We start from the raw sequence: 44,198 nt of genomic DNA on the forward strand, positions 1-44,198 counted from the left end.
GAACCATTCGACGGCAGGCAGAAACAGGCTTGGCGTGATTACCCGCGCTGGCGACGAGATGCTTCGAAGCGTGCTGGTGGCGGGCGCCACTGCCCTCATCCAGCACATGCGGCGCGGCAGCAAACGGCGCTGGCCATGGCTGGAGGCGCTGCTGGCGCGCAAGGCCTTCAAGCTAGCAGCGGTGGCGCTGGCCAACAAGTTGGCGCGCATCGCCTGGAAACTGATGGTGAGCGGCGAGCATTATCGCCCTATCGCCAGTGCTCTCCCGGCGGCAGCGCCGGCGCAACTCTGACAAACCCAAAGAATTCGGCGTCGGGTTAACGGCGACGCCGAAGGCCGGAACTTGCAAGCAAAGGAAGAGATGGTTTGATCGGTCGAACCGGGACAGGCGGGACACTCCGAGGTGCTCACCGGCAGACAATGCCGCGTACGTGTTTGGAACTCGCCGTCGCGCAAGCCCATCTTGGCCAGCGGTCACTATGCCCGCACAAAAAGGCCGGACATATGAGCGCAAGCGATCCGACAAACAATCAATTCCAGCCCTTGCAGGCAGGGGGCCGTCCACATATGAGCACCGGAAGCGCAGGGAACCGCCGTTTGCAGACCGGCATCACCTGAATATCAACACACCCTTAGAAGTCGCTGGTCAGGCCCTTTACCTCCCAGTCGCCGTAGCGCCCTGGCTCCTTGCCGCCTCGGCCGCCGATCTCCTTCGGCAGCGCGGCCTCCTTTTCCAGATACTTCACACGCCTTGCTTCGGCTTCCGCGAGCGCGCGTCTGGCTTCCGGTGTCAACGCCTTTGGCTCGACGCCGTCGGCCTCTATTTTACTGGTCTCGTCGTTCATGCGATATTTCCAGCGGATTGAAACAGGAACCGGTGTTTCCCATCATATAGCCATGAGCCCACGACGATCGACCCCTTTTCGCTATCCCCCGGACAGGAGCAGACGATGAACACCATCCGCACCGCCATGCTTCTTGCCGCGATGACCGCGCTGTTCATGGGCGTCGGCTTTTTGATCGGCGGAACCGGAGGCATGATGATCGCCTTTCTGTTCGCCGCCGGCACCAATCTGTTCAGCTACTGGAACGCCGACAAGATGGTGCTGTCGATGAACCGTGCCGTCGAGGTCGACGAAAGGAACGCACCCGAATATTACGCCATCGTCCAGGCAATGGCCAAACAGGCCGGTCTGCCGATGCCGAAGACCTATCTGATCGACAACCCGCAGCCGAACGCCTTTGCCACCGGCCGCAATCCGCAGAACGCGGCGGTGGCTGCCTCCACCGGCCTGTTGCAGGCGCTGACGCCTGAAGAGGTCGCAGCGGTCATGGCGCACGAGCTCGCCCATGTGCAGCACCGCGACACGCTCACCATGACGATCGTCGCCACCTTTGCCGGCGCCATCTCGATGCTCGGCAATTTCGCCTTCTTTTTCAGTGGCAATCGCGACAACAATCCCTTCGGCTTTGTCGGCGTGCTGGCGGCGATGATCGTAGCGCCCTTTGCAGCGATGGTCGTGCAGATGGCGGTCAGCCGCACCCGCGAATACGAGGCCGACCGGCGCGGCGCCAAAATCTGTGGACACCCGCTCTGGCTGGCATCGGCGCTTGACAAGATCGCCCGCGGCGCCGAACGCATCCGCAACCCCGATGCCGAGCGCAATCCCGCGACCGCGCATCTCTTCATCATCAATCCTCTTCACGGCGAGCGCATGGACAGCCTGTTCTCCACCCACCCCGCCACTGAGAACCGCATCGCAGCCTTGCAGGCGATGGCGCGCGACATGGCCGACAGCGAAACACCGCGCCAGGCCCCAACGCCACGCCAGGCGGACGAACAGCGGCCATCCGGCCCGTGGGGCCAGGCAGCGCAGCTCGAGCAGCCGACCGAGCCCGCCAAGCCCAAATCCAACCCATGGGGTCGCAATCCGACCGGGCCCAAGGGCCGGTGGTCGTGAGCGTGGCGGACAGAGGACCTCGACGCACGGTTTCAGGCGATCAGGAACACAGGGACGGCGGCGACTTCGTTGCCGGCCTCGCCGCCCGCAAGGCGGCGGCGCGTCTGCTTGCCGCCGTCATCGACGCCAGGACCCCGCTTGACGGCCTGACCGATCACGAAAACGGCCATCCGCAATACAAGGCGCTCGATTTGCGCGATCGCGGCCTCGTCCGCGCCATTCTGGTCACAGCGCTGCGCTATCGCATGACCATATCAGGGCTGCTGGCGCGGCGCGTGGAAAAGCCGCTGCCGCCCAACGCCACCGCTTTGTCGCACATATTGCATGTGGCGGCGGCCCAGATCCTCTTCCTCGATATTCCCGACAGCGCCGCCGTCGACATTGCGGTGACCCACGCCAAGTCCGATCCGCGCACGCAGCGTTTTTCCGGCCTCGTCAATGGCGTTCTGCGCACGTTGGCACGGGCCAAGGAAACGGAATTGCCTGCCGCCCTTGCCGCCACCGACGAGGCGCCCAAATGGTTTTCCGACCGGCTGAAGACCACCTACGGCAACGAGAAGGCCGGACAGATCCTCGAAGCGCATCGCGTTGAGGCGCCGGTCGACTTCTCGGTCAAGGCCGATCCGGGACTCTGGGCGGAAAAGCTCGGCGGCATCGTCCTGCAGACAGGCACGGTGCGGGTCGAGAATCTTATCGGTCCTGTCACTGAATTGCCTGGCTTTGCCGAGGGCGCCTGGTGGGTCCAGGACGCCGCGGCCAGCCTGCCCGCCCGGCTGTTCGGCGATGTCACGGGATTGCGGGTTGCCGATCTCTGCGCCGCGCCCGGCGGCAAGACCGCACAGCTGATCGTTGCCGGCGCGAAGGTCACCGCCGTCGACACGTCAAAAAACCGGCTCGTGCGGCTGACGCAGAATCTCGACCGTCTCGGCCTGTCGGCCGAAATCGTCCAGGCCGACCTGCTCAAATATGAGCCGGAAGAACTGTTCGACGCTGTTCTCCTCGACGCGCCCTGCTCGTCGACCGGAACGGTGCGGCGCCATCCCGATGTGCCATGGACCAAGACGGCGGCCGATGTGGAGAAACTGGCCGACCTGCAACGCAGGCTGCTCGCCCGCACTGTGACGCTGGTGAAGCCCGGCGGCAGGATCGTCTTTTCCAACTGTTCGCTCGATCCGCTCGAAGGCGAGAATCTCTATCGCGCCTTTCTGGCCGGCACGCCTGAAATCAGCAACGATCCGTTGCGGCAAGGCGAGATCGCCGGCATCGATCCGTTCCTGACGCCGCAAGGCACGCTGCGCACCACGCCCGCCGACCTGGACCTCGGCGCGCCGGAACGCTCGGGCCTCGACGGCTTCTTCGCCGCTCGCATGCGGCGAGCCGGCTAGGGATTGAACTGCCGGATTTACTGACTTTTTAGGCAGGTTCGGAGGCAGAACCAGGTGAGCCGGCCCGGGCTCGTGGAATTCGCCTTCGCACGAATCGTGCAATCATGTAGACTCGACGCCGGGGTAAGAGGACGACCAGGAGGGGTTTTGGCACTTGCTGCCAGCAGCACGACGCGTCTGTGGACGCTTGTCGCGAAGGAGTTCTGGCGCAAAACGCGCCGGCGCCTGCGCGCCGGGCCTGTCTATCGCTGGCGCTATTCCGGCCGCACGCCGGAACGAGTGCTGATCGCACCGCCGGACCTGCGCCTCGCCGACCCGCAGATCGCACTCGAGATCTATTACGGCCGCTATCCCCTGTCGGGGCATCTGGTCGAGACCGGCGGCAAGTCGCCTTTCCAGATCCACGTACCCAATCACGGCTGGCAGAAGACGCTGCACGGCTTTCGCTGGCTGCGCCACATGCGCGCCGCCGGCACCGAGCTTGCCGCCGCCAATGCCCGCGCCCTGGTCTCCGACTGGATCACCATGCATGGCAGCCATATTTCCGGCATCGCCTGGGAGCCCGGCACGACGGCCAAGCGCATCATCGCCTGGTTGCAGCACTCCTCGGTCGTATTGCAGGGCGCCGAGTTCCCTTTCTACCGCGCCTTCCTGAAGTCGGTTGCCATCCAGATCCGCTACCTCAGGTCGATGGCGCGCGAAATGCCCGACGGCAAGGACAGGCTGCGGGCCCGCATCGCGCTCGCCTTCGCTGCCTTGTCCCTGCCGGCGCCGGCATCGGCGCTGCGTGGCGCGACCCGCAATCTTGCCGAGGAACTCGACCGCCAGATCCTCGCCGATGGCGGGCACATTTCGCGCAATCCGATGGTCGTCCTGGAAATCCTCGCCGACCTTCTGCCGCTGCGCCAGACCTATGCCAACCAGGCGGAAACGCCGCCGCAGGCGCTGATCGGCGCCATCGACCGCATGCTGCCGGCGCTGCGCTTCTTCCGCCATCAGGATGGCAGCCTCGCCCGCTTCAACGGCATGGGCGCCACCATCCACGACCGCATCGCCACCATCCTGCGCCACGACGACACCGCTGGCGCGCCGCTGCTGCATGCGCCGCATTCCGGCTATGAGCGCCTGTCGATGGGCGGCACCACGGTCATCGCCGACACCGGCCCGCCGCCGCCGGTCGACGTGTCCAATGCCGCACATGCCAGCTGTCTCGCCTTCGAACTGTCGTCAGGGCGCCAGCATTACATCGTCAATGCCGGCATCGACACCTATGGCGCGGCTGAATTCCGGCCGCTGGCGCGCGCCACTGCCGCGCACTCGACCGCCACCATCAACGACACTTCGTCGGCGCGCTTCAGCCATTCGTTGCGCGTCAACGACCTGCTCGGTTCGCCGCTGATCGGCGGCCCGCAGCATGTGCAGTGCAAGCGCATCGACCAGAAGGGCATTCAGGGCTTCATCGCCCGCCATGACGGCTATGTCCCGCGCTTCGGCTTCCTGCATGAGCGCGAGCTGAAACTGTCGTCGAACGGCAATGTGCTGGCCGGCCGGGACCGCTTCCAGCGGCCCGGCAATGCGGCGATCCGCAACAATGGCCGCGACTTCGTCACCGTCCGCTTCCACGTTCATCCCGACGTCAACCTTTTGCAGGACGAGCATGACCGCCTGGTGCTGGCCGCCGATCAGGCCGACACCTGGGTGTTCACATCAGCCGAAGTGGTGCCGGAAGTCGAGGAATCGATCTATTTCGCCGGCCTTGGCGGCCCGCGCCGCAGCCGCCAGATCGTGCTTGCCTTCAAGGCCTCGGAAGTCGCCGAAGTTCACTGGCAGCTGACCCGCACCAGCATCGCCGGTTATCCGGAAAACAACTGATCATATCGAGCATGATGCCGAAAAGCTGCCTACTTTTCGGATAACACCATGCCGCAAACAAACAGCCTGGCGGCGCTTCCGGTTTGATTTCCTGATGTCATGTGCTACGGGCGCGGGCATCCATCACACCAGTCGTGAAAGGCCGCCAGCCCATGGCCGTCGCCGCCAAGAACATTCCCGCACCAGACCTTGTTCCCGTGCGTCGCGCCTTGCTCTCCGTTTTCGACAAAACCGGCCTGATCGATTTCGCCAAAGCGCTGGCAGCCGCAGGCGTAGAGCTGGTCTCGACCGGCGGGACGGCAAAGGCGATCACTGAAGCAGGCCTGGCGGTGCGCGACGTCTCCGAGCTCACCGGCTTTCCCGAGATCATGGATGGCCGCGTCAAGACCTTGCATCCCATCGTGCATGGCGCGCTGCTTGGCGTGCGCGACGATCCTGAGCATTCCGCGGCAATGCGCAAATACGGCATCGAACCGATCGATCTCGTCGTCTCCAATCTCTATCCGTTCGAGGAGGTCCGCCGCTCCGGCGCCGACTATGCGTCGATCGTCGAGAACATCGACATTGGCGGGCCGGCGATGATCCGCGCCTCGGCCAAGAACCACGCCTATGTCGCCATCGTCACCGATCCCGGCGACTATGCCTCGGTGCTGAACGCGCTGGAGATGAACATCGGCTCGCTGTCGCTGGATTTCCGCAAGAAGCTGGCGGCCAAGGCCTTCGCCCGCACCGCCACCTATGACGCGGCGATCTCCGGCTGGTTCGCCGAAGCGCTCGAGATCGAACACCCGATGTGGCGCGCCTTTGGCGGCAGGCTGGTCGAGGTGATGCGTTATGGCGAGAACCCGCATCAGAGCGCTGGCTTCTATATCAATGGCGACAAGCGGCCGGGCGTCGCCACGGCGCGCCAGCTGCAGGGCAAGCAGCTGTCCTACAACAACATCAACGACACCGACGCCGCCTTCGAACTGGTCGGCGAGTTCGACCCCGACCGTTCCGCCGCCGTCGCCATTATCAAGCACGCCAACCCGTGCGGCGTTGCCGAAGGCACCTCGCTGAAGGCGGCCTACGCCAAGGCGCTGGCCTGCGATCCGGTCTCGGCCTTCGGCGGCATCATCGCCGTCAACCGCATCCTCGACGCCGAAGCCGCCGAGGAGATCGTCAAGACCTTCACCGAGGTGATCATCGCGCCCGGCGCCACCGACGAGGCAGCGGCCATCGTCGCGGCGAAGAAGAATTTGCGCCTGCTGGTCACAGGTGGGCTGCCGGACCCGCGCACGCCGGGCACGACGGTCAAATCCGTCGCCGGCGGCCTGCTCATCCAGGGCCGGGACAACGCCGTCGTCGACGACCTCGAACTGAAAGTAATGACCAGGAGGGCGCCGACGCCGGCCGAAATGGCCGACCTGAAATTCGCCTTCCGCATCGCCAAGCACGTCAAGTCCAACGCCATCGTCTATGTCAGGGACGGCGCCACCGTCGGTATCGGCGCCGGCCAGATGAGCCGGGTCGATTCCTCACGCATCGCCGCCCGCAAGGCACTCGACGCCGCCGAGGCAGCGGGCCTCGCCGAACCGCTGACCAAGGGCTCGGTCGTCGCCTCCGACGCCTTCTTCCCCTTCGCCGACGGATTGCTGTCGGCGATCGCCGCCGGCGCCACTGCCGTCATCCAGCCGGGTGGCTCGATGAACGACAAGGACGTCATCGCCGCTGCCGACGAGCACGGCATCGCCATGGTGTTTACGGGGATCAGGCATTTTAGGCATTGAGGCCCGAAAAGCCAATTGCTTGGCTTTTCGAGCTTCGAACGCCCTGAGCCTGCGAAGGGCCGGGCGTGGTTAGTCGATCCACCCTGCCGGGTCCCCGCTGCTTCGCAGCGTCCCGGCGTTCGCCGGCCTTTCATCGTGCCACTGGCACGATGAGTTCGCTTCGCGAACCGGCTGCTCACCCCACAAGGGGGAGGGTAACGTCACTCCGCCGGCCGGTCCGCCGGATAGGGCGTCTTGATCAGGATCGCCATGCCGATCCCGAGGAACAGCACGATCACCGCCATGCCGAGCCGCGCCGAGCCGCTGGCCAGGGTGACGGACGCGACCATGAACGGCGCCAGAAAACTGGTCGCCCGCCCGGCCAGCGCGTAAATGCCGAAATAACGGCCGGATTCTGCCGCCGTAACGCTGCGCGCCATGTAGGATCGCGACGACGCCTGCACCGGCCCGAAAGCCACGCCGATTAACAGGCCAAAGAAGATGTAGGCCTTTTCCGCCGCCGTGCCGAACAGGCCGCCGCTGTCCGGTCCAGGCATCATCCAGAGGCCGAATAAAGTATAGCCCGGTCCGGTCGAGACGATGCCGATCGTGGCAATGCTGAGCAGGACAAGCGAGATCATGACGATGGTTTTGGAGCCAAGCGCCGTGTCGAGGCGCGCTGCAACCAGGCAGCCGAAGATGGCGACGACGTTGAGAATGATGCCGAAAATACCGATTTCGGTGATCGACCAGTGGAACATCGCTGCTGCGAAAGTGCCACCCAACGCCAGCAGCGCGTTGACACCGTCCTGATAGATCATGCGGGCGACGAGGAAGCGGAAGATGCCGCTGCGCTTGCGCACCTCCCCCAGTGTCACTTTCAGCTCCGCCAACCCCTCTCGCACCGCAGGGCCGATCGGCAGGCCCTTGATGGCATCGGGGGTGAAAAAGAACATCGGCAGGATGAACAGGAAGTACCAGCCGGCTGACAAAGGCCCGGTTGCGCGCGCATCCTCGCCGAGCTTTGGGTCGAGTCCGAAGAGCGGGTCGATGCCGATGATCGTCTTGCCGGTCTCCGGCGAACCGGCCAGGCAGGCGACGACGAAGATCAGCGCGATCATGCCGCCGAGATAGCCAAGGCCCCAGGCCATGTTGGAGATCCGGCCGATCTCGCTCTTCGGCACCAGGCGCGGCATCATCGAATCGTTGAACACGGTCGAAAACTCGGCCGCAACCGACGCCAGCGAGAAAAACAGCACGACCAGGAAAAGGTTCGAACCGGGGGCCGCGAACCAAAGCAGGCAAAGGCAAGTGACCTTGACCGCGGCAAAGAATGCGATCCAAGGCTTGCGCGGTCCGGTCTGGTCGGCGATCGAGCCGAGTATGGGCGACAGCACCGCAATGACAAGGCCGGCCGCGGCGATGCCATAGCCCCAGGCCGCCTGGCCGGTCTCCGGATCGCTCGCCATCCGCGACACGAAGTAAGGCCCGAAGATGAAGGTGGTGACGACGGTGAAGAACGGCTGCGCCGCCCAGTCGAACAGCATCCATCCCCAGATGCCGCGCCCGGACGCACGCTGCACTGTCTCTACCGTCATCATGATCCCCCGGGCACCGGTTCCGTATCGGGCGCCATGTCTGCATGTTTCATGCGCTCATGCAATGAACGAAGCTTGGTGCCGTCCCTTGCCCCTGCCGGGCGTTCACTGTTCGAAAGTCCAGCAATTGGCTTTCGTCCGCTACGCGGACCAAGCCGTTGTTTTTTCTCGTGAGGGGAAAGTCGGACGGAAGGTCTGACGCCGTCCTCCCCCCAGCTTCGCAGCGATTGCCACCGGCGCCGGATTTCTTGATTATTAAGTTGACTATTTTTGTCCGCTTTGACTTATTGCGCTCGCGCAGGGTCGGAAAGGTGACCGTCGAACTGCTTGATATTTGGTCTGACAGGGGATAAGAGATGACGATTGGTCGACAGGCATTGTTGCGCACTCAGACAAAGCGAATGATTGCGAGCAGTGCCTTGATAGTGGCATCTTTTGGAGCGGTGGGGGCCGGCCGGACCCAGGACGTTTCGCCGGACGATGCAACCCAACTGGAAACAATCGTCGTCACCGGCAAGTCGGACCGCGTTGTCGGGCCCGATCAAACGATCGTCGCCAACGATACGGCGATTGCCACCAAGACCGATACGCCGATCGTCGACGTTCCCGCCTCGGTTTCAGTTGTAACCCAGAAGGAACTGGAGGCGCGCCATGTCGAAAGCCTCCAGCAGGCCGTGGCCTACACATCCAGCGTCCTCACCGACGAATTCGGCAACGATGACCGATATGACTATATCCGTATCCGCGGTTTCGACCAGACATCGCTCGGCACCTATCGCGATGGTCTCACGGCGCGGATCCCCGCTTGGTTCACGGCCAGCCGTCTCGAACCTTACGGACTTCAGCGCGTGGAGGTCCTGAAGGGATCGACATCGACGCTTTTTGGTCTCAACGGTCCTGGCGGACTGGTCAATGCCATCACCAAGCGGCCGATGGACCAGAAGCAGGGGGAGATTTACACGTCCTATGGCGACGGCAACAAGGAGGTTGGCGTTGATTTTGGCGGGCCGATCGACCCCGATGGCGTGTGGACCTACCGGCTCACCGGGCTGGCCAAGGATGGCGATCAAGGATGGGATTATTCCAACGACGATCGGCTTTACATCGCGCCCGCGTTGACCATCAAGCCCGAGGAAGGAACGTCGCTCACCATCCTGACCGACTATTACAAGCGAGATGGCACAGGCGCACGCGGCGTCCCGACTGGCGCCAATATCGACATCGGCACATTCCTGGGCGAGCCGGATTTCAACCGCTTCAACACCGAGCAGGTGGATATCGGCTACCAGTTCGAGCATGAGCTCAACGAGAACCTCACCTTCCGCTCCAATGCCCGCTACACGCATTTGAGCCTCGACTACGCCCAGGTCTACGGCGCGTCGCTTGACCCCACGGCGGACCGCACGGCATTTTCGGTCGACGGCCTGTCCAACCGCTATGCCTTCGACAATCAGTTGCAATACGATACGCGCTGGGACGCGATCGACAGCAAGACGCTTGTCGGCGTCGACTACACCAACGACAACACCCGCGAAAACATCCTCTTCGGCACCGCCGGCCCCATCGACATCAACAATCCGACCTATTGCGGTCTGTCCTGCATCAACCTCGGCCCCTACGTGAACTGGCGGGTCAAGCAACAGGCGGTCGGTGTCTATGCCCAGGAGCAATTGACGTTTGACGACCGCTGGATCGCCACCCTCGGCGGGCGATGGGACCGCGTCCATACGACAGCGGACTATCTCGACTGGGGAACGCAGGACGACGACACCGCATCCGCCTTCACCAAGCGCGCCGGCCTGACCTACAAATTCACCCCGAACCTCGCGGTCTACGCCAACTATTCGGAAAGCTTCCAGCCGCTCGTGGCGCCGAGCGCCAACGGCTATGCGGTCTCGGGTTCGCTGAGGCCTCAAGAGGGCAAGCAATATGAGGCAGGCATCAAGTACAAGCCCGACGGCTTCGACGGCCTGTTCACGGCAGCGGTCTTCGACCTTACCCAAACCAATGTTCCGACCTATGTCACCCCTGTTGTCCAGCAGCAGATCGGCAAGGTTGGCGTCCGCGGCATCGAACTCGAGGGCAAGGCCGCCATTGCAGAAAACCTGAACCTGACGTTTGCCTATTCCTACTGGGATGCCGAGATCCTGGAAGACGGCATTGGCGGGAATGCCGGCAATCGGCCGCAGCGCGTTCCTCGCCACCTGGCGTCAGCCTGGGTTGACTATATGCTTCCCGAGGAAGGACGGCGTGGCGACCTGACCATCGGCGGTGGCGTGCGCTATATCGGACAAACCTACGGGGATGACGCGAACACCATTTCGATTGGCGGCTACGCACTGGTGGATGCGGCGATTAGCTACAAGATGACCAAGGACGTGACATTGGCCTTGAACGCAACGAACCTGTTCGACCGGAAGTATTTGACGACCAGCTATTACGGGACCGAATTTTACGGCGACCGGCTGAAAATCGTCGGCACGCTCAAACATTCCTGGTGAGCTTGTTGACGCTAGTTTCGAAGCGGATGGCATTCGAAAAGAGCCACACGCATCCCATGATGCGTGTGGTGATCGTCGACGGTTCACATCCCCGTCAGATCGGTCATCAGCCCCGACGCCACCGACAGACGCGACACGGTGATGTCGCCGCCCTCGGTCAACGCCTGCAGCCGCTCGCGGATGCGCGCCACCCGCTCGCCGCCGGCTTCCAGCCAGGCCGCCACCGGATCGGCCGTGTTGGCATGGCCGGTGAGTGCCGCCACCGCGATGCCGCGCCGTGCCGCACCGATCGTGTCGGTGGCGCGCGACAGAGCGAGTTGGTCGTAATAGTCCGAAGGCGTGATCGAGCGTCCGGCGTCCTCGACACGCGGGATGCGGAAGGCATCGCTGACGGCGAAGAACGCCTTGGCCGCGGCGACGATGTCGGCGCCCGCGGTGCGCGCCGTCAGCGCGATGTCGGGGATGAGTTCCGCCACCTCGCTCAGCGCCAGTTGTTCGGCCAGCCTTTCCGGCGCGCCGGCTTTGAACAGCCCGTGCCGCTTCTCCTCGATCCGCTCGCGTGAAAAGGCCGGCAGCAGCGAAACGAGCTTGGGCTCCAGCGCCTTGCGGGCTTCCTGCAACTCGGCGATGCGCTGGCTGAGGGGTGCGGTGCCGGCATCGTTCTTGAGATACCAGCCGCTGGTCACATAGATCAGCCGGCTGACCATCTGATAGAGATCGAGTTGCACCTGGCCGTCGATCTGGTTGTCGAGCGCGTCGATCTCGCGATAGAGCGCCGGCAAGGCAAAACCGTCGCGCACCATCGCGAAGGTCCGCACCACGTCGGCGGCGGTGCGCCCCGTGGCTTCCTGCAGCCGATTGACGAAGGACGGGCCGCCGCGATTGACCAGATCGTTGGCGACGACCCGCGTGATGATCTCGCGGCGCAGCCTGTGGCCATGGATCTCGGTGGCGTATTTCTTCGCCATCCGGTCGGGGAAATAGCCCATCAGGTCGCGATCGAAATGCGCGTCATCAGGCACGTCGCTGGCGACGATATCGGAAAACAGCACGATCTTAGCATAGGCGAGCAGCACGCCGAGTTCGGCTCTGGTCAGCGGTTCGCCACGCGCTTCGCGCTCGGCAAGCGCTGCCGGCGACGGCAGCGTCTCGACGGCGCGGTCGAGCAGGCCGCGCGCCTCCAGCGCCGTCATGAAACGGCTCTGATGCGCAATGTCGGCCAGGCCGCGCTTGCGGGCGATCGAAAGCGCCAGCGTCTGCTGGTAGTTGTTGGACAGCACCAGCGAGCCGACCTCGTCGGTCATCTCGGCCAGCAGCTTGTTGCGTGCCGGGCGCGTCAGCGACCCCTTGCGCATGGCGGACGCCAGCGCGATCTTGATGTTGACCTCGACGTCGGAGCAGTTCACGCCGCCCGAATTGTCGATGGCGTCGGAGTTGCAGCGGCCGCCATTCATGCCGAACTCGATGCGCGCCCGCTGCGTGACGCCGAGATTGGCGCCCTCGCCGATCACTTTCGCCCGGACGTCGAGCGCGGTGATGCGAATGGCATCGTTGGCGCGGTCGCCGACCTCGGCATTGGTCTCGGTCGATGCCCGCAAATACGTGCCGATACCGCCGAACCACAGAAGATCGACCGGCGCCTTGAGGATGGCGGTCATGATCTCGACCGGCGTGGCGGTGGTCTTGGCCAGGCCGATCGCCGCCGCCGCCGCCGCCGGCAAGGTGATCGATTTCTGGTTGCGCGAGACGATGATGCCGCCTTCCGACAGTTTCGTCTTGTCGTAGTCCTGCCAGCTCGAACGCGGCAGCGCGAACATGCGCTCGCGCTCGGCCATCGAGGCTGCCATGTCGGGATCGGGATCGATGAAGATATCGCGATGGTCGAAGGCGGCGATCAGCCGGGTTTTCGGCGACAAAAGCATGCCGTTGCCGAACACGTCGCCGGACATGTCGCCGACACCGACGACGGTGAAGGACGAGGTCTGGATGTCGCGGTTGATCTCGCGGAAATGCCGCTTGACCGCTTCCCAGGCGCCCTTGGCGGTGATGCCCATCTTCTTATGGTCGTAGCCGGCCGAGCCGCCGCTGGCGAAGGCGTCGTCGAGCCAGAAGCCGTGCTTCTCCGAGATCGCGTTGGCGGTGTCGGAGAAGGTCGCAGTGCCCTTGTCGGCGGCAACGACGAAATACGGATCGTCCTGGTCGCGTCTGATGACGCCGGCCGGCGGGATGACACCATCGAGACCGATATTGTCGGTGATCGACAGCAGGCTGGAGACGAAATTCTTGTAGGCCGAGGTGCCGGCCTCGAAGATCGCGTCGCGACCGGCGCTCATTGGCAGCTTCTTCGGATAGAAGCCGCCCTTGGCGCCGACCGGCACGATGACGGCATTCTTGACCTGCTGTGCCTTGACCAGGCCGAGCACCTCGGTGCGGTAGTCCTGGGCGCGGTCGGACCAGCGCAGGCCACCGCGCGCCACCGGGCCGAACCGCAGATGCAGGCCTTCGACCTCGGAACCGTAGACGAAGATCTCCCGCCACGGCCGCGGCGCCGGCAAGCCCTCGACCGCGTGCGAGTCCAGCTTGATCGCCAGCGACTGGCCCTTTTCTTTCGTATCGGCAACGAAATGATTGGTGCGCAGCGAAGCTTCGATCAGATTGAGGTAGCGCCGGAAGATAGTGTCGTCGTCGATGTTGGGAACGTCTTCCAGCGCGTCCTTGATCTTGGCCTTGAGGTGCTTTGCGGCTACAGCGCCTTCGGTCTCTGCTGTCGGGCCAAGTCGGGCGATGAACAGCGCATGCAGGCCACGCGCGATGTCGGGATAGCGGTTGAGCGCGGCGGCGATGAAATCCTGGCTTTGCGGAATGCCCACTTGCTGCAAATAGCGGCCATAGGCGCGCAGGATGGTGATCTCGCCAGACCACAGGCCGGCGGTCTGGGCGAGGCCGTTATAGCCGTCATTGTCGACGTCGCCGCGCCAGACGGAGAGGAATGCGTCCTCGAACAGCGCGCCGCCATCGGTCAGGTCGATCGGCTTGCCGTAGCTGTTCTCCAGTTCCATGTCGTGAATGAAGACCAGTCCGGGGCGATCAGTATTGATCGTGCCGGGCAGGTCGTCGCCAACCTCGAAGGTGCGTTCGCTGATGACGCGGAAGCCGATGTTTTCCAGCACCGGCACGCGGCGCGACAGCGCCACCGGGCTGCCATGGTGATAGATCTTCAGCGCCGCCTGATGCGGCTTCTGCTCGCCATGGCGATAATAGTCGATGGCGATCGGATTGCCGGCGCTGATCTTGGCGATGCGCCCGGCGTCAGTCAGCGCCACCGCCGCGCTGAACGAATCGCGGTAGCTTTCAGGCAGCCGCGCGGCGATCGCCTTCAAAGCCTGGTCGCCGCCATTGGCCTCGGCCGCATCGGACAGGGCGTCCTCCCAGGTGCGCACGATGTCGCGGATCGCCGCCTCTATCGTCGCTTGCTCGACCTTCGGCGTCTTGCCACCGGAGCGGCCGATGATGAAATGCACGCGCGCCAGCCCACCCTCGGGGAAGGCCGGGTAGTAGGCCGACAGCCGGCCTTCGAATATGGTCTTCAGATAGGAGCCGATCTTCTCGCGCACCACGCTGTCGTAACGGTCGCGCGGCACGAAGACGAGGATCGAGACGAAACGGTCGAACTGGTCGGCGCGCACCAGCGCCCGCACACGCGGCCGCTCGATCAGGCCCAGAATGGCGGCGGCGTGCTTCCTCAGGATCGGCACCGGCACCTGGAACAGCTCGTCGCGCGGATAGCTTTCCAGCACGTTGATCAGCGCCTTGCCGGAATGATCGTGCCGGTCGAAGCCGGACTTGGCGATGATGGTTTCGGCCTTGGACCTGAGATACGGGATCTTCATCACCGAACGCGTGTAGGCGGTCGAGGTGAACAGGCCGACGATGCGCAATTCGCCCGCGAGCGTGCCCTTGGCGGTGTAGGTCTTGACGCCGATATAATCGAGATAGATGCGGCGGTGCACGGAAGACTTGGCATTGGCCTTGGTGACGATCAGCGGCTCCGGCCCATGCAGGAAGGCGCGGATCTCCGGCGTCGTCGTCACCGCTTCGGTGCCGCGCCTCAGCACCAGCACGTCGGGATCGGACAGGATGCCGAGGCCAGGCTTTTCGGCGCGCTCCAGCGTGCCGCTTTCCTCGCCGCCGGTGTATTTGAACTCGCGCATGCCAAGGAAGGTGAAATTGTCGTCGCGCAGCCACTCCAGGAAGGCGATCGCCTCGGCAACGCTCTTCTTGTCGAGCGGCACGGCCGAATAGCGGAATTCCGAGATCGCCTGATCGAGGCGGGCCAGCATCGGCCTCCAGTCGTGGACGGCGGCATGAACCTGGCCGAGGATCTTGCGCAGTCGCTCGCTCAATCCGCTCGCCTGCTCGGATGTCAGCCGCGGGATGTGGACATGGATGACGCTCAGCCGGTCGTGGCTGCCATCGTCCTTGGCGAAATTGCCGTCGCCGAGGATTTCGTCCACGCCGCCCTTGCCGTGGCGAACGACGATGACCGGATGGGTGACCAGGGTCGGTTCGCCTGATGTCTCGGTGATCTCGCCGAGGATGGAATCGAACAGGAACGGCATGTTGTCGTTGACGACCGTGACAACCGTCATCGGGCGGCCGTCTCGCACAACGCCCGAATCGGCATCGACGGCGACGACGCACTCGCCTTTCCTGTGAATGGCGACTGCCTGGCCGGCGAGATCGGCGGCACGTTCCAGGTCGGCCACATCGTAGGGAGCAATGTCTTCAGCTGGCGCGCGGGCGAGCAGATAGTCCGCAAGCCTGGCTGGCCTTTCCTCCGCTTTAATCGCTGCCGTGGCTTTTTTCTTCGGCTTGCTCGCGGATTTCACGCTGGCCATGACGCACTTCCCTCCCGTCAATGCTTTTACGACTATGGTAGCAGATGACCGCTGTTTGGCGACAAAGGTTTGACGGCTTGCAAAGAAATATCGGAATTCGGCAACAAGCATCGCCTAACGAGGAGAAATGATCCATGACCGGCAAAATCAGCGCGCTTGACCTTGGCCAGGGAGAGCTGAGCGAGGCGACGAAAACCTATTTCGCCAAATGCGAGGAGAAGCTCGGCCTCGTCCCCAACGTGCTCAAGGCCTATGCCTTCGACGACAAGAAGCTGCGCGCCTTCACCGACATGTACAACGATTTGATGCTGGGTGAGTCCGGCCTGTCGAAGCTGGAGCGCGAGATGATCGCGGTCGCCGTCTCCTCGATCAACCATTGCTACTATTGCCTGACAGCGCACGGCGCTGCGGTGCGCCAGCTCTCAGGCGACCCGGCGCTCGGCGAAATGATGGTGATGAATTTCCGCGCCGCCGATCTTTCGCCCAGGCAGACGGCAATGCTTGAATTCGCCGTCAAGCTGACCGAAGAGCCGGCCAAAATCGTCGAGACCGACCGGGCCGCGCTGCGTCAGGCCGGCTTCACCGATCGCGACATCTGGGACATCGCCTCGACCGCTGCCTTCTTCAACATGTCGAACCGGGTGGCCGCGGCAATCGATATGCGGCCGAACGACGAATACCATGCCATGGCGCGGTGAGGCTCGGCGGCTTGAACCCAGCCATGCCTTATATTAGCAACTTCGCATTCTCGTTGCTTGTTTGCCGGTTTGGTCCGATGATCGGCAGGCGGCATGACCGCATGTCGGTTCGATGCCGCTGATCAGGGAGGAGAACATGGCGAAATTTCTCTACATCTATCACGGCTCGGGCAAGATGCCGACGACCGAGGTGGAGCGTAAGGCGATGACAGACGCCTGGACAGGCTGGTTCGGAAAGCTGGGCTCGGCCGTTGTCGATCAAGGCAATCCCGTCGGCATGTCGAAAACGGTGCTGCCCGGTGGCAAGATCGAGAACAATGGCGGCAGCAACCCGACCGGCGGCTACTCGATCATCGAAGCGAAAGACATCGACGACGCTGCCAGCAAGGCCAGGGACTGTCCGATTCTGATGGAGCCGAACTGCAACGTCGAGATCGCGCCGATCATCAACATGATGGGCTGACGCTTCGGCTCAGGATCGCGCCGCGATGGCCGCGGCTGCGCCGGCCATCGTCGTGGCGCTGATGCGGTTGGCGATTTTCATGGAGCGCTTGCTCTTCAGGAGCTTGCGCGCCTGCGATGCGGCGAGCACCCAGGCGAGGTCGATGGCGACCAGCACCACGGCCATGGTCGCCGTCAGTTCGACCCAGCCCACGATGCTGACCGAAGCGAGGTCGATGATGGTCGGCAGCAGCGCCAGGTAGAACATCATGATCTTGGGATTGCCGAGCGTCACCGCCATGCCGGTGAAGAACAGTTTTATCGCCGAATCCTCGCGTGGCATCTCGCCCTCCTTTGCATCGACAGGCGCGGTCCACATCTTCCAGGCGAGGTAAGCGAGATAGGCGACGCCGACCCATTTCACGACGACGAAGGCGAAATGGAAGGTCTGCGCCACGACAGCCAGGCCGAACACCGCCAGTGACAGCCAGATGCCCTCGCCGATCCACATGGCGAGCAGGAACGGGAACACGTCGCGAAACCCTTTCGAGATGACCCGCGCGACGAGCGCCGCGATCGACGGACCGGGCGAACCGGCGGCAACGAACAAAGCGGCGGCGAAGATGAGCAGCGAGGTGAGGTGCATGGGCCAGGATCTCGGTTGAAAACCATAGATATCAGACATTAGCGCAAGTGGCTCAGCTGCGGTAGCACCGACAAATGACGCTTGTCGGTCCGGCATCTCGCGGCTAGAAAGGCTGCCGCGAAACAATTTCGAGCGTCACTTTGCCTACGTAACCGCCGGTCTCGTCAACTCCCCCGACACACTGCACGACGCCGCATTCGCGGTGTCTGTTTTCATTTTCATGTGTTCTTCTGGGCGGCGGTTCGAGACCGGTTTGGCACTGCTGAACCGCGTCGCGCGGCTTTTGCCCGTGACACCCGATTTCCAAAAACCGCAGCCTCTCGCCACGCCGCGCCCGCATGGGCATCTCGACATCGCCGGCCTGATGAACTTCCCGATGGGAAGGGCTTATCGGCATGTCTGGACTTCTGCGTATCCACTGGGCGATCGCGCCCAAAACCGCACCTCGACCGCTCATCAACTGCAACCGCTGCGGCACTGTGAAGGCCTATTGCAGCACCGGGAAATTCCGCGTCAACGCCAATGGCAAACGCATCGATGTCTGGCTGATCTACCGCTGCATCGAGTGCGACAATTCCTGGAACTTCGGCATTTTCGAGCGCTGCAACCGCCGCGACATCGACCCGGCGCTGCTGGCGGCGCTCGAATGCAACGATCCTGCACTCGCTCACCGTCATGCCTTCGATGTAATCGCGTTGCGCAACCGGATCGGGCGCGTCGAGGAATTCGCCGATGTCAGCGTTCACAAGCGTAGGCTCGGCGACACGATGGAAGCCGCGGCCGTGTTGGAACTCCAGCTTGGGCTCGAAATGCCGATATCGCTGCGACTCGACCGGCTGCTCGCCGGCGAACTCGGCATCTCGCGGTCACGGCTTCAGGCGCTGGAAGAGAAGCTGCTGCTCATCGTTGACCCGGATGGAGCAAAGGCCCTGCGCAAGCCGGCCCGCGCGGGGATCACGATCCGCATCGATCTGGCCGGCGAGGCCGATCGGCAGGCCATCGTCGCGGCTGCCGGTGGATGAACGAAAAAGGGGCGGAGCACTGGTTTGCTCCGCCCCTTTTTGGAAATAAAGAAGCTTACGCCGCGCCGACCACCTTGGCCGACTTCTCGAAGCGCTTGCGCTCGTTCGGATCGAGATAGAGTTTGCGCAGACGGATGGTCTTCGGCGTCACCTCGACCAGTTCGTCGTCCTGGATCCAGGCCAAGGCCTTCTCCAGCGTCATGCGGATCGGCGGCGTCAGCTTGACCGCCTCGTCCTTGCCGGCGGCGCGGATGTTGGTCAGCTTCTTGCCCTTGAGCACGTTCACTTCGAGATCGTTGTCTCTGGAATGGATGCCGATGATCATGCCCTGATAGACCTTGACGCCGGGATCGATGACCATCGGGCCGCGGTCTTCCAGGTTCCACATGGCGTAGGCCACCGCCTCGCCCTGCTCGTTGGAGATCAGCACGCCATTGGTGCGGCCGGGCAATTCGCCCTTGTAAGGCTCATAGGCATGGAACAGCCGGTTCATCACGGCGGTGCCGCGCGTGTCGGTCAACAGTTCCGACTGGTAGCCGATCAGGCCGCGCGTCGGCGCGTGGAAGACGATGCGCTGGCGGTCGCCGCCCGATGGGCGCAGCTCGACCATCTCGGCCTTGCGCTCGGACATCTTCTGCACGACGACGCCGGCATGCTCCTCGTCGACGTCGATGACGACTTCTTCGATTGGCTCGAGCAGGTCGCCATTTTCGGCCTCCTGCATGACGACGCGCGGACGCGACACGGCAATCTCGAAACCCTCGCGGCGCATCGTCTCGATCAGCACGGCCAACTGCAATTCGCCACGGCCGGAGACGAAGAACGAATCCTTGTCAGGCGATTCCTCGATCTTCAGCGCGACATTGCCTTCGGCTTCGCGCAGCAGGCGGTCGCGGATGACGCGGCTGGTCACCTTGTCGCCTTCGGTGCCGGCCAGCGGACTGTCGTTGACCAGGAAGGACATGGTCACGGTCGGCGGATCGATCGGCTGCGCATGCAGCGGTTCGCTCACGCTCAGGTCGCAGAACGTGTCGGCGACGGTGCCCTTCGACAGGCCGGCAATGGCGACGATGTCGCCCGCCTGGGCTTCTTCGATCGGCTGGCGCTCGAGGCCGCGGAAGGCCAGGATCTTCGAAATACGGCCGGTTTCGATCTGGGTACCGTCATGGTGCAGCACCTTGACCGGCTGGTTGGCCTTCAGCGTGCCGCTCTCGATGCGGCCGGTGATGATCCGGCCGAGGAACGGATTGGCTTCCAGGATGGTGCCGATCATGCGGAACGGGCCGGGATGAACGGTCGGCTCCGGCACATGCTTGATGACGAGGTCGAATAGCGGCGCCAGCTGTTGGTCCTTCGGTCCTTCCGGATTTTCCGAAACCCAGCCATCGCGGCCTGAACCGTACAGAATCGGGAAGTCGAGCTGCTCGTCGGTGGCGTCGAGCGCGGCGAAAAGGTCGAACACCTCGTTGACCACCTCGACATGACGGGCGTCCGGACGGTCGATCTTGTTGATGACGACGATCGGCTTCAGGCCGACCTTGAGCGCCTTGCCGACGACGAACTTGGTCTGCGGCATCGGCCCTTCGGCGGCGTCGACCAGCACGATGGCCGAGTCCACCATAGACAGGATGCGTTCGACCTCGCCGCCAAAATCAGCGTGGCCGGGGGTGTCGACGATGTTGATGCGGGTGTCCTTCCAGTCGACCGAGGTCGCCTTGGCCAGGATGGTGATGCCGCGTTCCTTTTCGAGGTCGTTGGAATCCATGGCGCGCTCGGCGACGCGCTGGTTGTCTCGGAAGGAGCCGGACTGCTTCAAAAGCTGGTCGACCAGGGTGGTCTTTCCATGGTCGACGTGCGCGATGATCGCGATATTACGGATTTTCATGTTCTGGTCTCGGAAGCGTTGCAGGCAGCAGGCCAAAAGGCGCTGCCTCTTTCGGTTGCGCGGCTCATACAGGGTTTTTCGCAGTTGCGAAAGAGGAGGCGCGTCACCAAATACTCATCAAATCTTAAGCATCTGCGTGTGAGATGATTTCGTTAACCAAGGCGGGAACCTTTCAGGGCCCGGGCAGTTCGAACGTCATGACCGATAAACTCAACCGATTCTGGCCGCTCATCGCGTCCGTTGCCTTCGCTGTCCTGCTGGCGGCCAACGCCGCGCAGTCGGCCGCGACGATGAAGGAATCACGGCCTGCCTTGCCGTCGGAGGCACAGTCGGCCGAGCAGATTTTCGCCGACGCGCCCGACGGCGTCGACCCGGTGGTGACCGGCCCGGTCAGCGCCGCCTTCAAGCAGCGGCGGGACACCGCCAACTGCGACAGCGCCGTCTGGCCGAATATCCCCATGGTCTGCTACCCGGACTAGGACGACTTTACCCCCCTTCCCTTTTGGAAGGGCGAAAAGGCGCGCTTATGCCGACCGCACTGGGTCGAGCGTCACCTTGTAGAGTTCGTTGTCGTCGCGATCCATCAGCCGCACCGTCATCTGCTCGCTAGCGCCTGAAATATCGACCAGCCCGAAGAATTGCAGACCAGCCGAGGGCGGCAGGTTCTGTCCCTGTTCGGCGGTCGGCGCCTTGATGAACTTCAGCTCCGGACCGAACGTCATGTCGAAATCGTTCGGCCCGAACGTTCCGGCATGGATCGGACCCGAGACGAATTCCCAGAATGGATTGAAATCCTGGAACTGCGCCTTGTCCGGGTTGTAATAATGCGCGGCCGTGTAATGCACATCTGCGGTGAGCCATACGGTGTTGCTGATGCCGGCATTCTTGATGAAGCGCAGCAGGTCGGCGATCTCGAGCTCGCGCCCTTTTGGCAGGCCATTGTCGCCATTGCTGACCGCTTCGGCGCCGACTTTCTTGGTGCCATCGTCCCAGACGACGAGGCCGAGCGGCATGTCGGCGGCGATGATTTTCCAGGTCGCCTTGGAATTCGCCAGTTCGCGCTTCAGCCATTTCGTCTGCTGTTCGCCGAGCATGCGCGATTGCGGCGTCATCTCGTCCTGCATGTCGGGACCGTTGGGGCCGCGATAGGAACGCATGTCGAGGAAGAACACGTCAAGCAGCGGTCCATAAGCGATCTTGCGATAGACGCGGCCGGGCTCGGACGGTTCGTAGCGGATCGTCGTCATCTCGTGGAAAGCGCGCGCCGCACGGGCCGCCAGCACGTGGATGGATTTTTCCGTATAGCGGCTGTCGGCGCTGAGATCCTTCGAATCCGACCAGTTGTTCAGAACTTCATGGTCGTCCCACTGGTAGAAGGTCGGGCAGATGGCGCTGAGGCCGAGCACGTTCCTGTCCATCATGTTGTATTTCCACTGGTCCCGGTACTCCTCCAGCGTCTCGGCGACCTTGCGCTTGCCGTCGATCAGCACGACGTTCTTCCACTTGCCGCCGCCGGGCAGGTCGACCTCGTCCTTCATGGCGCCGTCGGCATAGATGGTGTCGCCAGAATGCAGGAAGAAGTCGGGCGTATGCTTGCCGATCGTGGCATAGGTCTTCATGCCGGTCTCGTCGATGCCCCAGCCCTGGCCGGCGGTGTCGCCCGACCAGGCAAAGCGGATGTCGCGCTTCGAGGCCGGCGCCGTCCTGAAGCGCCCGGTGATCGGCTCGGAAACGGCGTTGATGTCGGCGAGATCGGCTGCCGTCATCCGATAGAAGATGTCCTGGTCCGAAGCGAGGTCGGTGAGCAGGCGCTTGACCGTGTAATCGCTGGCCGGCGACGTATCGAGCGGCGCCAGGCGCGTTGCATTGGCGAAATTCTCCGTCGACGACACTTCGAACATGACGCGCGACGGGCGGTCGGTACGCGTCCACACCATGCCGCTGGTTGCGTCGACATCGCCCGACTGGACGCCATGGGTGAAGGCCGGCCGCTGGCTGGCGCGCGAATAGTAGGGCAGCGCCAGGCTCGAAACGCCGGCCAGGCCAACGGCGCCGGCGGAGGTGACGAAAGCGCGGCGGGTGATCGAGAGCTTGTTCATGGCTGTCTCCTGGGTGGCTTGAACGTTGCCACCAAGGTCCAGCGTCAATGTTTCAGGCGCATCTCGGGATGATGAAGGTTTGATAACAATCGACAACCAAGCGGCTGATCTCCCCCCTCGTGGGGGAGATCAGCGCCCGCCGCCGCGCCTACGCCGCCTGCGGCTCCGGCTCGAATGCCGGCTTGCTGGTGTTGATCAGCAGCGAGATACAGGCAGCGGCGATTGCCGTCATGCCGGCGATCAGGAAGGCCAGTTCGTAATTGCCCTGCAACTCGCGCATGGTGCCACCAAAGGCGGCGGCTGTGGCTGCACCGATCTGGTGGCCGGCGACGATCCAGCCGAACACGATCGGCCCGCTGCGGTCGCCGAACGCCTCATTGGCGAGCCTCAGCGTCGGCGGCACGGTGGCGATCCAGTCGAGACCGTAAAGCACGGCGAAGATGATCAGGCTGGTCGCCGAGAAACCGGAATAGGGCAGGTAGATCAGCGACAGGCCACGGATGCCGTAATAGACGCCGAGCAGCTTGCGCGGGTCGTAGCGATCGGTGAGCCAGCCCGACAATGTCGTGCCGATCAGGTCGAAAATGCCCATCATCGACAGCAGGCCGGCGGCCTGCACTTCGCCGATGCCCATGTCGCCGCAGAACGCGATCAGATGCGTGCCGACCAGCCCGTTGGTGGTGAAGCCGCAGACGAAGAAGGTGGCGAACAGATACCAGAACACCCTTGTGCCGGCAGCGCGGCGCAGCGTGTTGAGCGTGTGCGCGAGGAAATTGCCTTGCGACGCGGGCGATGTCGGCGGCACGTCGTCGGCCTCGGCGCCATAACGCACCATGCCGATCGATGCCGGCCGCTCCGGCACCAGCAGCCAGACCAGCGGTATCAGGGCAGCGGTCGCGATCGCGACCGCTATGACAACCGGCTGCCAGCCGCCCGACTGCGCCAGAGCGGCGATCAGCGGTAGGAACACCAGCATGCCCGAGGCGCTGGAGGCCGACATCAATCCCATGACAAGGCCGCGATTGGTCTTGAACCAGCGGTTGACGATAGTGGCGCCGAGCACGCTGGCGACAGCACCGGAACCAATGCCCGAGAACACGCCCCAGGTGATGAACAGATGCCACGGCTTGGTCATCAGCAGGCTGAGCGCGGTCGAGCCCGACATCACCACCAGCGAGGCGAGCAGCGTGCGGCGCAACCCGATGCGCTCCATCAAGGCTGCGGCAAATGGCCCCGTCAAACCGTAAAGCAGAATGCCGACACCGGCGGCCAGCGAGATGATGTCGCGGCGCCAGCCGAAACTGTTTTCCAGCGGCAGCATCATGACGGCGGGAGCGGACCGCAGGCCAGCCGCGACCAGCAGGCAGAGGAAGATGACGCCAACCACGACGAAAGCGTAGCGCTGGCCAAATGGGCGGGATTGAGCTATCATGTTACTGACCGGTACGTTGCAGGGTGGGAGCATGTATACGTACCGATCGGTAACATTGTCAATCGAGTGACACGATGCCAACCGACAAAAATATTGAACTGACCATCAGCGACGGTCATGCATCCGCTCCGCCGAAGGCCGCCAAGAAGATCCTCGATGTGGCCTATGACCTGTTCTACCGGCGCGGCATCAGGGCGATCGGCGTCGACGAGATCGTCAAGCGTGCCGGCGTCACCAAGCCCAGCCTCTACCGTAGCTTTCCGTCCAAGGACGAGCTGGCCGCCTCCTATCTCAGGCAGTACGATCTTGAATATTGGGAGCGTTTCGACGAGGCGGTCGCCGCTCATCCCGGCGACCCGCGCGCGCAGATTAAGGCTTTCCTGACCCGCATCGGCAAGCGCACGCAGGTGGCGGACTATCGCGGCTGCGGCATGACAAATGCGGCGGTCGAATATCCCGACCACAGCCATCCGGCCCGCGTGGTCAGCGAGGCCAACAAGCAGGAATTGCGCCGTCGCCTGCGCGCCATGGCGGTTGAGATGGGCGCGCAAGACCCTGACACGCTCGGCGACGGCCTGCTGCTGCTGATCGAGGGCGCCTATATCAGCGGCCAGCTGTTCGGGCTCGGCGGCCCGGCGCAAGCGGTTTCCCGCAACGCCGACCTGCTGATCGAAGCCAGCTTGAAGAAATAGCGTTTGGCGCTACGCTGCGGCGGCTTGCAACGGAGATTGACCGCCATGCGTGCCATTCTGATCCCGCTTGTTCTGGTCGGTCTCGGACAGGCGGCGCAAGCCGACGGCATTTCCAGCGCCTACACCGATCTGGATTCGAAAAAGGACTGCGTGACCTACGCACAGGCAGAAGAAGGCGACGGCGACTGGGCCGAACTCGCCTGTTCGGGCTATCGCGGCTATCCCGTGCTGATCGCCTATGACGACGCCCGTGAATCGCTGTTCTACGGCTTTCCGCCCGGCGGCGACATGACGAGGGTCTGGGAAAGCTTTTCCGGCTTCAATTCGTCCGGAGCCAAGATCGAATGGCGCATCGAGACCAAGGGCGACAAGGCAGTGCCCTATGCCGCCATCCATCGCCGCTCGATCAGCAATCCCGAGGACGAGAAAAAGCCGACCGAGGTGCTGCTCGTCGCCAAGGTCGGCCAGATGGATGCCCGCGACGGCTGCACCGTCGGCCTGGTGCTGGCCACCGGCAATCCCGCCGCCAACGACCAGGCGCGCAAGCTTGCCGACGACAAGGCACGCACCTTCGCCTGCGGCAAGGACAGACACGCCGTCATCGGCAAAGTGCCGGCTTTCGGCCGGGTGGATAATTAAGCACAGTGGAGGTTGGCCATCGCGCCCGTAGCTTCGTCATGCACGGTCGGAGCAAGGAGCGTAGCGACGCGGCGCAGACCCCTGGAGCTGCTCCGCAGCCCAAGGGATCCATGCCGCGACCTCAACACCGCCGCAGCGTTGCAGAATTCCGTTCCGCCGCGCACGTCGCTTGGCGTCACGGCATGGATACCAGGGTCTCCGCGACGCCGCTTTGCGGCTGCTCCGCCCTGGTATGACGAAGCCCAGCTACTTGCTCGCCTTGGCCCGCTCGATCGCGTCGACGATCATCTTCTTGGCATATTTGGAATCGTGCCAGCCTTCGATCTTGACCCATTTGCCGGGCTCGAGATCCTTGTAGTGCTCGAAGAAGTGCTGCACCTGCTGGCGCGTGATGTCGGGCAGCTGAGTGTATTCGGTGACGTTCTCGTAGCGCAGCGTCAGTTTGGGCGACGGCACGGCGATGATCTTCTCATCCTGACCGGCATTGTCTTCCATGATCAGCACGCCGATCGGCCGCACGTTGATGACGCAGCCCGGCACCAGCGCGCGCGTGTTGCAGACCAGCACGTCGATCGGATCGCCGTCGCCCGACAGCGTGTGCGGCACGAAGCCGTAATTGCCGGGGTAGCGCATCGAGGTGTGCAGGAAGCGGTCGACGAACAGCGTGCCGGCCTCCTTGTCCATCTCGTACTTGATCGGCTCGCCGCCGATCGGCACCTCGATGATGACGTTGACGTCCTCAGGCGGATTCTTTCCGCTGGCTATGGCTTCGATGCGCATGGCTTAAAATCCCTCTCTCGATGGACGATCGATAGCGGGCGGCGCGTCATGGTGCAATGCGGCGAATGGTGCTGGGTGCGAAGGGAACGCCCAATTGCCGAAAGGCCGGGCTGTCATTCCCAGACGAAAGCGACCTTCTTGAGCGCCTTCTGCTCGAAGATCTCGACGCCTTCCGCAACGTCGCGGCCACCGGCGCCGGCATAGAAGGCAAGCGCGTTCTGGTTGTCCTCCAGCGCCCAAACCACCATGCCTTTCAGCCCGTGATCGGCCAGCCGCGCCTTGGCCGCCGAAAACAGGCGGCTGCCGAGCCCGATGCCCTGATATTCCGGACGCAGGTACAATTCGTAGATTTCGCCTTGCTGCCTGAGTTCACGAGCGCGGTTCTTGCCGATCGTCGCATAGCCGGCGATCTTGCCGCCGATTTCGACGACGAGAACGGTGGCGGCGCGTCGAATCGCATTCGCCCACCAGTCGGCGCCTCGACGGTTGATCATCGATGTCAGGGTCCGGTGCGGAATGATGCCGGAATAGGCGCCGCGCCAGGCCTCCAGATGCACCTCGGCGATGGCACTGGCATCGCGCGGGTCGGCTTTCCGGATGTCGATCGTCAGCGTATTCATGATTTGTTAACCATAAACCCGCATCGCCCGATTGCAAGAGTCCGGGCGGCCCGCCGGCTGCTTTCTCACAGGCGATCATCGCCTCAGTGAGAGGCTTCTAGGCCTCTCCGGAAGAACTCAGATTTCGACGAGATGGTCGTCAAGTTCGTTGCTGTCGCCCACTGTGACCGGGAAATGCTCGGCCAGCACCGCACCAACCTGCTCGATCGCCTTGACGAAGCCGTCGGCAAGCCGGTCGTCGCCGGCATGCGCGGTAAGGTCGCGCACGACGCCATCCCAGACATGCTGGCCGACCTTGGCATCGATGCCCGAATCGGCGACCACTTCGGCATAGCGCTCGGCGATCGAGACGAAGACCAGCACGCCGGTGCGCGCCGTGGTGCGGTGGACGTTGCGGGCAAGGAACTGCTTGATCGCGTTGGCGTGTGCCGCCTGGTAGCGCAGCCGCCTCGGCACCAGGTGGATGCGTACGCCGGGCAGTGCCCACAACAAGGCCAGCACGCAGGCAAGCGCCAGAAGCTGGGCGAGTACGAAATGCGGCAGCCGGATCGATAGCCACCAGGCCTCCAGGCCGTAGCCGACCGCCAGGCTGACGATCAGCATGCACACGGTCGCCATGAAGGCGGCCGGGAAGAGATAGCCGTCGCTGGCATGCGCCACGACGCAGTAGATCTCGCCGTCGGTTTTCTCCTCGGCGGCGCGGATCGCGGTTGCGATGCGCTCATGATCCTGCGGGTTGATTGGTCGTATTGCCATGATCTCTCACCAGCTTCCTGAAGAACCGCCACCACCCGACGAGCCGCCGCCACCGGAAAACCCGCCACCGCCGCTTGACCCCGATGACCAGCCGCTGCCCGAACCCGAAGACCAGCCGCTGCCCGACGACGAACCGGTTGTCCAGCCACTGCCCGAGTACCCGCTCGGCCCGCGGCCATAACGAAACGTCATGCCCAGCCATTTGTACACGCCCGGCGACAGCTTCGTGCCGAACATCGGCGGCAGGAACGCCATCGCCATCCCGCCGAAAAACATCGTCGCCCACAGGATCAGGAACACGGCAACGATCGGATCGATGGACGTGCCGTCATCGGCGGGATTGCGCTTGCCTCGCGCTTCCAGCTCCTCCGGATTGCCTTGCAGCACCATGACCATGTCATCGACGGCTTTGCTGATGCCGCCGGAGAAGTCCCCGGCGCGGAAGGCCGGCACCATGTCATTTTCGATGATGAGCTTGGTATGCAGGTCGGTCAGCGTACCTTCCAGCCCATAACCGACCTCGATGCGCATCTTGCGGTCGTTCGGGGCAACCAGCAGGAGCACGCCATTGTTCTCGCCCGCCTGGCCAAGTTTCCAGAAGCGGAACAGCCGGTTGGCGTAGGGCTCGATCTCCTCGCCATCGAGGCTGGGGATCGTCGCTACGACGATCTGGTCGGAACCTTTTGTCTCGAAATCGGCGAGCTTCCGCGTCAGCGCCGTCTTGGTCGCGGCATCGATGATGCCGGCATTGTCGACAACACGGCCGGTCAGCGCCGGCAGGTCGGCCGCGTAGGCCATGACGCATGAGAACAGCACGACCGTAGCAATCAGGACAGCCGAGGCGAGGCGGTCGCGTTTCGACAGGCTGATGCTGGGTATCGTCATGCCGTCACCAGCTTCCCGACGAGCCGCCGCCGCCGGACGAACCGCCGCCGCCGGAAAAGCCGCCACCGCCGCTTGACCCTGAAGACCAGCCGCCGCCCGAACTTCCCGACGACCAGCCGCCTCCGGAGGACCGCCGGCTTGGCTCGAAGGTCATGCCGAGCCAGCGATAGCGGCCGGGACCGAGCTTCTGGCCGAAGATCGGCGGTAAAACGGAAACCGCGATGCTGCCGAAGAAGATGATCGCCCAGATGCTGATGAAGACGGCGAAGAACAAATCGTCGGAATCGGAGGGCGCCTGCTGGTTGCGCTCGCCGCGCGCCTCCAGCTCCTCCGGATTGCCTTCCAGCACCATGATCATGTCGTCGACGGCCTTGGTGATGCCGCCGGAGAAATCGCCGGCGCGAAACGCCGGCACCATGTCGTTTTCGATGATCAGCTTGGTGTGCAGGTCGGTCAGCGTGCCTTCCAGCCCATAACCGACCTCGATGCGCATCTTGCGGTCGTTCGGGGCCACCAGCAGCAGCACGCCATTGTTTTCCTTCGCCTGGCCGAGCTTCCAGAAGCGGAACAGCCGGTTGGCGTAAGGCTCGATCTCCTCGCCATCGAGGCTCGGGATCGTCGCCACGACGATCTGGTCGGAGCCTTTTGTCTCGAAATCGGCGAGCTTCCGCATCAGCGCCGCCTTGGTCGCGGCGTCGATGATGCCGGCATTGTCGACGACACGCCCGGTGAGAACGGGCAGGTCCGCCGCGAAAGCAGTGAAGCCAACGAGCAGGATCGCCATGGCCAACATGGCACCGCCTGTTAGGGTCACGAAACGGCTGTGCCGGAAGGGGCTGATGTATGCGGTCATGTCGTCACCTGCTGCCTTCCAGCACCAAGACCATGTCGTCAACGGCTTTGGAAATGCCGCCGGAGAAATCGCCGGCCCGGAAGGCCGGCATCATGTCGTCTTCGATGACCCGCTTGCTTTGCAGATTGGTGAGTGTGCCTTCCAGGCCATAGCCGACCTCGATGCGCATCTTGCGATCGTTCATCGCCACCAGCAACAGCACGCCGTTGTTCTCCTTGGCCTGGCCGAGTTTCCATGAACGGAACAGCCGGGTCGCATAGGGCTCGATCTGCTCGCCCTCAAGGCTGGGGATCGTGGCGACGACGATCTGGTTGGAGCTCGTCGTCTCGAAGTCGGCGAGCTTCTGCGTCAGCGCTGCCTCGGTAGCAGCATCGATGATGCCGGCATTGTCGACGACACGGCCGGTCAACGCCGGCAGGTCTGCGGCGAGGGCTGTGACGGGGAGGAAGAGAAAACTTAGAATGGCATACAGCACGCCAAGGCTAGCGATCCGTCGCGCCCCCCTCTGTCCTGCCGGACATCTCCCCCTCAAGGGGGGAGATCGACTGTCGCCAATGGTTTCGCCAATCTCAAGCGTTTGAGAAATGGCGCAGTCGGCGAAACTGCCAATCTCCCCCCTTGAGGGGGAGATGTCCGGCAGGACAGAGGGGGGTGTGGACACGCCTGCGGTCCGTATTGTCGCAAAGAGCAGCTTTGCCGATTTCGCGGATCACCCACCCTGCTTCGTGCCGAAATCGACCTTCGGCGGTTGCATCTTGTCTTCGTCGACGGTGAAATTGGCGAAGGGCTCGTTGCCGCGGAACCAGAAGGTCGCCCACAGCACCGAGGGGAACGTCCTCAGCGTCAGATTGTAGTCCCTGACCGCCTGGATGTAGTCGCGCCGCGACACCGCGATGCGGTTCTCGGTGCCTTCGAGCTGGGCTTGCAGCGCCAGGAAATTCTGGTTGGCCTTGAGGTCGGGATAGGCTTCCGAGACCGCGATCAGCCGCGACAGCGCGCTGGTCAGCCCCGCTTGGGCATCCTGAAACTTCTTGAGGGCTTCGGGATCCTTCAGCGTTTCCGGTGTCACCGTGATCTGCGTTGCCTTGGCGCGCGCCTCGACCACCGCGTCGAGCGTATCCTTTTCATGCGAGGCATAGCCCTTGACCGTCTCGACCAGGTTGGGGATGAGGTCGGCGCGGCGCTGATACTGGTTCAGCACCTCGCTCCATGCCGCCCTGGCGTTTTCTTCCGCCGTCGGGATGGTGTTGTAACCGCAGCCTGCAAGCAGTGGCAGCACGATCGCCATCATCAGGAAGGCGGGCAGCGTGCGGAACGTGGACGGCGAGGCAAGGCGCTGGGCAAGCATGATGGGGTCCCTCGGTAGAAGTTGCACGCGAAGCATTACCACAATCAGCGCGCAAGAAAACCGCCCGCGCCGGCAGCCCGCGCCTGGCAGGCCCGATGCCGCTGCAAGGCTCTGTGATTGGCCGTGCGAACGCGATAAGGTCCGGCAAAACGGGACATCATCATGGCGGAGCACCAGGACAGCGAGAAGGAATCGCGCCGTATCCTCGAGCGCATTGCGCGCGAGACGGATCCGGCCGGCAACTCGTTCGTATCGCGGGCCGCGAAAGGCATGCACGATCACGTCACCGCGGCCGATGCCGATCGTGCCGATCCGATCGAAGTCTGGGGCACCCGCTTTGGCCGCACGCTCGGCCTGCTGCTGGCGCTGGGCCTGATGGTCTGGCTCGTGCTTTACGTCATCCGGGGCAGTTAGGAATCAAACGACAATGAGCGCCGAACAAACCGACGCGCCGCGTGCGGTCATCGTCATTTCCAGCCATGTCGCGCGCGGCTCGGTCGGCAACCGTGCCGCCGTCTTTGCGCTGGAGACCCTGGGTTTCCCCGTCTGGGCGGTGCCGACCGTCATCCTGCCCTGGCATCCCGGCCATGGACGGGCAACACGGATCGTGCCGCCGCTCGACCAGTTCAAGGCGCTGATGGCCGATCTCGAGCGGGCACCATGGCTGGGTGAGGTCGGCGCCGTGTTGTCCGGTTATCTCGGCGAGGCCGGCCAGGCCGAGGCCGTCGCCTCGCTGGTCGCCGCCGTGAAGGCAAGGACGCCCGGCGCCGTCTATATCTGCGATCCGGTGATGGGTGATTCGGGCGGCCTCTATGTGCCCGAGCCAACCGCCATCGCCATGCGCGACCGGCTGATGCCGATCGCCGACATAGCCACCCCCAACCGCTACGAACTGGAATGGATGGCCGGCGCCGCGTTGCCAGACCTGAAATCGGTGATCGCGGCTGCGCTCCACGCCGGACCATCGACCATGCTGGTCACCTCGGCGCCGTCGATGATGACGGGCGGCACCGGCAATCTCCTGCTCGATAGCAGCCAGGCGCTGCTCGCCGAACATCGCCTGATCGACAAGCCGCCGAATGGCCTGGGCGATCTGACGGCGGCCGTCTACCTGGCACGCATCCTGTCCGGCCAGCCGCCGATCAAGGCGCTGCAGTCGACGACGGCGGCGGTCTACGAGATCCTGGCGCGCACCGCCAAGCGCGGCGGCGACGAACTGCAGCTCGAAACCGATGCGCAGAGCCTGTCGCATCCGATGGCGATGGTCCAGCTTCGCCACCTCACGCATCCGGGGCGGGGCCGCCGGGCGTGACATCGACCGAGGCCGTGCTTGTCGGCGTCGACGGCTGCAAGGCCGGCTGGATCGCCGTCCGGCGCATTTTTGGCATGGCACCGTCGGTCGGTGTCTTTGCAACTTTCACTGCCCTGCTAGCATCCCTTCCCGAAAACGCTGTCATCGCCGTCGACATGCCGATCGGCCTGCCCGAATTGTCGGGCAAAGGGGGGCGCGGCCCCGAAGCGCTGGTGCGACCGCTGCTCGGGGCACGCCAATCCAGCGTCTTCTCGATCCCCTCCCGTGCAGCGCTCTATGCGGACACCAACGACTTCACCACCGTCGAAGCCTGGTATGCCGCGCACATCAGGGCAAGCGAGGTGGCCCTGACCACATCCGATCCGCCGCGCGGCGTCTCGATCCAGGCGTTCGGCATTTTTGCCAAGATCCGCGAGATCGACGCCCTGCTGATCGCGCGACCCGATTTGCGCGGCCGCGTGTTCGAATCCCATCCGGAAGTCGCTTTCTGCCGCTTGAACGGCGATCAGGCCATGCAACTGCCGAAGAAGATCAAGGGCAGCATCAATCCGGCTGGCATGGCGGAACGCAAGGCGCTGCTCTGCCGGCACGGCTATGAGAAGGACTTTCTCGACCAGCCGCCGCCCCATGGTGCCGCCACTGATGACTTCCTCGACGCAGCCGCGATGACGCTGATCGCCGGTCGCATCGCCGGCGGCGAGGCGCGGCCGTTTCCCGACCCGCCTGGCCGCGACAGCTTTGGCATTCCCGTCGCCATCTGGGCGTAAAGCTGTTGGCCAAGGTTGCGCTCGATGCATGGCATTTCTAGCCAGCCCTCATAATTCTGCATTGCTCGCGACCGGCTTTTGCCGCTAGAGCCTCTTTAGACCGCAACGAGCTGCCGCATCCAACCCGGAAAGGCTCCAGACGCCGCCCATGTCCCATCTCCCTGAACATCTTCTCGCCGGCTACCGCAATTTCATGAATGGCCGCTATCTCACAGAGAGCGGGCGTTATCGAGATCTCGCTCGCGAAGGCCAGGCGCCGGAGACGATGATCGTCGCCTGCTGCGATTCGCGTTCGGCGCCCGAGGCGATCTTCGACGCCGGGCCCGGCGAACTCTTCGTGCTGCGCAATGTCGGCAATCTGGTGCCGCCCTATGCTCCCGACGGCGAGTTCCATTCGACCTCGGCGGCGCTTGAATTCGCCGTGCAGAGCCTCAAGGTCAAGAACATCGTCGTCATGGGCCATGGCCGCTGTGGCGGCATCCGTGCCGCGCTCGACACCAATTCCGCGCCGCTGTCGCCGGGCGACTTCATCGGCAAGTGGATGAGCCTGATCGCGCCGGCGGCCGAAACCGTCTCCTCCAGCACCTTCATGACTGCGTCGGAGCGCCAGACCGCGCTGGAGCGCATCTCGATCCGCTATTCCATCGCCAACCTCCGGACCTTTCCCTGCGTCTCGATTCTCGAGGGCAAGGGGCGACTGTCGCTGCATGGGGCCTGGTTCGATATCTCGACCGGCGAACTCTGGACGATGAATAAGGAGACCGGCGATTTCGAACGGCCGGAGCTGGGATGAAGACAACGGCGCGCAAGGTGGTGAACATCCGGTCGACCGCTTTGACGGCGGCCTCGCTGCTGACAGCCATTATTGCCGCCCGCGCCGATGATCGTGCCCTCATCGGCCGCTGGTATTCGGCGCTGCTGGTCGCCGACCGCACCGAACTGTCCGACCTGCTAGCCGACGATGTCCGCATCAAGCTGGACGACCTCGGCATCGTGCAAAGCAAGCAGGAATTCATCGCTTCGGTCGACGAATGGAAAGGTGCCGTTGCCGGTGCGGCGATCCGGCACAGGATCGAGAAGAGCGAAGATGGCGTCACCACTGTGGTCGCCTGCTACGATTTCCCCAACAACGACATGCTGATGCAGGAAACCTTTGCGGTCACCGACAACCGCATCACCGCCAGTTCGCAAGCGGCGATCGCCGAAAACTGCGACGGCTTCTGAGGCCGATATCGGCCAAATCCGCATATTGCGGGTCGGCCGGCCGCGTCCTACATCGGGTACGACCCACCTGCCTGCCCCCACCAACGAAAGACTGTCCATGCCTTCCACGAAAGCCGTCGACCTCGCCGCCCATCCGCTGACCGCGTGGCAGGGGCCGCTCGGCCTGCCCGATTTCACGCGCATTGGCGACGGCGACTTCTCCCCGATCTTCGATGCGGCGCTGAAGGCGCACGAGGCCGAGATCGAGGCGATCGCCGGCAACAAGGATGCGCCGACCATCGAGAACACGCTTGCCGCGCTGGAACTCGGCGGCGAAGCACTCGACCGCGTCTCATCGATCTTCTGGTGCCGCGCCGGCGCCTACACCAATGACGCGATACAGGCGCTGGAGCGCGATATCTCGCCGAAAATGTCCAGGCATTTCTCGGCGATTTCGATGAATGAGCGGCTGTTTGCCCGCATCGACGATCTCTACCAGCGCCGTGAGAGCCTGAAGCTCGACGCTGAGACCCTGCGGGTGCTGGAAAAGACCTGGAAGGGCTTCGTCCGTTCCGGCGCCAAGCTCGACGCCGACGGCAAGAAACGGCTGGCACGCATCAGCGAGGAATTGTCTTCGCTCGGCACCAGCTTCGGCCAGAACGTGCTGGCCGACGAGCGCGACTGGGCGCTGTTCCTCGATGGGGCCGACCTTGCCGGCCTACCGGACTTCGTGAAAAGCTCCATGGCCGAGGCCGCCGAAATGCGTGGGCAGAAGGGCCGCTATGCCGTCACTCTGTCGCGCTCGATCTATGAGCCGTTCTCGACCTTCTCCGAACGCCGCGATCTGCGCGAGATCGCCTTCCGCGCCTTCACCATGCGCGGGCAGAATGGCGGCGCCACCGACAACACGAACGTGGTGCGCGACATGCTGCGCCTGCGGGCCGAAAAGGCAAAGCTGCTCGGCTATGCCTCTTTCGCCGCGCTGAAGCTCGATGACACCATGGCCAAGACGCCGAAGGCGGTGCACGCGCTACTCGATCCGGTGTGGGAGAAGGCGCTGGAGAAGGCAGCAAGCGATCAGACCGAATTGCAACGGTTGGCGACGGAGGCCGGCAGCAATGAAAAATTCGCCGCCTGGGACTGGCGCTTCTACCAGGAAAAGCTGCGCGCGGAAAAATTCGCCTTCGACGAGGCGGAACTGAAACCCTATCTGCAGCTCGACCGGATCATCGATGCCTGCTTCGACGTGGCGACACGGCTGTTCGGCATCACCTTCGAGGAGAAGAAAGGCATCGCAGCCTGGCACCCCGACGCCCGTGTCTTCGTGGTGAAAAATGCCGACGGCAGCGAGCGCGGCCTGTTCCTCGCCGACTATTTCGCGCGGCCGTCAAAGCGTTCCGGCGCCTGGATGAGCGCGCTGCAGTCCGGCTACAGGCTCGGCCACGGCTCGAAGCCGGTGATCTACAACATCATGAACTTCGCCAAGCCGCCGGTGGGCGAGCCGGCCCTGCTGTCGGTCGACGAGGCGAAGACGCTGTTCCACGAATTCGGCCATGCGCTGCACGGCATGCTGACCGACGTCACCTGGCCGTCGGTCGCCGGCACCTCGGTCAGCCGCGATTTCGTCGAATTGCCCTCGCAGCTCTATGAACATTGGCTGACCGTGCCGGCAGTGCTGGAAAAGCATGCGCTGCATGTCAAGACCGGCAAGCCGATGCCCAAGGCGCTGCTCGACAAGATGCTGGCCGCGCGCACGTTCGGCGCCGGCTTCGCCACGGTCGAATTCACTGCCTCGGCGCTGATCGACATGGCCTATCACGCCCGGCCGGATGCGCCGGAAGCGCCGCTTCGTTTCGAAGCCGAAACGCTCGAGAAGCTGCACATGCCGGACACCATCGCCATGCGCCACCGCACCCCGCATTTCGGCCATGTCTTTTCCGGCGACGGCTATTCGGCTGGCTACTATTCCTACATGTGGTCGGAAGTGCTCGACGCCGATGCTTTCGCCGCCTTCGAGGAAACCGGCGACCCCTTCAACCCGGCGCTCGCCGAGCGGCTGCGCAAGAACATTTACGCCGCCGGCGGTTCGAAGGATCCGGAAGAACTCTACACCGCCTTCCGCGGCAAGATGCCGTCACCGGAAGCGATGATGGCCAAGCGCGGGTTGGTGTAGCAGGAGTAATCTCCCCCTCAAGGGGGGAGAATACCAGCGTCTCCCTTCCAAGGATCCGCAACCCGCGGCCACACCGGCCGCGTCAGCTTGGTGTAGTTGGTCACCGCCGGATTGCTGGGATACGAACTCGGCGCCGAGACATAGATGATCTCGGCGGCGATCGGCTCGAAGCCGGCGTAGAAATGATTGGTCGACTTGATCAGCAGCATGTCCTTGGCCAGCGGATCGACGCCGATGTTGGAGAAGATATCCGGCTCGAAGGTCTGCGTGCGATTGGTGTTGAGGATGATGTCGACTTCGGTGCCTTCGAGGCGGACCAGCGCCGTCGGCCCAAGCGTCACCCGGCTTGGCCCGAAACTTTGCCAACCCTCGGGGACCGCCTTCAGCACGCGCACGCGCGCGTCGATCGGCTCGCCGGCCTGCGGCCCGGCCTTGCCGCCGAAGCGCAGGTCGATGACCGCGCCCTCGCCGGCCGCCAGGCAGAAGGTGACGGCGATCGGATCCCAGATCGTCGCCACGCCGAATTTGTCCAGGCCACGCGCCAGCATCTGGCGCAGCACGAAGGTGCCGTCGCCTGGCACACCGCCGCCGGGATTGTCCCAGATATCGGCGATGACCACCGGCTTGCCCGGATTCTTGGCGCGTACGGCCAAGGCGCGGTCGATGCCGTCGGCGGCGTTCAGCATCGTCATCGCCGTCTTTTCGCGCAGCGCGTAGAGTTCCCGCCCCAGCCGTTCCGCCAGCGCATCGCCCTTGGCCCTGTCATTGTCGGTGACGACCAGGATGCGCGTGCCCATTTCGGCCACGTCGGCCGCCATGAAGCCATGGATGACCGAGACTGACAGCACACCATCCTTGCCGTGCAGCGCCTTGATGCGGTCGACGAAGGAGCGCATCGGCTCGCGGCTGGTCGGCAGCACCTGGATCATGCGGCAGTCGAAGGTCGAGATGACCGGCTTGATCTCACCGCGCACTGCTGCCAGGCCAAGCTCGACGACATGTTCGCCACGCTCGTAGAAATCGGTGTGCGGAAATTCGAGGAAGTAGGCGAGGATATCGGAGGCCGCCACGCGCTTCGGTGTCAGATGGCTGTGCGGATCGAGTTCCACGGCGATCACCACCTCCGGCCCGACCATGGCGCGAACCCGTTCGAGCAGGTCGCCTTCGCAATCGTCATAGCCTTGCGCCACCATGGCGCCATGCAGGCCGAGGATGACAGCATCGACCGGGAGCGCCGCCTCGAGCTGGCCAAGGACCTCGTCGCGCAGCGCCTCATAGGTCTGGCGCTGCACCAGGCCGCCCGGCTCCGCCCAGGTGGCGGTGCCCTCGATGACATCGAGGCTTTCGGCCACCGCACGCCGGCGAAGCGCCACCATCGGCGAGGAGCACAGCGTCGGTGTTTCCGGATGTTTGCCGGGCCCGGCATAGAACGCCATCTCGAACGAAGCCCTATCGGTCGGCACCGGCGAGAAGGTGTTGGTTTCCGTCGCCAGCGAGGCGGTGAAAATGCGCATGAAAGCTCCGTCCGTGAATAGGCGCTATTTGACCGCCCCGAGCGCCAGCCCGCGAACGAGGTAGCGCTGCAGCCAGATGAACAGGATGGCCACCGGCAAGGTCGCCAGCAGCGTCGCGGCCATGACGTGATGCCATTCGATGGTGTAGCGACCGGCGACCAGCGAGAACACCTGGATCGGCAGCGTGTAGCTTTCCTGGCTGCGCAGCATGGTGAGCGCCACGACGAATTCGTTCCAGGCGTTGATGAAGGTGAAGATCGCCGTCACCGCGATCGCCGGCAGGCAGAGCGGCAGGAACACCTTGCGCAAGGTCAGCCAGCGGCCGGCGCCTTCCATCCAGGCGGCCTCCTCGAGATCGCGCGGGATGGTGTCGAAATAGCTCTGCAGCATCCACACCGTGAAGGCGACGTTGAAGGCCATGTAGATGAAGCCGAGCGCCGTCGTGCTCTCGACCAGGCCCCAGGCCGCCATCAGCCGGAACAGGCCGAGCACCAGCACGATCGGCGAGATCATCTGCGAGATCAGCAGGAACTGCCGCAAGGCGCCGTAGCCGGCAAAGCGGAAGCGCGACATCGCATAGGCCGCAGGAACCGAGATCAGGATGGCGCCGACGGTGGCGATCACAGACACGTAGAGCGAATTGAGCAGCGCCTGGCCGAAGCCGGTCGCCACCCACATGTCGGAGAAGTTGGACCAGCGGAATTCGCTCGGCCACCAAGTCGGCGACAGCACTTCCTGTCTTGGCTTGACCGCGGTCAGGAACATCACGGCGAAGGGAAAGAGCGTCACCACGATCAGCGGCGCCAGCAAAAGCCAGGCGATGATGGAGCGCTTCAGCTTGCTCGTCATGTGCGTTGCTCCCGCATCGCCAGCCGCACATAGATCATGGTGAAGACCAGCAAGATGGCGAACATCACCAGCGACACCGCCGATGCTTCGCCGAGTTTGCCGATGCGGAAAGCCAGCTTGTAGAGATGGGTGACCAGGATGTCGGTCGAGTTGGCCGGCCCGCCTTGCGTCATCACCCAGATGATCGGGAAGGAATTGAAGACGTAGATGGTGTTGAGCACGATGGCGATGTTGATGAACGGTTTCAGGAGCGGGAAGGTGATCTCGCGGAACTGCTGCAGCGGCGTCGCCCCTTCGAGCGCCGCCGCCTCGTAGAGGTCGTCGGGGATCGACGACAGCCCGCCGAGGAAGATCGTCGTCGTGAACGGCACCGTCACCAGGATGCCGATCAGCACTTGCATCGGAAAGGCGGTCTCGGCGCTCGCCAGCCACTGGATGTTATGGTCGATGAGGCCGAGGCCGATCAGCGCCGAATTGAGCATGCCGCTTTCGCCGCTCAACGCCCAGCGCCAGACCACCGCAGTCATGGTCAGCGACACCGCCCAGGGCAGCATGATGATGACGCGGGCGATGCCGCGGCCATAGAAATCGGTGTTGAGGATCATCGCCACCGGGATCGACAAGAGAAGCGCGCCGCCGACCACCATCACCGTCCATTGGCCGGTGCGCCAAAGCGCGGCAGTGAAGTCGGGATCGGCAGCGAGTGCCGCGAAATTGGCGAAGTCGTTGAAGTCGCGAAGCTGGCCGAAGCGGCTGACGTCATGCGTCGAGATCTGGATCAGGTCCCAGACCGGCCAGAAGATGACCACCGCCGCCAGAAGCAGGCTGGGCAAGGTCAGGAGATAGGGCAAGAAACGGTTTTGCATCGGCTGGCCTGCAACCTCGGTGCGCTGGATCAGAAGGTCTGCTTATGCGAATTTCGGATCCGCTGCACCGGGCCGGGAACCAAGCGTGGCGCGCCCCGCTTGAGCGGAGCGCGCCACAGGCGCAGGGAGATACGCCCTATTTCTTCAGCACGGCGTTGGCCTTGGCGGCTGCGTCTTTCAAACCGGCCTCGGGGTCGCCGCCGAGATAGATCTTCTGCATGGCGTCCGACGTGATCTGGGCGACCTCTTCCCAGCCCGGGATGACCGGCGCGAAGCGGGCGTCTGGCAGCAGCGCGGTAAACGCGGCCAGATCGGCATTGTTGACGTAGTAGTCCATTTTCGCCTCTTCCTTGTTCACCGGCAGGAAGCCTTCGCCCTGTGTGAACTTGGCGCGCTGCTCCGTGGTGAACAGGAAATCGAGCAGCTTCCAGGCCTCGTCCTTGTTCTTGGAGTTCTTGAACATGATGATGGAATCGGTGACGCCATAGGTGCCGCGCGCGCCGGTCGGTCCGGCAGGAATGGCTGCCACGCCATATTTCAGGTTCGGCGCCTCGTCCTTGATCTGGTTGGACAGGAAGGGTGCGGTGATCATCATGCCGACCTTGCCCTGCTTGAACAGGTTCTGCACGTCCTCGCGGTTGTTGGAGGTGACGCCAGGCTCCGTCAGGCCTTCGTCGATCATCGACTTGTAGAGCTTGGCGGCCTCAAGCGCACCTGGCGTGCTCAGGCCCGAAGTGCCGTCCTTGTTGAGGATCTCGGTGCCCTGCGACCACATCGCATAGTAGTAATAGACGTCGGTCTCGATCTCCTTGCCCTGCAGGCCGAAGCCGAACGTGCCGGACCCCAACGCCTTGATCTTGCGCGCATCGTCCTGCAGCTCGGTCCAGGTTGCCGGCGGCTTGGCGATGCCGGCTTTCTCGAACAGCTCCTTGTTGTAGTACATGGCGCGCGCCGAAGCGGCGATCGGCAGGCCATAGGTCTTGCCGTCCATGATCGAGGGCGACAGGAAGGTGTCGATGAAACGGTCCTTGAAGTCGGGCTTGATGTAGCCGTCGAGCGGCTCGGCGACGTCCTGCTGGACGAAGTCGATCAGCCAGCGCGTGCCGATGATCGACAGATCGGCATTGGTGCCGGCGGTGATGTCGGTGGTCAGCTTCTGCAGCAGCACATCCCACGGCACCACTTCGAACTTGACCGTGATGCCGGGGTTCGCCGCCTCGAATTCCTTCTTGACGTCGGCGAAATAGGGAGCAGTCTTGGCGCTGTACTCGGCGACGGTGACGCGCACCTCGCCCGCATCCGCCTGCGCCGCAATTGCCAGCATGCTCATTCCGGCCATCAGGCCGGCAGTCCATTTTGCAAGGCTCATTTGATCTCTCCCATTTTGATTTTGCGCCTGCGCCTCTTCCTGCCGGAGCAGAAGATTTATGTGACTTTCCTACATTATCGATGATTTGAAGGCTTGCAAGCGGATTATTCTGTTGCTTAATTACATTTACAGGCCTAGGCCTTATGCGATTTGTCAGAACTCCCGGAGGACGACGCACGGTGGTTTCGCAAACCGAATTCGAAGGCAGGGCCGAGTTCGAGGGCAAGACTGTCGTGGTGACGGGTGCTGGCGGCGGCCTCGGCACGGCCATCGTGGCGCTGATGGCGCAAAGGGGCGCCAGGGTCGTCGGCTGCGATCAGTCAAGCGAGGCGCTGAACGATCCCAACATTGCCTCTCGCCACGTCTTCGATCTTCTCGACAGGCCATCGATAGCGACGGCGATCGCCGCGATCCTCGACCGGGATGGGGTGCCCGACATTCTCGTCAACAATGCCGGCTGGACGCGCGCCGAGACGATTTCGGCGCTCGATCCCGACAGAATAGAGCAGGAACTCGACCTCAACCTGACCGGCGTGATGAATTTCGCCGATCCGCTGGTCAAGGCGATGGCTGGCCGCGGCTCGGGCAGCGTCGTCTTCATCTCCTCTGTCAACGCCATCGCGCATTTCGGCAATCCCGCCTATGCCGCGGCCAAGGCCGGCATCAACGCCTATGCCAAGGCGATCGCCGTCGAACTCGGCCGCAGCGGCCTGCGCGCCAATGTCGTCTGTCCCGGATCGATCCGCACCGCCGCCTGGGACCATCGCCTTGCCAAGGATTCCGAAATCCTCGGCAAATTGCAGCGGCTCTATCCGCTCGGCCGCATCGTCAGCGCTGCGGAAGTGGCGGAGGCCGTCGCTTTCCTTGCGTCCGATCGCGCATCGGGAATAACAGGCGTGGTGATGCCGGTGGACGCGGGACTGACCGCCGGTTGCCTGCCCTTCATCGACGACATATTGGGAGCGTGAGCATGACCGACGTCGAGTTCCGCGACCTGTCGAAATCCTTCGGGCAGCACAAGATCCTCGAGAACATCAGCCTCGATATCAAGAGCGGCGAGTTCGTCGTCCTGGTCGGCCCGTCCGGCTGCGGCAAGTCGACCTTGCTGCGCATGCTGGCAGGGCTGGAGACGATCACCTCCGGCGACCTGTTGATTGGCGGTGTGCGCGCCAATGCGCTGCCGCCGCAGCAGCGCAACATCGCCATGGTGTTCCAGTCCTATGCACTGTTTCCGCATCTGAAGGCGTCAGATAATATCGGCTTTGGCCCGAAGATACGCGGCGAGACGCGAACAGTGGTCGATGAGAAGGTCAAGAAGGCGTCGGGGGTCCTCAATCTCTTCTCCTATCTCGACCGCTATCCCCGCCAGCTGTCGGGCGGCCAGCGCCAGCGCGTCGCCATGGGCCGCGCCATCGTGCGCGAACCGTCGGTGTTCCTGTTCGACGAGCCACTGTCCAACCTCGACGCGCAATTGCGCGTGCAGATGCGCGTCGAGATCAAGGCGCTGCACCAGCGACTGAAATCGACGATCGTCTATGTCACCCACGACCAGATCGAGGCCATGACGATGGCCGACCGCATCGTCGTGATGGACCGCGGCAGGATCCAGCAGGTCGGGGCGCCGCTGGAACTCTATGACAGGCCGGCCAACAAGTTCGTCGCCTCCTTCCTCGGCTCGCCGTCGATGAGTTTCGTTTCGGGTTCGCTCAAGACGGCAGCTCAGAAAACCTGGTTCGAATCGGCCGGTGGCGGGCGGCTTGCGCTTGCCGGTAAACAGGTGCCGGCCGACAGCGTGGTAGAGGCTGGCATCCGGCCCGAGCATTTTGTCATCGGCGAGGCTGTCGACGCGATGGCGATCAGGGTGGATGTCGTCGAGCCCACCGGCTCCGAAACACATGTCTACGGCGCTATCGGTGCTGATACGGTACGCGCCGTGTTCCGCGACAGGGTGCCGGTCAGGCCGGGCGATCTGCTGCCGGTGAGCGTCGCTCCCGGCAACATCCATCTGTTCGACAAGACGACGGGTCTGCCTCTATGAGAATATCAGCATGAAGACGCCGGCCGACATCATCACGCGCCTGCAGCTGATGTCGCAGGACGGAACGAAGTCGGATCGCAAGCTGGCCGGTTTCGTCCTGGCCGACCTCGACTTTGTCTCCAAGGCGGCCATTTCGGAAATTGCCGCGCGCGTCGGCGTCAGCGAGCCGACGGTGACGCGGTTCTGCCGCAACCTCGGTTGCGAGGGCCTGCGCGACTTCAAATTCTATCTGGCGCAGGCCATCGCCATCGGCGGCCAGTATCTGTCCCCGGAGCCGTTGAGCCGCGATGCCCGCGAACAGCGCATCGCTTCCGCCATCACCGAAGCGGCGATATCGGCCATCCAGCGCGCCAGCGAAAACCTCGACATGACGACGCTGGTCGCCGTTGCCGCGCGGATCGCCGTTTCGGGCAATGTGCTGTGCGTCGGTTCCGGCGGCATTTCCTCGATGATGGCGACCGAAATGCAGAACCGGCTGTTCAGGCTGGGCGTGTCGGTGCTGGCACAGATCGACGGACAGCTGCAGCGCATGTACGCCGCCGTCGCCACGCCCGAGACCACGGTGATCGCCTTCTCCGTCTCCGGCTATGCGCGATCGGTCATCGATGCGGTCCAGGTCGCCCAGCAATATGGCGCCACGACAATCGCCATCACCCCGCCGGACTCGGCACTCGCCAAGGCCGCCGACACGGTCATCCATTTCCAGTCGCTCGAGGACGGCAATATCTACAAGCCGACATCGTCGCGCTATGCGCTGCTGTCGATCGTCGACATGATCGTCACTTCGGTCGCCGAGACGCGCGGACCAAGGGTTTTGGAGAATCTGCGCCGCATCAAGCAGAGCGTGAACACGTTGAAGGTCGACGATCCGCGTTTGCCGCTGGGGGATTGAGCCCTCCAGCAAGGACATCAGGACTGATGGCCGAGCGCCTCGATGCTTTTCGCCAACGTCGCCGGATCGCCTTCAATGCGCACGGTCTTCAGACGCGCGGTGCCGCCGGCGACAACCGAGACAGCGGACCTGGGCACGTCCAGAGCCTTGGCCAGCAGCTTTTCGAGAGCATGATTGGCGGCGCCGTTTTCCGGCACGGCGCGGACGCGCGCCTTCAGATGGCTTCGCCCGTCCGCCGTGATCTCGAAGCCTTCGAGCCTGTCCAGCGCAGCCTTTGGCGTCAGCCGGACAAACAGCTCGGCGCCGTTTTCGCGCAGGCGAAAGGGCGTGCTCATCAGGCAACCTCACGATTGCGTTGAATCAGTTTAAGAGCTGATTGGGCGTTGGTCCCGCGCCACCGTGACGACCGCCTGTGGTGCTCGCCCTTCGAGGGCCCGCATGAGACCTGCGGCGTTG

39 protein-coding genes and 1 pseudogene are annotated in these 44,198 nt (G+C 63.6%); 21 read left to right on the forward strand and 19 right to left on the reverse strand.

Annotation, left to right across the window (positions count from 1 at the left end):
• A partial coding sequence (locus tag EOA16_RS30640) for a transposase (protein WP_164754438.1) occupies window positions 1–292 on the forward strand: 292 nt, incomplete at its 5' end.
• 340 nt (window positions 293–632) lie between these two features.
• Here EOA16_RS30640 and EOA16_RS30645 read toward each other — a convergent pair.
• Window positions 633–845 carry a DUF1674 domain-containing protein gene (locus EOA16_RS30645; protein ID WP_127261475.1) on the reverse strand — a complete coding sequence of 71 codons (213 nt, stop codon included), beginning with the start codon at window positions 843–845 and terminating at the stop codon, window positions 633–635.
• A 105-nt stretch (window positions 846–950) separates the two neighbouring features.
• Between EOA16_RS30645 and htpX the strand changes: the two genes are divergently transcribed.
• The 4 genes from htpX to purH all read left to right on the forward strand — a co-directional run bounded on the left by htpX (window position 951) and on the right by purH (window position 6,987).
• Entirely contained in the window at window positions 951–1,961 is a 1,011-nt protein-coding gene (gene htpX / locus EOA16_RS30650) for a zinc metalloprotease HtpX (RefSeq protein ID WP_127261476.1), read from the forward strand.
• Complete coding sequence (locus EOA16_RS30655; protein ID WP_127261477.1) at window positions 1,919–3,346, forward strand: RsmB/NOP family class I SAM-dependent RNA methyltransferase; 1,428 nt, start codon at window positions 1,919–1,921, stop codon at window positions 3,344–3,346. The genes htpX and EOA16_RS30655 overlap by 43 nt, the downstream gene beginning before the upstream one ends.
• Window positions 3,347–3,493: 147 nt before the next feature.
• Window positions 3,494–5,218: a heparinase II/III family protein gene (locus EOA16_RS30660; RefSeq protein WP_127261478.1), complete on the forward strand. Its 1,725-nt coding sequence runs from the start codon at window positions 3,494–3,496 to the stop codon at window positions 5,216–5,218.
• Window positions 5,219–5,370: 152 nt separating this feature from the next.
• Window positions 5,371–6,987, forward strand: coding sequence for a bifunctional phosphoribosylaminoimidazolecarboxamide formyltransferase/IMP cyclohydrolase (gene purH / locus EOA16_RS30665; RefSeq protein WP_127261479.1), 1,617 nt, complete (start codon window positions 5,371–5,373; stop codon window positions 6,985–6,987).
• Window positions 6,988–7,187: 200 nt separating this feature from the next.
• Here purH and EOA16_RS30670 read toward each other — a convergent pair whose 3' ends face one another.
• Window positions 7,188–8,564 (reverse strand): MFS transporter, encoded by a 1,377-nt coding sequence (locus EOA16_RS30670; protein ID WP_127261480.1) that lies wholly within the window; start codon window positions 8,562–8,564, stop codon window positions 7,188–7,190.
• Between the two features lie 356 nt (window positions 8,565–8,920).
• Here EOA16_RS30670 and EOA16_RS30675 point away from each other — a divergent pair, with 356 nt between their 5' ends.
• Window positions 8,921–11,065: a TonB-dependent siderophore receptor gene (locus tag EOA16_RS30675; RefSeq protein ID WP_127261481.1), complete on the forward strand. Its 2,145-nt coding sequence runs from the start codon at window positions 8,921–8,923 to the stop codon at window positions 11,063–11,065.
• 83 nt (window positions 11,066–11,148) lie between these two features.
• Here the strand turns inward: EOA16_RS30675 and EOA16_RS30680 are convergent, their stop codons facing one another.
• Window positions 11,149–15,963, reverse strand: a complete 4,815-nt coding sequence (locus EOA16_RS30680) for an NAD-glutamate dehydrogenase (RefSeq protein ID WP_127261482.1) — start codon at window positions 15,961–15,963, stop codon at window positions 11,149–11,151.
• A 134-nt stretch (window positions 15,964–16,097) separates the two neighbouring features.
• Here EOA16_RS30680 and EOA16_RS30685 point away from each other — a divergent pair, with 134 nt between their 5' ends.
• Together EOA16_RS30685 and EOA16_RS30690 are read left to right on the forward strand one after the other, a co-directional pair.
• Window positions 16,098–16,661 (forward strand): peroxidase-related enzyme, encoded by a 564-nt coding sequence (locus EOA16_RS30685; RefSeq protein WP_127261483.1) that lies wholly within the window; start codon window positions 16,098–16,100, stop codon window positions 16,659–16,661.
• A gap of 136 nt (window positions 16,662–16,797) precedes the next feature.
• Entirely contained in the window at window positions 16,798–17,124 is a 327-nt protein-coding gene (locus tag EOA16_RS30690; protein WP_127261484.1) for a hypothetical protein, read from the forward strand.
• 9 nt (window positions 17,125–17,133) lie between these two features.
• On the opposite strand, the gene EOA16_RS30695 is transcribed toward EOA16_RS30690, so the two are convergent.
• On the reverse strand, window positions 17,134–17,748 hold the full coding sequence (locus tag EOA16_RS30695) for a LysE family translocator (protein WP_127261485.1): 615 nt from the start codon (window positions 17,746–17,748) through the stop codon (window positions 17,134–17,136).
• 395 nt (window positions 17,749–18,143) lie between these two features.
• Here EOA16_RS30695 and EOA16_RS30700 point away from each other — a divergent pair, with 395 nt between their 5' ends.
• Entirely contained in the window at window positions 18,144–18,770 is a 627-nt protein-coding gene (locus EOA16_RS30700; RefSeq protein WP_127261486.1) for a DUF1062 domain-containing protein, read from the forward strand.
• A 55-nt stretch (window positions 18,771–18,825) separates the two neighbouring features.
• Here EOA16_RS30700 and typA read toward each other — a convergent pair whose 3' ends face one another.
• Window positions 18,826–20,655, reverse strand: coding sequence for a translational GTPase TypA (gene typA, locus EOA16_RS30705; protein ID WP_127261487.1), 1,830 nt, complete (start codon window positions 20,653–20,655; stop codon window positions 18,826–18,828).
• Between the two features lie 197 nt (window positions 20,656–20,852).
• Here typA and EOA16_RS30710 point away from each other — a divergent pair, with 197 nt between their 5' ends.
• Window positions 20,853–21,134, forward strand: a complete 282-nt coding sequence (locus EOA16_RS30710) for a hypothetical protein (RefSeq protein WP_245456064.1) — start codon at window positions 20,853–20,855, stop codon at window positions 21,132–21,134.
• 45 nt (window positions 21,135–21,179) lie between these two features.
• Here the strand turns inward: EOA16_RS30710 and EOA16_RS30715 are convergent, their stop codons facing one another.
• The gene (locus EOA16_RS30715) at window positions 21,180–22,754 is read right to left on the reverse strand and encodes an alkaline phosphatase (RefSeq protein WP_127261489.1); all 1,575 of its coding nucleotides are present in this window, start codon (window positions 22,752–22,754) and stop codon (window positions 21,180–21,182) included.
• 148 nt (window positions 22,755–22,902) lie between these two features.
• Entirely contained in the window at window positions 22,903–24,186 is a 1,284-nt protein-coding gene (locus EOA16_RS30720) for an MFS transporter (protein WP_164754439.1), read from the reverse strand.
• 74 nt (window positions 24,187–24,260) lie between these two features.
• Between EOA16_RS30720 and EOA16_RS30725 the strand changes: the two genes are divergently transcribed.
• Together EOA16_RS30725 and EOA16_RS30730 are read left to right on the forward strand one after the other, a co-directional pair.
• Complete coding sequence (locus EOA16_RS30725; protein ID WP_127261491.1) at window positions 24,261–24,878, forward strand: TetR/AcrR family transcriptional regulator; 618 nt, start codon at window positions 24,261–24,263, stop codon at window positions 24,876–24,878.
• A gap of 45 nt (window positions 24,879–24,923) precedes the next feature.
• Window positions 24,924–25,517 (forward strand): hypothetical protein, encoded by a 594-nt coding sequence (locus EOA16_RS30730; RefSeq protein WP_127261492.1) that lies wholly within the window; start codon window positions 24,924–24,926, stop codon window positions 25,515–25,517.
• A 246-nt stretch (window positions 25,518–25,763) separates the two neighbouring features.
• Here EOA16_RS30730 and ppa read toward each other — a convergent pair whose 3' ends face one another.
• The 7 genes and pseudogenes from ppa to EOA16_RS30770 all read right to left on the reverse strand — a co-directional run bounded on the left by ppa (window position 25,764) and on the right by EOA16_RS30770 (window position 30,759).
• Window positions 25,764–26,297 (reverse strand): inorganic diphosphatase, encoded by a 534-nt coding sequence (ppa, locus tag EOA16_RS30735; RefSeq protein WP_013528997.1) that lies wholly within the window; start codon window positions 26,295–26,297, stop codon window positions 25,764–25,766.
• Between the two features lie 113 nt (window positions 26,298–26,410).
• Window positions 26,411–26,917: a GNAT family N-acetyltransferase gene (locus tag EOA16_RS30740; protein ID WP_013528996.1), complete on the reverse strand. Its 507-nt coding sequence runs from the start codon at window positions 26,915–26,917 to the stop codon at window positions 26,411–26,413.
• Between the two features lie 117 nt (window positions 26,918–27,034).
• Window positions 27,035–27,673 carry a TPM domain-containing protein gene (locus EOA16_RS30745; protein WP_127261493.1) on the reverse strand — a complete coding sequence of 213 codons (639 nt, stop codon included), beginning with the start codon at window positions 27,671–27,673 and terminating at the stop codon, window positions 27,035–27,037.
• Between the two features lie 6 nt (window positions 27,674–27,679).
• Window positions 27,680–28,558, reverse strand: a complete 879-nt coding sequence (locus EOA16_RS30750) for a YgcG family protein (RefSeq protein WP_127261494.1) — start codon at window positions 28,556–28,558, stop codon at window positions 27,680–27,682.
• A 4-nt stretch (window positions 28,559–28,562) separates the two neighbouring features.
• Window positions 28,563–29,351: a YgcG family protein gene (locus tag EOA16_RS30755; protein ID WP_245456066.1), complete on the reverse strand. Its 789-nt coding sequence runs from the start codon at window positions 29,349–29,351 to the stop codon at window positions 28,563–28,565.
• Between the two features lie 70 nt (window positions 29,352–29,421).
• Window positions 29,422–29,901, reverse strand: a pseudogene (locus EOA16_RS30760) (YgcG family protein); the annotation flags it as partial.
• Window positions 29,902–30,120: 219 nt separating this feature from the next.
• Window positions 30,121–30,759, reverse strand: coding sequence for a LemA family protein (locus EOA16_RS30770; RefSeq protein ID WP_127261496.1), 639 nt, complete (start codon window positions 30,757–30,759; stop codon window positions 30,121–30,123).
• A 162-nt stretch (window positions 30,760–30,921) separates the two neighbouring features.
• On the opposite strand from EOA16_RS30770, the gene EOA16_RS30775 reads away from it, so the two are divergent.
• The 6 genes from EOA16_RS30775 (at window position 30,922) to EOA16_RS30800 (ending at window position 36,214) form a co-directional block, all read left to right on the forward strand.
• On the forward strand, window positions 30,922–31,173 hold the full coding sequence (locus EOA16_RS30775) for a hypothetical protein (RefSeq protein ID WP_127261497.1): 252 nt from the start codon (window positions 30,922–30,924) through the stop codon (window positions 31,171–31,173).
• A 13-nt stretch (window positions 31,174–31,186) separates the two neighbouring features.
• Window positions 31,187–32,071 (forward strand): pyridoxal kinase PdxY, encoded by an 885-nt coding sequence (pdxY, locus tag EOA16_RS30780; protein WP_127261498.1) that lies wholly within the window; start codon window positions 31,187–31,189, stop codon window positions 32,069–32,071.
• Window positions 32,068–32,838 (forward strand): DUF429 domain-containing protein, encoded by a 771-nt coding sequence (locus tag EOA16_RS30785; protein WP_127261499.1) that lies wholly within the window; start codon window positions 32,068–32,070, stop codon window positions 32,836–32,838. Before pdxY ends, EOA16_RS30785 begins: the two co-directional genes overlap by 4 nt.
• A 148-nt stretch (window positions 32,839–32,986) precedes the next feature.
• Window positions 32,987–33,631, forward strand: coding sequence for a carbonic anhydrase (locus EOA16_RS30790; RefSeq protein WP_023811712.1), 645 nt, complete (start codon window positions 32,987–32,989; stop codon window positions 33,629–33,631).
• Window positions 33,628–34,062: a nuclear transport factor 2 family protein gene (locus EOA16_RS30795; RefSeq protein WP_127261500.1), complete on the forward strand. Its 435-nt coding sequence runs from the start codon at window positions 33,628–33,630 to the stop codon at window positions 34,060–34,062. Before EOA16_RS30790 ends, EOA16_RS30795 begins: the two co-directional genes overlap by 4 nt.
• Window positions 34,063–34,159: 97 nt before the next feature.
• Window positions 34,160–36,214 carry a M3 family metallopeptidase gene (locus EOA16_RS30800; protein WP_127261501.1) on the forward strand — a complete coding sequence of 685 codons (2,055 nt, stop codon included), beginning with the start codon at window positions 34,160–34,162 and terminating at the stop codon, window positions 36,212–36,214.
• A 17-nt stretch (window positions 36,215–36,231) separates the two neighbouring features.
• Here EOA16_RS30800 and EOA16_RS30805 read toward each other — a convergent pair whose 3' ends face one another.
• From EOA16_RS30805 to EOA16_RS30820, 4 genes are all read right to left on the reverse strand, one after another.
• Complete coding sequence (locus EOA16_RS30805; RefSeq protein WP_127261502.1) at window positions 36,232–37,728, reverse strand: M81 family metallopeptidase; 1,497 nt, start codon at window positions 37,726–37,728, stop codon at window positions 36,232–36,234.
• A gap of 24 nt (window positions 37,729–37,752) precedes the next feature.
• Complete coding sequence (locus tag EOA16_RS30810) at window positions 37,753–38,577, reverse strand: carbohydrate ABC transporter permease (protein ID WP_013528984.1); 825 nt, start codon at window positions 38,575–38,577, stop codon at window positions 37,753–37,755.
• Complete coding sequence (locus tag EOA16_RS30815) at window positions 38,574–39,443, reverse strand: sugar ABC transporter permease (RefSeq protein WP_127261503.1); 870 nt, start codon at window positions 39,441–39,443, stop codon at window positions 38,574–38,576. Before EOA16_RS30815 ends, EOA16_RS30810 begins: the two co-directional genes overlap by 4 nt.
• 136 nt (window positions 39,444–39,579) lie before the next feature.
• On the reverse strand, window positions 39,580–40,812 hold the full coding sequence (locus tag EOA16_RS30820; RefSeq protein ID WP_127261504.1) for a sugar ABC transporter substrate-binding protein: 1,233 nt from the start codon (window positions 40,810–40,812) through the stop codon (window positions 39,580–39,582).
• A 179-nt stretch (window positions 40,813–40,991) separates the two neighbouring features.
• On the opposite strand from EOA16_RS30820, the gene EOA16_RS30825 reads away from it, so the two are divergent.
• The 3 genes from EOA16_RS30825 to EOA16_RS30835 are packed head-to-tail and all read left to right on the forward strand — an operon-like array spanning window position 40,992 to window position 43,742.
• A complete protein-coding gene (locus tag EOA16_RS30825) occupies window positions 40,992–41,780 on the forward strand; it encodes an SDR family oxidoreductase (RefSeq protein ID WP_127261505.1) in 789 nt (262 codons plus the stop codon).
• 2 nt (window positions 41,781–41,782) lie between these two features.
• Complete coding sequence (ugpC, locus tag EOA16_RS30830; RefSeq protein WP_127261506.1) at window positions 41,783–42,850, forward strand: sn-glycerol-3-phosphate ABC transporter ATP-binding protein UgpC; 1,068 nt, start codon at window positions 41,783–41,785, stop codon at window positions 42,848–42,850.
• 10 nt (window positions 42,851–42,860) lie between these two features.
• A complete protein-coding gene (locus EOA16_RS30835; RefSeq protein ID WP_127261507.1) occupies window positions 42,861–43,742 on the forward strand; it encodes a MurR/RpiR family transcriptional regulator in 882 nt (293 codons plus the stop codon).
• Between the two features lie 17 nt (window positions 43,743–43,759).
• On the opposite strand, the gene EOA16_RS30840 is transcribed toward EOA16_RS30835, so the two are convergent.
• Window positions 43,760–44,077, reverse strand: coding sequence for a DUF167 family protein (locus EOA16_RS30840; protein ID WP_127261508.1), 318 nt, complete (start codon window positions 44,075–44,077; stop codon window positions 43,760–43,762).
• Window positions 44,078–44,198: the final 121 nt, after the last annotated feature.

Source organism: Mesorhizobium sp. M7A.F.Ca.US.008.03.1.1, assembly GCF_003997495.1.
GTDB lineage: Bacteria > Pseudomonadota > Alphaproteobacteria > Rhizobiales > Rhizobiaceae > Mesorhizobium.

Coding starts and splice junctions, on each gene's coding strand:
- EOA16_RS30645 (WP_127261475.1), bottom strand. CDS start 845: ATGAACGACGAGACCAGTAAAATAGAGGCCGACGGCGTCGAGCCAAAG.
- htpX (WP_127261476.1), top strand. CDS start 951: ATGAACACCATCCGCACCGCCATGCTTCTTGCCGCGATGACCGCGCTG.
- EOA16_RS30655 (WP_127261477.1), top strand. CDS start 1,919: ATGGGGTCGCAATCCGACCGGGCCCAAGGGCCGGTGGTCGTGAGCGTG.
- purH (WP_127261479.1), top strand. CDS start 5,371: ATGGCCGTCGCCGCCAAGAACATTCCCGCACCAGACCTTGTTCCCGTG.
- EOA16_RS30670 (WP_127261480.1), bottom strand. CDS start 8,564: ATGACGGTAGAGACAGTGCAGCGTGCGTCCGGGCGCGGCATCTGGGGA.
- EOA16_RS30675 (WP_127261481.1), top strand. CDS start 8,921: ATGACGATTGGTCGACAGGCATTGTTGCGCACTCAGACAAAGCGAATG.
- EOA16_RS30680 (WP_127261482.1), bottom strand. CDS start 15,963: ATGGCCAGCGTGAAATCCGCGAGCAAGCCGAAGAAAAAAGCCACGGCA.
- EOA16_RS30685 (WP_127261483.1), top strand. CDS start 16,098: ATGACCGGCAAAATCAGCGCGCTTGACCTTGGCCAGGGAGAGCTGAGC.
- EOA16_RS30690 (WP_127261484.1), top strand. CDS start 16,798: ATGGCGAAATTTCTCTACATCTATCACGGCTCGGGCAAGATGCCGACG.
- EOA16_RS30695 (WP_127261485.1), bottom strand. CDS start 17,748: ATGCACCTCACCTCGCTGCTCATCTTCGCCGCCGCTTTGTTCGTTGCC.
- EOA16_RS30700 (WP_127261486.1), top strand. CDS start 18,144: ATGTCTGGACTTCTGCGTATCCACTGGGCGATCGCGCCCAAAACCGCA.
- typA (WP_127261487.1), bottom strand. CDS start 20,655: ATGAAAATCCGTAATATCGCGATCATCGCGCACGTCGACCATGGAAAG.
- EOA16_RS30710 (WP_245456064.1), top strand. CDS start 20,853: ATGACCGATAAACTCAACCGATTCTGGCCGCTCATCGCGTCCGTTGCC.
- EOA16_RS30715 (WP_127261489.1), bottom strand. CDS start 22,754: ATGAACAAGCTCTCGATCACCCGCCGCGCTTTCGTCACCTCCGCCGGC.
- EOA16_RS30720 (WP_164754439.1), bottom strand. CDS start 24,186: ATGATAGCTCAATCCCGCCCATTTGGCCAGCGCTACGCTTTCGTCGTG.
- EOA16_RS30725 (WP_127261491.1), top strand. CDS start 24,261: ATGCCAACCGACAAAAATATTGAACTGACCATCAGCGACGGTCATGCA.
- EOA16_RS30730 (WP_127261492.1), top strand. CDS start 24,924: ATGCGTGCCATTCTGATCCCGCTTGTTCTGGTCGGTCTCGGACAGGCG.
- ppa (WP_013528997.1), bottom strand. CDS start 26,297: ATGCGCATCGAAGCCATAGCCAGCGGAAAGAATCCGCCTGAGGACGTC.
- EOA16_RS30740 (WP_013528996.1), bottom strand. CDS start 26,917: ATGAATACGCTGACGATCGACATCCGGAAAGCCGACCCGCGCGATGCC.
- EOA16_RS30745 (WP_127261493.1), bottom strand. CDS start 27,673: ATGGCAATACGACCAATCAACCCGCAGGATCATGAGCGCATCGCAACC.
- EOA16_RS30750 (WP_127261494.1), bottom strand. CDS start 28,558: ATGACGATACCCAGCATCAGCCTGTCGAAACGCGACCGCCTCGCCTCG.
- EOA16_RS30755 (WP_245456066.1), bottom strand. CDS start 29,351: ATGTTGGCCATGGCGATCCTGCTCGTTGGCTTCACTGCTTTCGCGGCG.
- EOA16_RS30770 (WP_127261496.1), bottom strand. CDS start 30,759: ATGCTTGCCCAGCGCCTTGCCTCGCCGTCCACGTTCCGCACGCTGCCC.
- EOA16_RS30775 (WP_127261497.1), top strand. CDS start 30,922: ATGGCGGAGCACCAGGACAGCGAGAAGGAATCGCGCCGTATCCTCGAG.
- pdxY (WP_127261498.1), top strand. CDS start 31,187: ATGAGCGCCGAACAAACCGACGCGCCGCGTGCGGTCATCGTCATTTCC.
- EOA16_RS30790 (WP_023811712.1), top strand. CDS start 32,987: ATGTCCCATCTCCCTGAACATCTTCTCGCCGGCTACCGCAATTTCATG.
- EOA16_RS30795 (WP_127261500.1), top strand. CDS start 33,628: ATGAAGACAACGGCGCGCAAGGTGGTGAACATCCGGTCGACCGCTTTG.
- EOA16_RS30800 (WP_127261501.1), top strand. CDS start 34,160: ATGCCTTCCACGAAAGCCGTCGACCTCGCCGCCCATCCGCTGACCGCG.
- EOA16_RS30805 (WP_127261502.1), bottom strand. CDS start 37,728: ATGCGCATTTTCACCGCCTCGCTGGCGACGGAAACCAACACCTTCTCG.
- EOA16_RS30810 (WP_013528984.1), bottom strand. CDS start 38,577: ATGACGAGCAAGCTGAAGCGCTCCATCATCGCCTGGCTTTTGCTGGCG.
- EOA16_RS30815 (WP_127261503.1), bottom strand. CDS start 39,443: ATGCAAAACCGTTTCTTGCCCTATCTCCTGACCTTGCCCAGCCTGCTT.
- EOA16_RS30820 (WP_127261504.1), bottom strand. CDS start 40,812: ATGAGCCTTGCAAAATGGACTGCCGGCCTGATGGCCGGAATGAGCATG.
- ugpC (WP_127261506.1), top strand. CDS start 41,783: ATGACCGACGTCGAGTTCCGCGACCTGTCGAAATCCTTCGGGCAGCAC.
- EOA16_RS30835 (WP_127261507.1), top strand. CDS start 42,861: ATGAAGACGCCGGCCGACATCATCACGCGCCTGCAGCTGATGTCGCAG.
- EOA16_RS30840 (WP_127261508.1), bottom strand. CDS start 44,077: ATGAGCACGCCCTTTCGCCTGCGCGAAAACGGCGCCGAGCTGTTTGTC.